Source organism: Rhodoblastus acidophilus, assembly GCF_025961575.1.
GTDB classification, from domain to species: domain Bacteria; phylum Pseudomonadota; class Alphaproteobacteria; order Rhizobiales; family Beijerinckiaceae; genus Rhodoblastus; species Rhodoblastus acidophilus_C.
Genome location: NZ_JAOQNX010000016.1, coordinates 56,707 through 110,111, shown reverse-complemented (window position 1 = coordinate 110,111; position 53,405 = coordinate 56,707). Strand labels below are relative to the sequence as shown.

At 65.3% G+C, this 53,405-nt stretch carries 47 protein-coding genes and 1 other RNA gene (1 of these 48 running past the window's edge); 31 read left to right on the top strand and 17 right to left on the bottom strand.

All coding sequences use genetic code 11. From position 1 onward, the window contains the following. Positions 1 to 214 precede the first annotated feature (214 nt). Complete coding sequence (locus M2320_RS12900; protein ID WP_264597623.1) at positions 215 to 3,703, bottom strand: PAS domain-containing hybrid sensor histidine kinase/response regulator; 3,489 nt, start codon at positions 3,701 to 3,703, stop codon at positions 215 to 217. Positions 3,704 to 3,976: 273 nt separating this feature from the next. Further along, positions 3,977 to 5,290 (bottom strand): 5-aminolevulinate synthase, encoded by a 1,314-nt coding sequence (gene hemA, locus M2320_RS12895; protein ID WP_184426919.1) that lies wholly within the window; start codon positions 5,288 to 5,290, stop codon positions 3,977 to 3,979. A 654-nt stretch (positions 5,291 to 5,944) separates the two neighbouring features. On the opposite strand from hemA, the gene M2320_RS12890 reads away from it, so the two are divergent. The 12 genes from M2320_RS12890 to M2320_RS12835 all read left to right on the top strand — a co-directional run bounded on the left by M2320_RS12890 (position 5,945) and on the right by M2320_RS12835 (position 17,027). Then, the gene (locus M2320_RS12890; RefSeq protein WP_184426921.1) at positions 5,945 to 6,637 is read left to right on the top strand and encodes a LuxR C-terminal-related transcriptional regulator; all 693 of its coding nucleotides are present in this window, start codon (positions 5,945 to 5,947) and stop codon (positions 6,635 to 6,637) included. A gap of 165 nt (positions 6,638 to 6,802) precedes the next feature. Then, positions 6,803 to 7,144 (top strand): hypothetical protein, encoded by a 342-nt coding sequence (locus tag M2320_RS12885; protein WP_264597622.1) that lies wholly within the window; start codon positions 6,803 to 6,805, stop codon positions 7,142 to 7,144. A 22-nt stretch (positions 7,145 to 7,166) separates the two neighbouring features. Beyond that, entirely contained in the window at positions 7,167 to 7,493 is a 327-nt protein-coding gene (locus M2320_RS12880) for a DUF6460 domain-containing protein (protein ID WP_184426923.1), read from the top strand. 287 nt (positions 7,494 to 7,780) lie between these two features. Then, positions 7,781 to 8,656: an S-methyl-5'-thioadenosine phosphorylase gene (locus tag M2320_RS12875; protein ID WP_184426925.1), complete on the top strand. Its 876-nt coding sequence runs from the start codon at positions 7,781 to 7,783 to the stop codon at positions 8,654 to 8,656. Positions 8,657 to 8,834: 178 nt separating this feature from the next. Next, the gene (locus M2320_RS12870) at positions 8,835 to 9,470 is read left to right on the top strand and encodes a 50S ribosomal protein L25/general stress protein Ctc (protein WP_184426927.1); all 636 of its coding nucleotides are present in this window, start codon (positions 8,835 to 8,837) and stop codon (positions 9,468 to 9,470) included. Between the two features lie 226 nt (positions 9,471 to 9,696). Further along, positions 9,697 to 10,308 (top strand): aminoacyl-tRNA hydrolase, encoded by a 612-nt coding sequence (gene pth / locus M2320_RS12865; protein WP_264597630.1) that lies wholly within the window; start codon positions 9,697 to 9,699, stop codon positions 10,306 to 10,308. 34 nt (positions 10,309 to 10,342) lie between these two features. After that, positions 10,343 to 11,284: a TIGR00730 family Rossman fold protein gene (locus M2320_RS12860; protein WP_264597621.1), complete on the top strand. Its 942-nt coding sequence runs from the start codon at positions 10,343 to 10,345 to the stop codon at positions 11,282 to 11,284. Next, entirely contained in the window at positions 11,281 to 12,654 is a 1,374-nt protein-coding gene (locus tag M2320_RS12855; protein ID WP_264597620.1) for an MBL fold metallo-hydrolase, read from the top strand. Before M2320_RS12860 ends, M2320_RS12855 begins: the two co-directional genes overlap by 4 nt. A 158-nt stretch (positions 12,655 to 12,812) precedes the next feature. Continuing rightward, positions 12,813 to 13,556 (top strand): lytic transglycosylase domain-containing protein, encoded by a 744-nt coding sequence (locus M2320_RS12850; RefSeq protein WP_264597619.1) that lies wholly within the window; start codon positions 12,813 to 12,815, stop codon positions 13,554 to 13,556. Positions 13,557 to 13,624: 68 nt separating this feature from the next. Further along, positions 13,625 to 14,509 (top strand): L,D-transpeptidase, encoded by an 885-nt coding sequence (locus tag M2320_RS12845; RefSeq protein ID WP_319801437.1) that lies wholly within the window; start codon positions 13,625 to 13,627, stop codon positions 14,507 to 14,509. Positions 14,510 to 14,512: 3 nt separating this feature from the next. Further along, positions 14,513 to 15,442: a homocysteine S-methyltransferase family protein gene (locus M2320_RS12840; RefSeq protein ID WP_264597618.1), complete on the top strand. Its 930-nt coding sequence runs from the start codon at positions 14,513 to 14,515 to the stop codon at positions 15,440 to 15,442. Between the two features lie 91 nt (positions 15,443 to 15,533). Then, on the top strand, positions 15,534 to 17,027 hold the full coding sequence (locus M2320_RS12835) for a bifunctional metallophosphatase/5'-nucleotidase (RefSeq protein ID WP_264597617.1): 1,494 nt from the start codon (positions 15,534 to 15,536) through the stop codon (positions 17,025 to 17,027). On the opposite strand, the gene M2320_RS12830 is transcribed toward M2320_RS12835, so the two are convergent. The 3 genes from M2320_RS12830 to M2320_RS12820 all read right to left on the bottom strand — a co-directional run bounded on the left by M2320_RS12830 (position 17,024) and on the right by M2320_RS12820 (position 20,026). Continuing rightward, a complete protein-coding gene (locus M2320_RS12830) occupies positions 17,024 to 18,220 on the bottom strand; it encodes a cell wall hydrolase (protein WP_184426941.1) in 1,197 nt (398 codons plus the stop codon). The genes M2320_RS12835 and M2320_RS12830 overlap by 4 nt on opposite strands. Before the next feature lie 139 nt (positions 18,221 to 18,359). After that, positions 18,360 to 18,785, bottom strand: a complete 426-nt coding sequence (locus M2320_RS12825; protein ID WP_264597616.1) for a GFA family protein — start codon at positions 18,783 to 18,785, stop codon at positions 18,360 to 18,362. A 26-nt stretch (positions 18,786 to 18,811) separates the two neighbouring features. After that, entirely contained in the window at positions 18,812 to 20,026 is a 1,215-nt protein-coding gene (locus M2320_RS12820) for an MFS transporter (protein WP_264597615.1), read from the bottom strand. 80 nt (positions 20,027 to 20,106) lie between these two features. Here M2320_RS12820 and M2320_RS12815 point away from each other — a divergent pair, with 80 nt between their 5' ends. Then, positions 20,107 to 21,009, top strand: coding sequence for a LysR substrate-binding domain-containing protein (locus M2320_RS12815; RefSeq protein ID WP_264597614.1), 903 nt, complete (start codon positions 20,107 to 20,109; stop codon positions 21,007 to 21,009). Between the two features lie 54 nt (positions 21,010 to 21,063). Here the strand turns inward: M2320_RS12815 and M2320_RS12810 are convergent, their stop codons facing one another. Beyond that, positions 21,064 to 23,766 (bottom strand): DNA translocase FtsK, encoded by a 2,703-nt coding sequence (locus tag M2320_RS12810; protein ID WP_264597613.1) that lies wholly within the window; start codon positions 23,764 to 23,766, stop codon positions 21,064 to 21,066. 126 nt (positions 23,767 to 23,892) lie between these two features. On the opposite strand from M2320_RS12810, the gene M2320_RS12805 reads away from it, so the two are divergent. From M2320_RS12805 to M2320_RS12775, 7 genes are all read left to right on the top strand, one after another. Continuing rightward, a complete protein-coding gene (locus tag M2320_RS12805) occupies positions 23,893 to 25,371 on the top strand; it encodes a sensor histidine kinase (RefSeq protein WP_184426949.1) in 1,479 nt (492 codons plus the stop codon). Beyond that, a complete protein-coding gene (locus tag M2320_RS12800; RefSeq protein WP_264597612.1) occupies positions 25,368 to 28,268 on the top strand; it encodes a bifunctional [glutamine synthetase] adenylyltransferase/[glutamine synthetase]-adenylyl-L-tyrosine phosphorylase in 2,901 nt (966 codons plus the stop codon). Before M2320_RS12805 ends, M2320_RS12800 begins: the two co-directional genes overlap by 4 nt. A 15-nt stretch (positions 28,269 to 28,283) precedes the next feature. Next, complete coding sequence (locus M2320_RS12795; protein WP_264597611.1) at positions 28,284 to 28,772, top strand: hypothetical protein; 489 nt, start codon at positions 28,284 to 28,286, stop codon at positions 28,770 to 28,772. Between the two features lie 101 nt (positions 28,773 to 28,873). Next, entirely contained in the window at positions 28,874 to 29,101 is a 228-nt protein-coding gene (locus M2320_RS12790; RefSeq protein ID WP_319801436.1) for an antitoxin MazE family protein, read from the top strand. Then, complete coding sequence (locus M2320_RS12785) at positions 29,098 to 29,358, top strand: AbrB family transcriptional regulator (protein ID WP_264597609.1); 261 nt, start codon at positions 29,098 to 29,100, stop codon at positions 29,356 to 29,358. The genes M2320_RS12790 and M2320_RS12785 overlap by 4 nt, the downstream gene beginning before the upstream one ends. A gap of 601 nt (positions 29,359 to 29,959) precedes the next feature. After that, positions 29,960 to 31,054, top strand: coding sequence for a GTP cyclohydrolase II RibA (ribA, locus tag M2320_RS12780; protein WP_264597608.1), 1,095 nt, complete (start codon positions 29,960 to 29,962; stop codon positions 31,052 to 31,054). Then, positions 31,023 to 33,365 carry a YfhO family protein gene (locus tag M2320_RS12775; RefSeq protein WP_264597607.1) on the top strand — a complete coding sequence of 781 codons (2,343 nt, stop codon included), beginning with the start codon at positions 31,023 to 31,025 and terminating at the stop codon, positions 33,363 to 33,365. Before ribA ends, M2320_RS12775 begins: the two co-directional genes overlap by 32 nt. An 87-nt stretch (positions 33,366 to 33,452) precedes the next feature. On the opposite strand, the gene panB is transcribed toward M2320_RS12775, so the two are convergent. Further along, positions 33,453 to 34,262: a 3-methyl-2-oxobutanoate hydroxymethyltransferase gene (panB, locus tag M2320_RS12770; RefSeq protein ID WP_264597606.1), complete on the bottom strand. Its 810-nt coding sequence runs from the start codon at positions 34,260 to 34,262 to the stop codon at positions 33,453 to 33,455. Between the two features lie 179 nt (positions 34,263 to 34,441). Between panB and dnaG the strand changes: the two genes are divergently transcribed. The 4 genes from dnaG (at position 34,442) to ssrS (ending at position 39,639) form a co-directional block, all read left to right on the top strand. Further along, positions 34,442 to 36,328, top strand: coding sequence for a DNA primase (gene dnaG, locus M2320_RS12765; protein ID WP_264597605.1), 1,887 nt, complete (start codon positions 34,442 to 34,444; stop codon positions 36,326 to 36,328). A 227-nt stretch (positions 36,329 to 36,555) separates the two neighbouring features. Then, complete coding sequence (gene rpoD / locus M2320_RS12760) at positions 36,556 to 38,568, top strand: RNA polymerase sigma factor RpoD (protein ID WP_184426963.1); 2,013 nt, start codon at positions 36,556 to 36,558, stop codon at positions 38,566 to 38,568. Positions 38,569 to 38,651: 83 nt separating this feature from the next. Continuing rightward, positions 38,652 to 39,383: a class I SAM-dependent methyltransferase gene (locus M2320_RS12755; RefSeq protein WP_264597604.1), complete on the top strand. Its 732-nt coding sequence runs from the start codon at positions 38,652 to 38,654 to the stop codon at positions 39,381 to 39,383. 108 nt (positions 39,384 to 39,491) lie between these two features. Beyond that, a non-coding RNA gene (gene ssrS, locus M2320_RS12750) (6S RNA) lies at positions 39,492 to 39,639 on the top strand. A gap of 60 nt (positions 39,640 to 39,699) precedes the next feature. Here ssrS and M2320_RS12745 read toward each other — a convergent pair. Further along, entirely contained in the window at positions 39,700 to 39,870 is a 171-nt protein-coding gene (locus M2320_RS12745; protein WP_264597603.1) for a hypothetical protein, read from the bottom strand. On the opposite strand from M2320_RS12745, the gene M2320_RS12740 reads away from it, so the two are divergent. The 3 genes from M2320_RS12740 to M2320_RS12730 all read left to right on the top strand — a co-directional run bounded on the left by M2320_RS12740 (position 39,847) and on the right by M2320_RS12730 (position 42,188). Continuing rightward, a complete protein-coding gene (locus M2320_RS12740) occupies positions 39,847 to 40,527 on the top strand; it encodes a 5-formyltetrahydrofolate cyclo-ligase (protein WP_264597602.1) in 681 nt (226 codons plus the stop codon). The genes M2320_RS12745 and M2320_RS12740 overlap by 24 nt on opposite strands. Beyond that, a complete protein-coding gene (locus M2320_RS12735) occupies positions 40,500 to 41,312 on the top strand; it encodes a TIGR00282 family metallophosphoesterase (RefSeq protein WP_264597601.1) in 813 nt (270 codons plus the stop codon). Before M2320_RS12740 ends, M2320_RS12735 begins: the two co-directional genes overlap by 28 nt. 129 nt (positions 41,313 to 41,441) lie before the next feature. Beyond that, positions 41,442 to 42,188 carry a YebC/PmpR family DNA-binding transcriptional regulator gene (locus M2320_RS12730; protein WP_264597600.1) on the top strand — a complete coding sequence of 249 codons (747 nt, stop codon included), beginning with the start codon at positions 41,442 to 41,444 and terminating at the stop codon, positions 42,186 to 42,188. 39 nt (positions 42,189 to 42,227) lie between these two features. Here the strand turns inward: M2320_RS12730 and M2320_RS12725 are convergent, their stop codons facing one another. The 5 genes from M2320_RS12725 to ispH all read right to left on the bottom strand — a co-directional run bounded on the left by M2320_RS12725 (position 42,228) and on the right by ispH (position 46,541). After that, positions 42,228 to 42,437, bottom strand: coding sequence for a hypothetical protein (locus tag M2320_RS12725; RefSeq protein WP_264597599.1), 210 nt, complete (start codon positions 42,435 to 42,437; stop codon positions 42,228 to 42,230). A gap of 160 nt (positions 42,438 to 42,597) precedes the next feature. Continuing rightward, a complete protein-coding gene (locus M2320_RS12720) occupies positions 42,598 to 43,341 on the bottom strand; it encodes a methyltransferase family protein (RefSeq protein WP_264597598.1) in 744 nt (247 codons plus the stop codon). Between the two features lie 181 nt (positions 43,342 to 43,522). Continuing rightward, positions 43,523 to 44,551 carry a nicotinate-nucleotide--dimethylbenzimidazole phosphoribosyltransferase gene (cobT, locus tag M2320_RS12715; protein WP_264597597.1) on the bottom strand — a complete coding sequence of 343 codons (1,029 nt, stop codon included), beginning with the start codon at positions 44,549 to 44,551 and terminating at the stop codon, positions 43,523 to 43,525. 148 nt (positions 44,552 to 44,699) lie between these two features. Then, positions 44,700 to 45,527, bottom strand: a complete 828-nt coding sequence (locus M2320_RS12710) for a tRNA nucleotidyltransferase (protein ID WP_264597596.1) — start codon at positions 45,525 to 45,527, stop codon at positions 44,700 to 44,702. A gap of 54 nt (positions 45,528 to 45,581) precedes the next feature. After that, complete coding sequence (gene ispH / locus M2320_RS12705; protein ID WP_184426972.1) at positions 45,582 to 46,541, bottom strand: 4-hydroxy-3-methylbut-2-enyl diphosphate reductase; 960 nt, start codon at positions 46,539 to 46,541, stop codon at positions 45,582 to 45,584. A gap of 151 nt (positions 46,542 to 46,692) precedes the next feature. Here ispH and M2320_RS12700 point away from each other — a divergent pair, with 151 nt between their 5' ends. The 3 genes from M2320_RS12700 (at position 46,693) to M2320_RS12690 (ending at position 50,704) form a co-directional block, all read left to right on the top strand. Then, positions 46,693 to 48,546 (top strand): monovalent cation:proton antiporter-2 (CPA2) family protein, encoded by a 1,854-nt coding sequence (locus M2320_RS12700; RefSeq protein WP_264597595.1) that lies wholly within the window; start codon positions 46,693 to 46,695, stop codon positions 48,544 to 48,546. 114 nt (positions 48,547 to 48,660) lie between these two features. Then, the gene (locus M2320_RS12695) at positions 48,661 to 49,149 is read left to right on the top strand and encodes a hypothetical protein (protein ID WP_264597594.1); all 489 of its coding nucleotides are present in this window, start codon (positions 48,661 to 48,663) and stop codon (positions 49,147 to 49,149) included. A 172-nt stretch (positions 49,150 to 49,321) separates the two neighbouring features. Continuing rightward, entirely contained in the window at positions 49,322 to 50,704 is a 1,383-nt protein-coding gene (locus tag M2320_RS12690; RefSeq protein WP_264597593.1) for a glutamate--cysteine ligase, read from the top strand. On the opposite strand, the gene M2320_RS12685 is transcribed toward M2320_RS12690, so the two are convergent. The 3 genes from M2320_RS12685 to M2320_RS12675 all read right to left on the bottom strand — a co-directional run bounded on the left by M2320_RS12685 (position 50,698) and on the right by M2320_RS12675 (position 52,580). Beyond that, positions 50,698 to 50,958 carry a hypothetical protein gene (locus M2320_RS12685; protein WP_264597592.1) on the bottom strand — a complete coding sequence of 87 codons (261 nt, stop codon included), beginning with the start codon at positions 50,956 to 50,958 and terminating at the stop codon, positions 50,698 to 50,700. The genes M2320_RS12690 and M2320_RS12685 overlap by 7 nt on opposite strands. Positions 50,959 to 51,048: 90 nt before the next feature. After that, positions 51,049 to 51,795 (bottom strand): 16S rRNA (uracil(1498)-N(3))-methyltransferase, encoded by a 747-nt coding sequence (locus M2320_RS12680; protein WP_264597591.1) that lies wholly within the window; start codon positions 51,793 to 51,795, stop codon positions 51,049 to 51,051. After that, positions 51,792 to 52,580, bottom strand: coding sequence for a protein-disulfide reductase DsbD domain-containing protein (locus M2320_RS12675; RefSeq protein WP_264597590.1), 789 nt, complete (start codon positions 52,578 to 52,580; stop codon positions 51,792 to 51,794). Before M2320_RS12675 ends, M2320_RS12680 begins: the two co-directional genes overlap by 4 nt. A 93-nt stretch (positions 52,581 to 52,673) precedes the next feature. Here M2320_RS12675 and M2320_RS12670 point away from each other — a divergent pair, with 93 nt between their 5' ends. Further along, on the top strand, positions 52,674 to 53,309 hold the full coding sequence (locus M2320_RS12670; RefSeq protein ID WP_425540683.1) for a YqgE/AlgH family protein: 636 nt from the start codon (positions 52,674 to 52,676) through the stop codon (positions 53,307 to 53,309). A gap of 37 nt (positions 53,310 to 53,346) precedes the next feature. On the opposite strand, the gene M2320_RS12665 is transcribed toward M2320_RS12670, so the two are convergent. Then, positions 53,347 to 53,405: the final stretch of an EAL domain-containing protein gene (locus tag M2320_RS12665; protein ID WP_425540682.1), read on the bottom strand. 2,827 nt of this gene lie beyond the right edge of the window; 59 of the gene's 2,886 nt are visible here — the last part of the coding sequence; the start codon falls outside the window, past its right edge — the gene reads right to left on this strand; the stop codon is at positions 53,347 to 53,349.

Below are 53,405 nucleotides of genomic sequence, written 5' to 3'. Positions count from 1 at the left end.
ATGCCCGCCATGGCGCGAATCCTCCCCGCGCCATCGAATCAGATCAGGTACAGCTTGTGAATCGGCCGCGAGTCAGACTGGAAGGCCTTTGGTATGAAAAGCCGTGGACCGCCCCCGCCCTTCGAGACGCCCGCTGACGCGGGCTCCTCAGGGTGAGGGCTACTCTATTGTTCTATATAGAGAAATAAGCCTGCTGAGCTTTGAGGGCCGTTGATCACCCTTCGGGGCGCGCCCGGGCGCGCCATTGCGCCAGCAGGGCGCGCAATGCCGCTGGCTTCAGCGGCTTGTTGAGCACCACAATGTCCTTGCCGTCGGCGCGCGCGCGCATGTCTTCGGAGCGGTCGGCGGTGATCAGCGCCGCCGGCAATTGCGGGCCGAACTTCCAGCGCAGCGCCACAATGGCGTCGACGCCGTCGCCTTCGTCGAGGTGGTAATCGGCGAAGACCGCGTCCGGCGTGAAGCGCAGCCGCGCCAGTTGCGCGATGGCTTCGCGCTGGCTGCCGGCGGCCACCACCTTGCAGCCCCAGCCGGACAACAGGGTTTTCATGCCGTCGACGATCTGCGGATCATTGTCGACCGCCACCACCACCATGCCCGCGAGCGGCCCGGTTCCGGCCGGCGTCGGGGCGGGTTCGGCGGCGCCCGCCGCCGGGCGCGGCGGCGCCTGGACGCGGATCGCGGTCACCGAAAACACCGAGCCTTTTCCCGGCCGCGAGCGCAGCGAAACCTTGTGGCCGAGCACGCGCGCCAGACGCTCGACAATGGACAGGCCGAGGCCAAGGCCCGGCGCCACGCCGGCGCCGGCGTCGAGCCGCTGGAATTCCTGGAACACGGCGTTCTGCTTGTCTGGGGGGATGCCGATGCCGGTGTCCCAGACTTCGATGCGCAGGCGACCGCGCACCCGGCGCGCGCCCACCAGAACGCGGCCCTTCTTCGTATATTTCAGCGCGTTGGAAATGAGGTTCTGCAGCAGGCGGCGCAGCAGTTTCCGGTCCGAGCGCACCGCCAGCGAACAGGGGGCGAAGACCAGCTCCAACCCTTTCTTGCGGGCGAGGGGGGCGAATTCGATCTTGAGCTGGCGAAACAGCTCCTCGATCGGCACATTGGCCGGCTCGATCTTCATCGCGCCGGCGTCGAGACGCGACATTTCCAGCAGCGCCGAAAAAATGTCCTCGACCGCTTCCAGCGAGGCGTCGACATTTTGCGCCAGGGCCGCCATTTCCTCCGCCGGCGCCCCGGCTTCGGCGCGCTGCTGCATGGCGGCGGCGTAGAGCCGCGCCGCGTTCAGCGGTTGCAGGATGTCGTGGCCGGCGGCCGCCAGAAACCGCGTCTTCGAAATATTGGCCTGCTCGGCTTCGGCCTTGGCGCGGCCGAGTTCGTCATTGACCTTTTGCAGCTGCTCGGTGCGCTCGCGCACGCGCCGCTCCAGCGTTTCATTGGCCGCTTCCAGCGCCTGTTCGGCCTCCTGCTGCGCGGTGACGTCGGTATAGGTGACGACCAGGCCGCCATCGGGCATGCGCGCGCCGCGGGTCTCGATCACCCGGCCCGACGAGGCCAGGGCGACGCGGAACGGCTCGGCGGCGGTGAGCCGCTCCAATCGGGTCGCCACCTGCTCGTCGATCGGGCCCGGTCCGTACAGGCCGCGTTCCGCATTGCTGCGCAAAATGTCGTCGAGCGCCACGCCGAAATGGGTCAGGTCTGGCGACAGTTCGAACATTTCGCGGAATTCGCGATTCCAGCAGGTCAGCCGCAAATCGGCGTCGAACACGGAAATGCCCTGGCGGGCGAAATCCAGCGCATATTGCAGCATGTCGCGGTTGTTGAGCAGGGCGGCCGAGGCTTCGTCGACCAGCCGCAAGGCGGCGGCGCTGGAGAGATTGCGCCGGCGCAGCAGCAGCGACAGGACCAGACGCGACGAGGCCGCGCCGATCGCGGAGGCCAGCAAATGCTCGGCGATGCGCAGCAGGTGGATGTCGGCTTCGCGTTCGGGATCGTAGCTCTGCCCGCGCGTGACGAAAAAGCTGACGAAAGCCTCGCGGGTGCGCTCCTCGCCGAGATAGCGGGCGACGGCGGCCTCGACCTCGGAGGCGGGCACGGACGAGCGCCATAGACGAAACGCCTGGGCCATCGGCGCATTGGTGGCGCCGACGAAAATGTCAGCCTGGAGCCGTTCGATCGGATGCGGCCGGCGCACCAGCGAAAACACCACATAGGCGAGCGCATTGCCGGCGAGGCTCCAGAGCGCGCCATGGGCGAGCGTCGACAATTGCACGTGATAGAGATCCGCCGTGGGGGCGAAGGCGGCGTCGAGCGAGGGGGCGAGCAGCGCATAGGCCCAGATCGCCACGCCGGTGATCAGTCCGGCGATGGCGCCCAGCGCCGTGCCGCGCCGCCAGAACAGCGCGCCGACGAAGGCGGGCCCGAGCTGGGCGACGCAGGCGAAGGACAGCACGCCGAGCGAAGCCAGCAGCACCTCGCCGGCGGCGCGATAATAGAAATAGGACATCGCCATGATCAGGACGATCGCCAGGCGGCGCGCCAGCAGCAGCCGGGCGCCCGTGTCGCCGCCGTTCAGCGAGGCGCGGCGGCGCGCCAGGCGCAGCATCACGGGCAGAACGAGATCGTTGGTCACCATCACCGAAAGCGCGACGGATTCGACCACGACCATGGCGGTCGCGGCGGAGAGGCCGCCGATCATGGCGAGCAGGGTGACGAACCCCTGGCCCGCCGAGAGCGGCAGCGCGATCACCGAGAGGTCGCGGTTGAAGGCGTTGGGAAAGGTGAGCAGGCCGGCGATGGCGAGCGGCACCACGAACAGGTTGATGGCGACGAGATAGAGCGGGAAGACGAAGGCCGCGGTGCGGATGTCGTCCTCGTCGTGGTTCTCGACAATGGCGACATGGAACTGGCGCGGCAGGAACAGCATGGCGCCGCCGGAGATCAGCGTCAGCGTGGTCCACACCCAGGGATCGGGCGACGCGGAGATCACGTCGTGAATTTTCGGGTCGGTCCCGGCGCGGCGGAACAGGTCGCCAATGCCGTCATACATGCCCCAGACGACGAAGGCGCCGACCGCGAGGAAGGCGAGCAGTTTGACCGTGGATTCCGCGGCTATGGTCAGCATCAGGCCGCTCTGACGCTCGCCCACCGCGATCCGGCGGGTGCCGAAGGCCATGGCGAACAGAGCGAGCAGGATGACGGCGCCGGTGGACAGCGGGTCGATGATGTCGGCGGAGGGCTGGGCGAAGGGTTCGGAGGGGCCGAGGCCGATGGCCAGCGTGGTGGCGATAGCGCGGATTTGCAGGGCGATATAGGGGGTGACGCCCAGAACGGAAATCGCGGCGGTGACCGCGGCCACCGCCTGCGACTTGCCATAGCGCGCCGCCAGAAAATCGGCGATGGAGGTGGTGTTTTGCGCCGTGGCGAGGCGCGCCACCCGCGCCACCAGCGGCCAGCCGAAGCCGAACATCAGCATCGGCCCGATATAGATCGGCAAGAAGTCCAGGCCGTTGGAGGAGGCGACGCCGACCGAGCCGAAGAAGGTCCAGGAGGTGCAATAGACGCCGAGGCCGAGCGCATAGACGATTTTGCGCCAGGGATCGCGCGACAGCGCCGCGCTCTTGCGGTCGCCGTAGATCGCGAGGGCGAGCAGGCCCAGCAGATAAAGCGCGATGACCACCGCGCCGATCATCCGGTCAGGCATGGCGCAGGTTTTTCATGGGCGGGTTCTGGCGCAGAACGGCCTCCTTCATTTCATGCGCTTGTTTTGGAGGCGCCAGCATAACGCTTCACTCATTCAACGTCATGTCGTCGCGGCTGGCGCCATGCGGCGCGGTTACGCGACCCACAAATGTCTCTCGCGGCTTGGCGGGATGCCCGGGACAAGCCCGGGCATGACGTCCTGGGGTTGTCTCAATGACGCGCCCAAAACAAAAGAGCCGGCGCGAGGCCGGCTCTTAGTCTTCGAAAATTCCGCTTATTCCGCAGCGCGCTTCATTTGCGGATAGGAGCAGTCTTGCTTCTGATGCGGGTAGGTGCAATCGGCGTCGTTGGCGAACGGCGATTCAATGTCGCTGGCCTCGGCGAAGGGCAGGCCCAGCGTCGTCCACACATCGACCATGGCTTCGATCAGATGGGTGATGTGGGCGTCGCCGTGCAGCGGCGTCGGGGTGATGCGCAGGCGCTCGGCGCCGCGCGGCACGGTCGGATAGTTGATCGGCTGGATGTAGATGTTGTGGCGCTCCAGCAGCATGTCGCTCGCCGCCTTGCACAGTTCGGCGTTGCCGACGAACACCGGGACGATGTGCGAGCCGTTTTGCATCACCGGCAGGCCGGCGCGCATCAGGGCGTGCTTGGTCAGCCAGGACTGGCGCTGGTGCGCCATGCGCAGTTCGGGACGCTCCTTGGCGATCTTCACCGAAGTCAGCGCGGCCATGCACACGGCCGGGGGCAGCGCGGTGGAGAAGATGAAGCTCGGCGCGAAGGAGCGCACGGCGTCGCAGATCGCGGCGGAAGCGGCGATGTAGCCGCCGACCACGCCAAAGCCCTTGGCCAGCGTCGCCTCGATCACGTCGATGCGGTGCATCTGGCCGTCGCGCTCGCAGACGCCGGCGCCGCGCTCGCCATACATCGCCACCGCATGGACCTCGTCGATATAGGTCATGGCGTTGTATTTCTCGGCGAGGTCGCAGATCTCCTTGATCGGCGCAATGTCGCCGTCCATGGAATACAGGCTCTCGAACACGATCAGCTTGTTGCGCTCCAGCGGCTCGGCGGCGAGCAGCTCTTCAAGATGCGCGACATCGTTGTGGCGCCAGATCTTGCGTTCGGCCGAGGAGCGGCGGACGCCCTCGATCATCGAATTGTGGTTGAGCGCGTCGGACAGGATCAGGCAGTTCGGCAGCAGGTCGGCGATGGTCGAGATCGCCGCGAGATTGGAGATCCAGCCGGAATTGAAGACGAGGGCCGCTTCCTTGTGGTGGAGGTCGGCGAGTTCGTTTTCGAGCATGACCAGCGGGTGGCTGGTGCCGGAAATGTTGCGGGTGCCGCCGGCGCCAGCGCCCCAGGTCTTGGCGGCGGTCGCCATGGCCTTGGTCACTTCGGGATGAACGCCCTGGCCGAGATAATCGTTGGAGCACCAGATGGTGACGTCGCGGGCCGGGCCATTGTCGGGACGCCAGATGGCGTTGGGGAACCGCTCCGTGTCACGCTCGAGGTTTGCGAAGACGCGATAACGCTTTTCGGATTTCAGCTGGCCGATCGCATTCTCGAAAATTTCGCTATAGTGCATCGTGTTAAACCTTCTGGTCCGCACCGGCTCGCTCTGCCGCGGTCGATCTCGAGATCTCCACCTGACTCGGTCATCACGGCCAAGCCCAGGATTCCGATTGCCCTCGTTCGAGGGTCTTACGCCATCAAGCGACGTCTCACAATGACAGACACATCCAGAAAGGAGCTGTCGGGGGCAGTCTGCTTAACGTGGCGTCAAACAATCACGTCTGGCGCCCATTTTCTTTGCGCCAGATCATCATTGGACGAATCCCCAAGCTTTGCAAGGCCAGGGCGCGGGCGGGCCTCGGCGGTGTGTCAAGATCACTTGACGGCTGGTTCTGTTCGTTTCGGTTGACAGGCGCCCCCACGCCCCCTCCGGCGCCGGTTCGACCAAAGTGCAAGCAAATTGAACTGGATGTCATTTTTGAAAACCGCTGGCGCCGGCGACGCGGCAACGGCTGTATCATCTTGAGAATACAATTCCACGCATGCGATAGCATTTGCCTAAAGCAACGTCATTCGGGCGATAGACTGCGGAATATGCTGAGGCGACATTGCGAAAGTCTTGGAAAAAAAACTTGGCGGCCATATGGACAAAATTTCCTTGACAGTCTTTAGTATTAGACGCAAACCAAAATGAACGGACTCGGGCGCCCGGGCGCCGGGAGGCAGTGTGGATCAGCAGATTTCGCGCATTTTGATCGCCGACGACCATCCGCTCGTGCGAGGCGCGCTCAAACAGGCCGTGGCGGCCGCAGTCGCCGGCGCCGAACTGGTGGAATGCGGCAGTCTCGACGATGTGACCCGGGCGCTTGACGCCTCCGGCGACGCCGACCTTGTCCTGCTCGATCTCGCCATGCCCGGCGTGCGCGGCTTCTCCGGCCTTCTGGTGTTGCGCGCGCAATATCCGGGCACGCCCGTCGTCGTGGTGTCGGGCAATGAAGAGCGCGGCGTCATTCGCATGTGCATCGATTTCGGCGCCTCCGGCTTCATCCCCAAGAGCACCGACATGGAGACCATGCAGGCGGCGATCCGCGCCGTGCTGGCCGGCGATGTCTGGGCCCCCGCCGATGTCGATCTGGCGAGCCCGGCCGACCGCGACATGGCCGAAAACGTCCGCCGTCTCGCCTCGCTGACGCCCCAGCAGGTGCGGGTGCTGATGATGCTGTCGGAAGGTTTGCTCAACAAGCAGATCGCCTATGAGCTTTCGGTGTCGGAAGCCACGGTCAAGGCGCATGTCTCCGCCATCCTGCAGAAGCTCGGCGTGGAAAGCCGCACCCAGGCGGTGATCGCCGCCGCGCGCATCGAGGCCTTTTCCGGCGCCATGAATGGCGCCAACGGCGTCGCCGCCGACGGCCCTCATTAAATCGTGGGGTCTGGCGGGCGGGCCTCTGGCGCCGCGCCGCCGCGCCCCCATGTTTGAGCCGTCATGTCCTGGAGGCAAAGGCGGCTCGTGTTCGAACTTCAAAAATCCTTGTTGTGCGCCGCGGGGCTTTTGTTCGCGGTTGCCGCCGCGCGCGCGGAAACGGCGGTGCCTGTTCCGCCGCCCGCCGAGAATGGCCGTTTCTCCATGACGCCGGTCGCCAATGGATTTTTGCGGCTGGACACGCGCACCGGTCAGACCTCCCTGTGCACCGTGAGCGGCGATCAGGCGCAGTGCCGCGCCGGCGCCGATGAGCGCGCCGCGCTCGAGGGCGAGATTGCCCGGCTGACCCAGGAAAACGCCGCGCTCAAGGCCGGCGCGCCCGCGCCCGCCGCGCAGGACGAGGAGGAGCGTCGCTTCAACCGGGCGCTCGACCGCACCGAAAGTTTTGTTCGCCGCATGCTGCGGCTGTTCCGCGACACGGAAAAGCCGACATCGCCGTCGCTTTGAATTTTTTGAGGACCTGCAAACCATGAGTGACGACCGACATCCCTTCGCGCCCCGTCCGGCCGATCTCGCGCCGACGCGGGCTTCCGATCTCGAGCGCTTCCTCGGCGGCTCGCCCGCTGTCGTGCTGGCGCGGCTCGCCTTCCTCTCGCTGCTGGTCGGGTTCTTTCTGGTCTGGCTCGACATCCGGCCCATGGAGGTTCTGTGGGGCGTGCGGCATTTGTTCGAGCGGTTCTGGGCCGCCGGCTTCGACGCCGTCCGTGAGGTCGGGAGCTATGTCGCGGCGGGCGCCGTGCTTGTCCTTCCCGTCTGGCTGATCCTGCGGCTGTTCAACATGAAGCCGCGTGGTTAGGTTTTCTGACCACGGGGATTGCGTTTTCTGCATGGCTGGTGCGCGGTTTAAAAAATTGCGGAGGCCCAAGGGCTAAGGCATAGACAGAGGCACACCACGTACGGGCGAGTGTCCTCCCCACTTCGCTCCAGTGGCGCCAACTACCAGCCTTTCATGGCAAACCGGACGCGAAAGCGTCCGGTTTTTTTTGCCTTGATTCCCGCAAATGCTTTTTTGATTTGGCTCCTTGCCCGCTGGCGACGCTTGCGCCACTTATCGGGGCCGAAAGACTCAAGAAGGATTGGCGAATGACAAAGGCGCTTCTCGGCATCATCGGCGGCTCCGGGGTCTATGACCTGCCCGGGCTTACGGACATCAGGGAGGAAAAGGTTGTTTCGCCCTGGGGCGAGCCGTCGGACGCGCTGCGCTTCGGCCGCATCGGCGCGACGGAAGCCGTGTTCCTGCCGCGCCACGGCCGCGGCCATCGCCTTTCCCCCTCCGGGATCAATTATCGCGCCAATATCGACGTGCTGAAGCGGGTCGGCGTCACCGACGTGATCTCGGTTTCGGCTTGCGGCTCGTTCCGCGAGGAATTGCCGCCCGGCATGTTCGTCGCCATCGACCAGTTCGTCGACCGCACCTTCGGACGGGAAAGCTCGTTCTTCGGCAATGGCTGCGTCGCCCATGTCTCCATGGCCCAGCCGATCGCGCCGCTGTTGCAGCACCGCCTCATCGCCGCCGCCCACGCCGAGAACATCGACATCGTCAAGGGCGGGACTTACGTCTGCATGGAGGGGCCGCAATTCTCCTCCAAGGCGGAATCGCTCGGCTACAAGGCGGCCGGCTATTCCGTGATCGGCATGACCGGGCTGCCCGAGGCCAAGCTCGCGCGCGAGGCGGAAATGTCCTATGCGACGCTCGCCATGGTCACCGATTTCGACTGCTGGCATGACGAGATCGCCGCGGTGGAAGTGTCCGACATTCTGGCGATCGCCAAGTCGAACGCCGACAAGGCGGCGCGTCTGGTGGCGCGGCTGATGGCGGATTTCCCCGCCGAGCATCAGCCCTGTCCGATCGGCTCGGACCGCGCGCTGGACTATGCGCTGGTGACGTCGAAAGACGCGCGCGATCCCGAACTGCTGAAAAAGCTCGACGCGATTCTGGCGCGCGTGAGCGGGAAGTAACAAAAGGCAAGCGGGCCCCAAGGCTTAAGGGGACAGGAACAAATTGCTCTCGCGCAATTTGATCCAGTCCCCGCGCGGCGCTTGTGTTTTTGGAATGGGCCGCGTAAAAGCGCGGCTTCGCGCTCGTTTCCGACACCCCTGGAGGCGTGGGCGCGAAAATTCCAAAAGGATTGAACCCATGGCCGAGATCAAGACCCTCGCCGCCACGGTTCGCAGCGGGACCGGCAAGGGGGCCGCCCGCAGCGTTCGTCGTGAAGGCAATATTCCCGGAGTGATTTATGGCGGCGGCGAAGCCCCGACCCCGATCACCCTCAACTACCGCGAGCTCAACAAGCTCATCTATGCGGGCCACTTCCTGACGACGATTTTCGAAATCGACATCGACGGCAAGAAAGAGCGCGCCATTCCGCGCGATTACCAGCTCGATGTCGTGCGCGACACCCCGATGCATGTCGACTTCCTGCGCCTCAAGGCGGGTTCGCGCATCAAGGTCGCGGTGCCCGTGCATTTCGTCAACCAGGAAGGCGCCCCCGGCATCAAGCGCGGCGGTTCGCTGAACATCGTTCTGCACACCATCGACCTGCTGGTTCCCGCCGACAACATTCCGGAATCGATCACCGTCGATCTCACCGGCCTGAACTTCAACGATTCCGTGCACATCCAGTCCGTCGCGCTGCCGGCGAACTGCACGCCGATCGACCGTTCGAACTTCACCATCGTCACCATCGCCCCGCCGCCCGGCGGCGCTGCGGCGGCCGAGGAAGAAGCGGCGGCTGCTGCCGCGGCCGCGGCTCCGGCCAAGGGCAAGAAGTAAGCTTTGCGCTTCACAGGGCCGCCCGCTTGAAAGAGCGGGCGGCTTTTTCGTTTGTGGGAACGTCATGCCCGGGCTTGTCCCGGGCATCCACGCCGACCCGCGAGAGATCATTCTGCGGCAGTTCGCGTTGCGGCGCCGCGTGGATGGCCGGGACAAGCCCGGCCATGACGACATTCATGTGCATGGCTTACGGGATGGTCTCGTCATTGTAGGCCGGAGACTTTCGATGCTGCTCTTGGTTGGCTTGGGCAATCCTGGTCGGGACTATGCCGGTCATCGCCACAATATCGGGTTCATGGCCGTGGACGCGATCGCGCGCGCCTGCGACGCCGGGCCTTGGCGCAAAAAGTTTCAGGGCGACATGGCCGAGGCGCGGCTCGGGACCGAGCGCGCCATCCTGCTGAAACCCCAGACCTATATGAACGAAAGCGGCCGCTCCGTCACCGAGGCCGCGCGCTTCCACAAGATCGAGCTGGGCCAGATTTTTGTGTTTCATGACGAGCTCGACCTGGCGCCGGGGAAGATGCGCGTCAAACTGGGCGGCGGCGACGCCGGCCATAATGGTCTGCGCTCGATCACCGCCCATATGGGGCCGAATTATCGGCGCATTCGCCTCGGCATCGGCCATCCCGGCGACAAGGCGCGCGTCCATTCCTATGTGCTCGGCGATTTCGCCAAGGCCGAGCAGGGCTGGGTCGAGGCTTTGTGCGACGCCATGGCGCGCAACATCGCTTTGCTCGCCAAGGGCGACGACTCGCATTTCCAGAGCAAGGTGCATCTGGTCATGGAGGCCGCCGGTTTCGGCGCCGTCGCGCCGGTGGGCAAAGGGCCCGCTTGAGCGGGGGCGGCGATCGGCGTAAACCGCATGGGGCATGACCGATCGCACTCATTCCTCGAAAAAGCCTCCGCCCGCGGCGGAGCGACACGAGCCCTTGCCGGGGCGCAATCCCAAACCGCCGACCGACGATCCCGCCGCGCGCGACAGACTTGACGCGATCATGGCGAGCCCCTCCTACCGGATCGCCATCGACGACGACGATTTCCTCGAAAGCCCGGCCGCGCGCGGCCCCCGTCTGCAGCTCGATTTCCTCAAGGCCGAGGCGGGCTTGCGCAATGCCGGGGTCGACCGCTGCGTGGTCGTGTTCGGCTCGACCCGGCTGTGCGAGCCGGCGGCGGCGAAGCGCCGCGCCGACGCCGCGCGGCGGGCCGTGGAGTTCGCGCGCGAGAGCGGGCAAGATGCGCGCGCCGCGGAATTCGCGCTCAAGGCTGCGGAAAACGTTCTCAAACTCAGCCGCTATTACGATGTCGCCCGCGATTTCGGCCGGCTGGCCTCGCTCACCGATCCCGGCGGTCCCGGAAAAATGCGGATCATGACCGGCGGCGGTCCCGGCATTATGGAGGCCGCCAATCGCGGCGCCTTCGATGCGGGCGGCCAGAGCGTCGGGCTCAACATCCATCTGCCGCACGAGCAATATCCCAACCCCTATATCACGCCGGGCCTGTGCTTCCAGTTTCACTATTTCGCCATGCGCAAGATGCATTTCTTGCAGCGCGCGGTGGCGCTGGTCGCTTTTCCCGGGGGCTATGGCACGTTCGACGAATTGTTCGAAGTGCTGACCCTGTCGCAGACGCGAACCATAAAACCCATCCCCATCGTGCTGGTCGGCGAAGCCTTTTGGCGCGGCGCCGTCAATTTCGATTTTTTGGCGGAGCAGGGGGTGATCGATCCCGAGGATCGCGACCTCTTCTGGTTCGCTGAAACCGGCCAGGAGATTTTGGACGCGATCAAGCGCTGGGAGCGCGGCAAATCATGAAACTGTCCTTTGACGGCGCCGACCGCGGCGTCACTGGCTCCTGCCATCTGCTGGAGACCGCGGGCGTAAAAATTCTGGTGGACTGCGGGCTCTATCAGGGCGGGCGTCCGGCGGTCGAGGAAAACGCCGGCGACTTCGGTTTTTTCGCGCGCGACATTGATTTCGTCCTGCTCACCCATGCGCATCTCGATCATTGCGGCCGGCTGCCGCTGCTGGAAAAACGCGGTTTTCGCGGCGAAATCGTCGCCACCGCCGCGACCCGCGATCTCGCCCGCCTCGTCCTGCTCGACGCCGCCCATTTGCAGGAGGAGGAGGCGCGCGCCCATGCCCGGCGCGCCGAGCGTCGGGGCGAGACCGAGGCGCCGGCGCCGCTTTATGGGCTGATCGATGTGTTGAACGTGTTCGATCGCTTTGGCCGCGTCGCGGTCTATGAAAAACGCATCGAACTCGCGCCCGGCGTCGCCGTCACCTTTTTCGACGCCGGCCATATTCTTGGGTCCGCCAGCGTGCTGGTCGAGGCGGAAGGCAAAAGAATCCTGTTTTCCGGCGATATCGGCAATTCCGGCCGCGCCATTCTGCGCGACCCCGTCGTCCCCGCCGGCGGCATCGACGCCGTGGTGATGGAAAGCACCTATGGCGACCGCGACCATCGCGCGCTCGCGCCGACGCTGGATGAATTCTATGAGGCGCTGAACGAGAGTTTTCGCCGCGGCGGCAATGTCGTCATTCCCACTTTCGCGCTGGAGCGGGCGCAGGAATTGCTGTTCACCATGCGCGAGGGCGTCGAGCGGAACCGGCTGCCGGCCTCGCTGCCGGTGTTCCTCGATTCGCCGATGGCGATTTCGGCGACGGAGATTTTTCGCAAGCACCCCGAATGCTATGACGGCGAGACCGAGGCGTTGCTGGCGAAGGGCGTCGACCCCTTCGGCTTGCCGCGCCTGCATTTCACCCGCGACGCCTCCGAATCCATCGCGCTGAACGCCGTGCGCGGCGGCGCCGTGATCATGGCCGGCGCCGGCATGTGCAATGGCGGGCGGGTGCGCCACCATCTGCGCCACAACCTCGGCCGTCCCGGCGCCAGCGTGATTTTCGTCGGCTTCGCCGCTCGGGGCACGCTGGCCCGCCAGATCATCGACGGCGCGCGCAAAATCTCGCTGTTCGGCGACGAGATTTTTGTGCGCGCGCGCGTCTATACGATCAACGGGTTTTCGGCCCATGCCGGCCAGACCGAACTGGTCGCCTGGCATAAGAAGGCGTCGCCCGCGCGCACTTTTCTGGTCCATGGCGAGGAGGAGGCCATGGCCGCGCTCGCCGGCCTGCTGCCGGGGCCGGTGGAGCGGCCGGAATTTTCGCAGAGCTTTGTGCTCTAAAAAAATGCGCCGTTCGCGCATGCGGGCGCCGCTCTCTTGACGATCCGGCTTTTCCGCAAAATATCGCGGAAGCGGCGCGCCTATGGAGCTTGAATTTGCGGGCTTTCATTTTCCTATTCCTTGCCCTCGCGGCTGCGGAGGCTCGCGCGGAAGGCGGCTTGCGCGAGCAGGTCTGCGGCATGATCGAAAAGGCGGCGGCGGCGCAAAAGCTGCCGGTCGCCTTTCTCACCCGCCTCATTTGGCAGGAGAGCGCGTTCCGCTCGCAGGCGGTCTCGCCCAAGGGGGCGCAGGGCATTGCGCAATTCATGCCGGGCACCGCCGCCGAGCGCGGGCTCGCCGATCCCTTCGATCCCGAACAGGCCATTCCCAAGGCCGCCGAATTTTTGGCGGAGCTGCGCGGGCGGTTCGGCAATCTCGGTCTGGCGGCGGCAGCTTATAACGGCGGCCCCAACCGCGTCGCGGCCTGGCTCGCGGGAAACGGCGGGCTGCCCTTCGAGACGCGCAATTATGTCGAAATCGTCACCCGGCACGCCGTCGAGGACTGGCAGGACAAGAAGGAGGCCGAAAAGCTCAAGCTGCCCGAGGGCACGTGCCTGGAGGTCGCCGGCCGGATCGTCCGGGACGAGCCGCGCCAGTTCGCGGGCTCCGCGATGATGGCGCCCTGGGGCGTGCAGATCGCCGGGTCGTTCAACCGCGGCGCGGCGCTCGCCGCCTATGCGCGGGCGCAAAAAGCGTTTGGCGCGCTGACCGGGGAACCCATGATTTTGGGACGGCGCGCGCCCGGGCGCGGATTCGCGCGGTTCTGGGCGGTGCGGGCGCCGGCGCCGAGTCGCGCGGCCGCCGAGGCCCTGTGCGCGAAAATCCATGGCGCCGGAGGCGCTTGCGCCGTGCTGAAGACCTGACGGGTTTACAAACGCGGCAATTGAGCACACATGTCTGGAAAGAGGCCGCGCGAGCGGAGCATCCATCCATGTCCAGTTCCAAAACGCTTCAATCCCTGGTGATTCTCGGGTTTCTCGGCGCCTTTGCCGCGCCCGCGAACGCCCAGTTCTTCTTCGAACCCCCGCCCGAAACCGAGGCCAAGCCCGCGCCGCGCGCGACGCAGAAGCCGAGGCCGCAGCCCCGGCAGGTCCGGCGCGACGATGACGACGATCTCGGCGTGGTCGATCTGCAGGGCTCCTCGCTTTACCGCGAGCCCGGCGTCGCCCAGCCGCGCGTCTATCGGGATCGCGACTATTATCGGGATCGCGACATCTACCGGGATCGCGATTTGGACCTGCCCCGCGGGGCGCGCGGCGGCGATGACGACGGCGCCGGCGCCGGCGCCAATTACGCGGCGCTTCCCCCCGACGCCGACCCGAATTATTCGACCCCCGTCGATCTCGACAACAAGGTCAATTTCAAGCTGACGACGCAGAAAATGGTGCCCGATCCCACCGGCGAGGCCGCGGGGACGGTGACCATCAATACCCGCCAGCGCAAGCTCTATTATTCGCTCGGCGACGGCCAGGCGGTGAGCTATTCGATTGCGGTCGGCAAAGCCGGCTTCGCCTGGAAGGGGCAGGCCACCATCGGCCGAAAGGCGTTCTGGCCGGGCTGGACGCCGCCCAAGGAAATGCTGGAGCGCCGTCCCGACCTGCCCGAACATATGGACGGCGCGCTGAACAATCCGCTCGGCGCCCGCGCGCTCTATCTGTTCCAGGGCAAGACCGACACTTTGTTCCGCATCCACGGCACCAACGAGCCGAAGAGCATCGGCACGGCGTCCTCCTCCGGCTGCATCCGCATGCATAATGCCGATGTGATCGACCTCTATGGACGCGTGGCGGCCGGGACCAAGGTCGTGGTGATGTAAGCCGTGGGCTTCGAGACATTCGTCGCCTCCGGCGCCGCCGCGATCGCGGAAGGGGCCGTGGTCGAGCGGGTTCGCCGCGATCCCGGGATCGCCCTCGATCCGCATATTCTCAACGGCGGCCTGATCTACGATCCGGCGGGACGCGCGCGGCTTGCGGAGATTCACGGCGATTACGTCGGTCTCGCGCGAAAGGCCGGACTGCCGATCCTGATGTTCACGGATACGTGGCGGTGCAGCCAGAAGCTTGTGGACGCCTCGCGTTTCCGCGGCCGCCCGGTCAACCAGGACAATGCGCGCTTTCTCCTCGATCTGAGGGCGCGCTTCGGCGAAGGGGTGTTTGTGGGCGGCCAGATCGGGCCGTCCGGGGACGCCTACAAGCCCGCCGACAGCCTTTCGCGAGAGGCGGCGCGGGCGTTTCATCGGCCGCAGATTGCGGCGCTCGCCTCGGCGGGCGTGGACTTTCTGTTTCTCGCGACGGCGCCCGCTGTGGACGAGGCGCTCGGCGTGGCCGACGTCATGGCCGAAACCGGGCTGCCCTTCATTTTGAGCTTTGTGATCCGCCGCACCGGCCTTGTCTTGGACGGGACGCCGCTGGGCGAGGTCATGGCGCGCATCGACGCCGAGGCGGCGCGTCCGCCGGCGGGATATGCGGTGAATTGCGTCCATGCGCGGGTGCTCGAGTCGGCCTTGGAAAAATATCCGGAGGCGGCCCGGCGGCTGCTGGCGTTTCAGGGCAACACCGGCGATCTCGAGGTCGAGGATCTCGATAACAGCGCGGCTCTGATCACCGAGCCCCCGGCCGCCTTTGTCGATGGGCTCGAACGGCTGCGGCGCCGGTTCGGCTTGCGCGTGCTCGGCGGCTGCTGCGGAACGGATGGCGGGCACATCGACGCCCTTGCGCGACGGATGGTTTGCGAACCCCTTGCGTCCTGAGCGGAACATCGCTCGGATCAAAGGTCGAATAAGTCTCTGCGGCAAAACGGGCTATTCATCGGCCCGTCACAAACCGCAGGACGATTCCCTCATGAAGCTTGCGACGGCCTCCCTTCTCGGCGCGCTGGCGCTTTTCCCCGCCAACGCCGCCTGGGCGGGCAAGACCGACATCACTTTGCTGCTGGTCTGCGACACCTATTCCATGGGCGCCCAGGACGGGCGCGGCGGCTATGCCAAAATCGCCAGCGTCGCCTCCGCCGAGCGGGCGCGCCATCCGAACTTTCTGTTCGTTCATGCCGGCGACGCCTATTCGCCGACGCTGATGTCGGGTTTTGATCAAGGCGACAATGTCGTCGATCTGCTCAATCTGCTGAAACCCGATCTGTTCGTTCCCGGCAATCATGAATATGACTTCGGCGCGCCGGCGTTTCGCCGGCATGTCGCCGACTCGCATTTCCCGATCCTCGCGGCCAATCTCAGCGAGGCCGACGGCGCGCCTGTGAAGGGCGTGGGGACCAGCAAGCTGTTGAGCTATGGCGAAGTGAAGCTCGGCGTCGTTGGGCTGACGGCGCAGGATTCGCCGCAAAAATCCACGCCCGGCGACTTGCGTTTCGCCGACACGGTCGAGACGCTCAAGACCGAAGCCGCGCGCTTGCGCGAAAAAGGCGCCGATCTGATCGTCGCCGTCGCCCATGCCGATCGCGACATTGACAGAAAAATCATCGAGAGCCGCGCCGCCGACGTGTTGTTGTCCGGTGACGATCACGATCTCTGGCTGGAATATGACGGCCGCGCCGTTGCCGCCGAAGCCAAGCAGGACGGCGAATTTTTGGTGGCGATCGACCTGAGCGTCGATGTTGCGACTGGCGACAAGCGCAAGGTGACGTGGCGGCCGAATTTCCGCATCATCGATACCGCGGCGACCGAACCCGACGCCGCCCTTGCCCGCCGGGTCGCCGAATTTGACCTCCTCCTGTCGAAAGAACTCGATGTGCCGCTGGGGGTGACCCGCACCGCCTTCGACAGCCGCAGCATCACCGTGCGCGGCGGCGAGGCGGCGATCGGCGATCTCTACGCCGACGCCATCCGCGCCGCGACCGGGGCCGATGTCGCTTTGCTCAATGGCGGCTCGTTTCGGGGCGGAAAAAGCTATGCCGCCGGCGAGGCCATCACCCGCCGCGACGTGCTGAAGGAACTGCCGTTCGGCAATAAGACGCTGGTGCTGGAGATGAGCGGGCGCGAGTTGCGCGAGGCCCTGGAATTCGGTTTCTCAAACCTGGAAAAGGTCAGCGGCGCCTTCCCGCAGGTGTCCGGGCTCACGCTGGTGGTGGACCGCGACGCGCCTCCCGGCGCGCGCCTGTCCTCGATCAGGGTGGACGGGGAGGCGCTCGACGAGTCGAAGCGCTACAAGGTCGCGACCAATGATTTTCTTTATCGCGGCGGCGATGGCTATTCCATGCTGTCCAAGGCGCCGCTGCTGGTCGACGAGCGGTCCGCAAAACTGATCGCCAATGACGTGATGGTGTTTTTGCGCGCCCAGGGCGAGGTGGCGCCGGCCGTTTCGGGGCGGATCACGCTGCGTTAGCTCTGTCCCGGCCGCAGCCGGTAGAAAATGTGGCGGCCGATCACGTCCATCTTCTTCAGCGACCGCGCCCAGCGGGGGCGGACGTAATTGGCGTGGTAATGCGTCGACTTGCCCACCGCCGCCAGCCAGCTGCGGCCTTCCAGAGCATCGTCGGCGATGCGTTGCGCCTGCGCCCAGGACTCCGCATCGTGGACGCGCAGGCTGCGGCCCTCGCAGGCGAAGGAGAATTGGCAGGCCTTGTAATGGCTGCGATTCTGGAACACCACGCCGCAGATCGAGGACGGATAGAGGCCCGAGGTCATGCGGTTGAGCACCACTTGCGCCACCGCCGCCTGTCCTGTTTCCGACTCGCCGCGCGCCTCGAAATAGATCGCCTGCGCCAGGCAGCGTTTTTCCGATTCAAGCTTTTCCGGCGCGATCATCGCCAGGACGTTGCGCCCTTCGCGCGCCAAAAGGCTCGGGCTCGACAGGGCGCCGCCGAGCGCATCGGCCAGCACTTCCACCGGCGTGTCGCCGGCGTCATAGGGCGTGGTCGAGGCGAGCGATTCCGCGCGGCCCGGCGCCGGGGTGGCGCCCTGGGCGTCGCGTTCGGCGATGGCCGCCGGGCGCATGGTCGAGCCGCCGCCTTCCTGGCCGGGGGTTACGGGATTTTCGCCGGCGGCCCAGGGTTCGAAGGCCGCGACCGTGTCCGGTCCCGGCGCGGGGCCCTCGGCGGGGGAGAAACTCGACGCCAGACCGGAGCGGTCGGTGGTGAAGGTGATCAGTTCCGCGGTCACGCGGGCGATGCCGTCGTTTTGCCGGAGACGGCCGCTGAGCGACGGGCGCAGGCCGACGAGCGGATCGCCCTTGTGGCTGCGATCGATTTCCGGAAAATTTTTGGCGTTCTTCTTGAGGTCGGCGCGCGGCTCCATCTCGTCGGGCGCGTCGGGATAGGCGCTGGGCGCGCCGGTGTAGAGCCGGGCTTCGCGCAGCATGCCGCGCCCGGAGGAGGGGGCGAACCCGCTGGTGTCGAACACGCCGGGCAGGGGCTCGAAATCCTGGGGCATGACGGCGGCGTGCAGCGAGGCGCCGCGGCGGGAGGCGCCCGACGGCAGTTCCTGATTGGCCTCGGCGGTGAAGGAGACAAGGAGCCCGGCGGCCCCCAGCCAGGGCGCGGCGACGCTCATCGCCCAGCTCAAACGCGCAACACCCATCAGCCAATCCGTCGACGCTATCGGCCCGAGGCCGCGACAAACTCTTGGGGAAGTTTCATCCCGCCAAATAGTTATCGTCGGTTAGGCTTGAGAGCGGGTTACCGGGGGCAGGGGGGAGGCGTGCCAGATTGGGACGGGGTCACTCGACCGGGATGAAACGCAGCGCGCCCGCCAGGCCGCTGGGCTTGCCGGTGTCGCTGGTGTGATTGACGCCGTCGACCACCGGCACGTCCAGGAAATCGAAGGGGCTGACGCCGTCCAGGCAGGCGACGTTCACGGCATGAGACGTCGGGTCCGATCGCCGTTGGTGATGCGTGTAGATTCCGCAGCGCGAACAGAAATAATGCCGCGCCGTTCCGGTGTGAAAGCGGTAGGTGGTCAGCGCATCCTCGCCCTGCGTGAGTGTGATCCCGCCCTTCTCCGCCATCACCACGACGGCGCCGCGCATCCGGCAATAGGAGCAGGTGCAGCGACGCACGGAGTTGAAGCCGTCGCTGAGCCTCGCCTCGAAACGCACGGCGCCGCAATGGCACCCGCCCGTCCACACCTTTGTGTCGCCCGCCATATCGCTCGATCTCCTGGTCTTCTGGATCATTCTTGGCCCGATCTCAGAAAGGGCCGCAAGGCGATCACCATGGGAATGATGGCGGCCGCCGTGCAGGCGGCCGCGACGATTGCAGCGGTTCTGCTCCAGCCGTCGGCGATCGCGCCGTAGAGGATGGGCGCCAATCCGCCCGAACCGATCACGCCGGTGTAGAACCAGGCGAAGGCGCGGCCGACCTCGTCGTTGCGCGCCAGTTCCGGAACGGTTCCATAGAGGACCGAGGACGTGCCGTTGAGGACGATGCCAAGAAACGGCAGCACAACGAGCGCCAGCCACAAGGGCGCAATCAGCGTCGTGAGGATCAGCAGGGCCGTCGCCGCTTCCGTGACGATCACGCTTCCGACCACGCCGAACCGTTCGCCAAGCCAGCCGCACAGCGCCTTGCCGAAGGCGCCTCCGGCGAACACCAAAGCGAGCCCCAGCGCCACCGTGGGCGCGCCGCCGTTCTGGGTTCCGCCGTTCTGGGCGCCCAACAGAAACGGCAGGAACAGCAGATAGCCCATGCGCGTCGCCGTATCGAGCGCGCCGATGGCGACGAGCAAGCCAAATCCCCGCCCGTCGCCGCCGGCGGCTTTTTTTTCCCTGGCGGATGGTTCGGCGCGCCGATCCGGCAGGAGCGCCAGCAAGGCGGCGGCGACGATCAGCCCGATCAGCGCCGTGAACCCGACCACAGGCCGCCAGGCGAAAACGGGCGTCGCCAGGGCGACCGCCGCGGGAAAGGTCGCCTTGCCGAGATCGCCGGCGAAATTGTAGACGCCCAGCGGTCCGCGCGCCCGCGCGCCAAAACTGTCGGCGACCAGCAGGGAGGCGCGGGGATGCTGCACGCTCGCCCCGATTCCCGCGACGATCAGGCCCGCGCAAAGGCCGGCAAAGCCCAAGGGGAGAGCCGCCAGCAGCAATCCGGCCGCCGAGACGGCGGTGGACGCCGCCAGCGCGACGCGCGGACTGAGCCGGGCGGCGATCCGGTCGGCGGGAACCTGCAATGCGCCCATGGTCACGGAATAGAGCGCCCGAACAAAAGCCAGCCCGGCATAGGACAGGCCATAGTCCGCCTGCCAGATCGGCAGCAGGGCGTAAAGCTGGTCCGTGTAGCCGTCATGCACGGCATGGGCGAGGCAGGCGCCCGAAAGGTTGCGCCGCTGCAGCGTGAGGTCGCGGGGATTGTTCGCGGCGTCGGCCAAATCCTGCGGAGCGTTGGTCATCGCAACACTCTATCTTCGTGAGTTTTCATCGACTAGGCTGGCTTTTGTCACGGATATTGTCGAATTTTCTCACGGATCAGATGGATCGCCGGCTTCCGCTCACCGCCTTGCGCATTTTCGAGGTCGCCGCCCGGACCGGCAGCTATGCCGAGGCCGGCGCCGAACTCGGGCTCACCCATGGCGCCGTCAGCCGCCAGATCGCGACGCTTGAAAGCTGGCTCGGCCAACGGCTGTTTGTGCGCACGGGACGGCGGATGACGGCGACGCCCGCCGCCCGCGCCTTCGCCGCCGAAGTCAGCCTGTCCTTCGATCGGATCGCCGCCGCCGCCGAAGCCTGCGGTCGTCCCGCCGCGCGCCAAATCCTGCGCGTCAGCGCGCCGACGACTTTTGCCTTGCGCTGGCTGATCCCGCGTCTGGAAAAATTTCACGCCGCGCATCCGCAGGTCGAAGCAGCGGTGACGACGACGACCACCCTGCACGAAGAGTTGCGCGGCGGATTCGATGTCGCCATCCGCCGCCGCGCGGTCGGATCAAACTTTTGGCCGCAGCACCACGCGACCTTTTTTCTGCGGGAAACGGATACACTGATGGTGAGTCCGGCGCTACTGGCGCGCGCGCCGCTGAGTCGGCCCTCGGACATTGCGGACCATGTTCTTCTGGCGAGCGAAACGCGTCCGGGCGACTGGAGCAACTGGATGGAGCGCGCCGGCGTTCCGCATCGCTCGGAGCAGCGGCGGCGCGTGTTCGACCATTTCTTCGTCACGCTCCAGGCCGTTGTCGACGGGCTTGGCCTTGCGATTGGGCCCGTGCCCGTCCTGGAGATCGATCTGGCCGCGGGACGCCTTGTCGCGCCATTTCCCGAAATCCAGGTTCCCCGCCCCGGTTATGTCGCGCTTGTCCCCTTCGACGCCAGCAAGACGCCGGCGCTGACGCATTTTGTCGACTGGCTGGTCCAGGAGGGCGGGCTTTGCCGCCAGGAGTGACGCAGGTCGAAAAAAAGCCCCCATGACGCCATCGCCATGGGGGCTTGTTTCCGTTCAATCCGCGAGATCGAAGGCGCCGCGGTCGACGCCGCCGCCGACCAAAATTTGGCGCTTGCCCGCATGGTTGGCGGGGCCGACGACCCCCTCCTTCTCCATGCGCTCGACCAGAGACGCCGCCTTGTTGTAGCCGACCTGCAAGCGGCGCTGGACGTAGGAGGTCGAGCATTTCTTGTCGCGCAGCACGACGGCCACGGCGCGGTCGTAGAGGTCGGCGCCGTCCTCGTCGCCTACGGGCAGCGGCGCCGCGTCTTCGTCGTCGCCATCGTCCTCGGCTGTGACCCCGTCGAGATATTCCGGCGCGCCTTGCGTCTTCAGATGCGCGACCACGCGCTCGACTTCGGTGTCCGAGACGAAGGGCCCGTGTACGCGCACGATGCGGCCGCCGCCGGCCATGTAGAGCATGTCGCCCTGGCCCAGCAGCTGCTCCGCGCCCATCTCGCCGAGAATCGTGCGGCTGTCGATTTTCGACGTCACCTGGAAGGAAATGCGGGTGGGGAAATTCGCCTTGATCGTGCCGGTGATCACGTCGACCGACGGGCGCTGCGTCGCCATGATCAGGTGGATGCCGGCGGCGCGCGCCATTTGCGCCAGACGCTGGATCGCGCCCTCGATCTCCTTGCCCGCGACCATCATCAGGTCGGCCATTTCGTCGACGATGACGACGATATAGGGCAGGGTGGACAGGTCCATCTGCTCCTGTTCGTAGATCGCCTCGCCGGTCTCGCGGTCAAAACCGGTTTGCACCGTGCGGGTGATGACCTCGCCCTTGGCGGTGGCTTCCGTCACCCGGGCGTTGAACCCGTCGATGTTGCGCACCCCCAGCTTGGACATCTTTTTATAGCGGTCCTCCATCTCGCGGACCGCCCATTTGAGCGCCACGACCGCCTTTTTCGGGTCGGTGACGACGGGGGTGAGCAGATGGGGGATGCCGTCATAGACCGACAGCTCCAGCATTTTGGGGTCGACCATGATCAGCCGGCACTCCTGCGGCTTCAGCCTGTAGAGCAGCGACAGGATCATGGTGTTGATGGCGACGGATTTGCCGGAGCCGGTGGTGCCGGCGACCAGCAGATGCGGCATTTTGGCGAGATCGACGATCACCGGCTCGCCGCCGATGGTTTTGCCGAGCGCGATGGCGAGGCGGTGTTTGGAATCCGAGAAATCGGGCGAGGCGATGAGTTCGCGAAGGTAAACCGTTTCGCGGCGGGGATTGGGCAGCTCGATGCCGATGGCGTTGCGGCCTGGGACCACGGCGACGCGGGCGGAGACGGCCGACATGGAGCGGGCAATATCGTCGGCGAGGCCGATGACGCGCGAGGATTTGATGCCGGGCGCCGGTTCGAATTCGTAGAGGGTGACGACCGGCCCGGGATGCGCGTTCAACACGTCGCCGCGCACGCCAAAATCTTCCAGGGTTTTTTCCAGCGCGTCGGCGTTGACCTCCAGGACCTCGTCTTCGGATTCTTCATAGGTCGGGGCCGGCGGCTCCGCGAGCATGTCGATTTCGATGGGGTCGTAATCCTCGCCGGTCGGGTCGATCCTTTGCAAAAAGCCGCCGCGCGGGGTCGGCGCGGGTCTGCCGACGATCACCATTTTGGGCGCGGTCGGCTCTTTGGCGGGCTCTCTGCTGGTCTCTTCGGGCGCCGGCTGCCCCGCGGCCTTGACGCGCACGCGGATTTTGGCCGGCTTGGCGTCCTGCGCTTCGGCGTCGTCCGGCTCGGCGGGGGCGGCGACAGCGGCGGGCTCGGCTTGTTGCGGGACGACCGGAGTCACTGGCGCGGCCGGAACCGGCGCGGGCGTGGCGGCGACGCGCACCTGCGCGCCATAGCCGACCTGCAGCGCGAAACGGGCGCCCATGGCGGTGAAGGGGGCAAAGGCCGGCGGTTCCGCGGTCTGGACCGGCGCGGCCGGCGCCGGAGTCGGTTCCGCAGCGGCTTGCGGCAGGGATTCGGCGACCGGTTCGGCCGCCGCTTCGACGGCCGGCTCAACCGCCGGTTCGGGCGCCGGCTCAGCGGCTGCTTCAGGCGCGACTTCCGGTTCGGGCTGCGGGTTTTTGGCCCGCGAGCGCGCCAAAAACACCGCGTCGGGGGTGCGGGAAAAACGCACGCGCGGGCCGTCGTCCGATTCGTCCTGGCTGCCGGTGCGCATGGCGCGGGCGATGGCGAGCTTGGCCTCTTCCATGCGGCGCGCGTCTTCCTCGATGCGCCGCGCCTCCTCTTCCGCGCGCAGGCGCGCCGCTTCGGCGACGCGGCGCGATTCCTCCTCGAGCGCGCGGGCTTTCGCCTCCTCCTCGTCGCGGCGGCGCTGGATGTAGGATTCGGGGGTGCGGGTGAAGCGCACGCGATTCGGATCGGCGCTCCACACTTCCGGGGTCGGCTCCGCGGCCGATTCGGGCTCCCAGTCGCCGCGCAGCATCTGCTGCGATTTCTGGCTCGCCGCAGCCTCCCGCTCGGCGGCGCCGGGCGCGGCCGGGGCGGGCTGATCGACGATGATGTCGCGGCTGCGGGGCAGGCGGACATAGGGCTGATAGGGCGAAGGCTGATCGTCGAAATCGAAGCTGCGATCGTAAGCGCCAACCTGTTGAAGGTCCAGGTCGTCATGGCCGTAATAGGCGCGCTGGGCGAGAAGCGGGACGCTTCTGTCGCGCCGGCTGGCTCCAAACAAACGCGCCAGCCATTGATCGAGAATCGTGAACATGGGGAAACCTACAGAACGCTACCGAACCGAGGCCGACAATGGGGCCATCACGGTTAAGGAGCGGTTTCGGCAAATCCGCAAATGCTTTGACCAATCGGTAACTTGCCTGCAAAGCCCGCATGAATCATGGTGAAAAAAAAGGGGACCGCCTTGCAGCCGGCTGAGTTCAAGAACACCACTTTGTCGCGCCTCGGCTCGGCGGACAGGTTTTTTCGCACGACGTCTTTCAAGCTGGCGCTGGCCTATGTCGTGATTGTCGGGGTGGGGTTTACGCTGGCCCTGAGCCGGGTCGGCGAGAACGTGCGCGAACTCATCGACCAGCAGATCGGCCAGACGCTCGAAGCCGAGCTCAAGGGGTTGAACGACCAGTACCAGGAGGGCGGCCTCGCCCAATTGGTGAATGTGGTGCAGCGGCGCTCCGCCGCGCCCGGGGCTTCCATCTATCTCGTCACCGCGCCCAATGGCGTCGCCGTCGCCGGCAATGTGCAGGAGCTGCCGCCGGGCGTGCTCGACCAGGCCCCGCCGGCGGCGGTGGCGATTCGCTACGAGCGTCCGGGCGAGCCCAATGTGCGCCGCCGGGCGCTGGCGCGCGTCTTTGTGCTGCCGGGGAATTTCCGCCTGCTGGTCGGCTATGATCTCGAGGACCGCGAACGGCTCGGCTCGATCTTGGGGTCGGCGCTGATGGGGTCGCTGCCCTGGCTTTTGTCGATCGGGGCGTTTGGCGGTTTTCTGGTGGCGCGGCGGCTGTTGCAGCGCGTCGACGCCATGAGCGCCAAGGCCGCCACCCTGTTGCAGGCCGACCTCACCGGGCGGCTGCCGCTGTCCGGCGCGGGCGATGAAATCGACCGGCTCGCGCATAATCTCAACGCCATGCTCGACCGCATCGCCCGGCTGGTCGAGGGGATCAAGCAGGTGTCCGACAATATCGCCCATGATCTGCGCACGCCGCTGACGCGGCTGCGCAACAATGCGGAACAGGCTTTGTTCGCCAGCGATGGCGATCAGCCGGGCCGGCCGGCGGCGCTGGAGCATGCGCTGGAAAAGGTGATCGAGGAGGCCGATGGCCTGATCCGCATTTTCAACGCGCTGCTGCTGATTGCGCGCGCGGAAGCCTCGACCTCGTCCTCCGAAGGGTTTGATGAACTCGACGGCGCGGCGCTCGCCGCCGATGTCGCCGAGCTCTACGAGCCCTCGGCGGAGGAGCGCGGCGTGACCCTGAAGGTGGAGGCGCCGGCGCCGGAGAAATTCCGCGGCCATCGCGAACTGGTCAGCCAGGCGCTCGCCAATCTGATCGACAATGCGTTGAAATATGGCGAGCCCGCGCTGCCCGGGCAGGTCGGCGAGGTGACGGTGGCGGTGGGCGGCGACGCCCGCTTCATCGAAATCGTCGTGGGGGATCGCGGCCCCGGCATCCCCGCCGCCGATCGCGAGCGCGTCCTGGAGCGTTTTGTCCGGCTGGAGGCGTCGCGCTCGCGTCCCGGCTCGGGTCTGGGCCTGTCGCTCGCGGCCGCCGTGGCGCGGCTGCATGGCGGAAATCTGCGGGTCGAGGACAATGCGCCGGGCTTGAAGGTGACGCTGCGGCTGCCTCGGGAGGTCGCTCAATGAGTGTTTTGTCTCTGCCGCGTCCCGCGCACAAGGCTGTGGCGCGGGCGCGGGTCGACGAATTTTTGGCCGATGCGCCGGAACTCGCGGCTTTGCCGCAATGGGCTGAGTTCGCGCCGCTGGCGCTCGGGCTCGCCGATCAGTCGCCGTTCCTGTGGGGTCTGATCAAGCGCGATGCAGATCGGTTGAAGCGGATTTTGGCCGCGCCGCCTGAGGCGGCGCTGGACGCGGCTTTGGCGACTTTGGCCGAGTGCGACGCGGAAAATTGTTCCGAAGCCCGCGCCATGACGCTGTTGCGCAAGGCCAAGCAGGAATCCGCTTTGCTGATCGCCTTGGCCGATCTCGGCGGGGTGTTCGATCAGGTGGCGACCACGCGGGCGCTTTCGCGGGCGGCCGATGCGCTGGTTGCGGCGGCGTTGCGGGTCGCGCTGCGGCTGGCGGGCGGCAAGCTCGACTGGGGCGAGGGTGGGGTGGATGAGCGGCGCTGCGGCCTTACCGTCCTGGCTTTGGGAAAACATGGCGCGCGCGAGCTGAATTATTCGTCGGACGTCGATCTCGTCGTGTTTTTCGACGGGGCTTCGCCGGTGTTGCAGGCGGGGCAGGGGGTGAAGGCCAATGCCGTGCGCATCACCCAGCACATTGTCAAACTGCTGAATGAACGCACCGGCGACGGCTATGTTTTGCGTGTCGATTTGCGGCTGCGGCCTGATCCCGGCTCGACGGCGGTCGCGGTGTCGCTGGATGCGGCGCGGCATTATTATGAAACGCTGGGCCAAAATTGGGAGCGCGCGGCGTTTATCAAGGCGCGGCCGGTGGCGGGCGATCTTTCGCTGGGCCTGAGTTTTCTGGAGGAACTTTCGCCGTTCATCTGGCGCAAATATTTTGATTATGCCGCCATCGCCGATGTGCATGCGATGAAGCGGCAGATTCATGCGGTGAAGGGTCATGCGGAAATCGCCGTCGCCGGGCATGATGTGAAGCTCGGGCGGGGCGGCATTCGCGAGATCGAGTTTTTCGTGCAGACCCAGCAGCTGATTTTTGGCGGTCGTCGCAAACAATTGCGGGGCTCGCGGACGCTGGACATGCTGCGCCAGCTCGAGGCGGACCAGTGGATCACGCCGCAGGCGGCGGATGAACTCAGCGAAGCCTATGATTTTTTGCGCGGGGTCGAGCATCGCCTGCAAATGCTCAACGACCAGCAGACGCAACGGCTGCCGGCCGATGATGAGGCGTTGAAAGCCTTTGCTTTGTTCTGCGGCTTTGGCGGCGTCGCCGGTTTTTCCAATGCTTTGATCAAGCGGCTGCGGGCCGTGGAAAAACATTATGCGCGGCTGTTCGAGGACGCGCCGGGGTTGGATTCGCGCGCCGGCAGTCTGGTGTTCACGGGGTCGACCGATGATCCCGAGACTTTGGACACCCTTCGCGAAATGGGTTTCAGGGACCCGGCGCGGGCGGCCGAGACCGTGCGCGGCTGGCATTTTGGCCGCCGTCCCGCGGTGCGCAGCGCACGCGCCCGCGAGGTCTTGACCGAGCTTATTCCTGCTTTGCTCAACGCTTTCGCCAAGTCGGGCGACGCCGATTCCGCCATCGCCGCCATGGACCAGGCCATGGAGCGCATGCCGGCGGCGGTCGAGCTGTTTTCGCTGCTGAAATCGCATGAGGCGATGCGGCAATTGTTCGCCGACATTTTGGGCGGCGCGCCGCGCCTCGCCGAAGTGGTGGCGCAGATGCCGAACACGCTCGATGCGGCGATCGATCAGGGCCTGTCGGCGATCGTCGGCGACGAAGCCGATTATTTGCGCCGGCTCGCCGGGTTTCATGTCAGCGGCTCCAGCCTAGAGGATTTTTTGGACATCGCCCGCACCTTTGCGGTGGAGGAGCGATTCTTGATCGGGCTGCGGCTGTTCGCCGAGCTGATCGAGCCGGAACAGGCGGCGCGCTCTTATTCGGCCCTTGCCAGCGCCCTGATCGAGGCCTGTCTGGCGCGGGTCGAGGCCATTTTTGTCGAGGAGCATGGGCGCCCGCCCGGCGGGCGATTCGCCGTGCTGGGCTTTGGCAAGCTCGGCTCGCGCGAGATGACCGCGACCTCCGATCTCGATCTGGTGGTGGTCTATGATTTCGATCCGGAGGCGCCGGAGTCCGATGGGGCGAAGCCGCTGCACGCCTCCGTCTATTATGGGCGGTTGACGCAGCGTCTGATCGCGGCGCTTTCGGCGCCCACGCGCCGCGGAAAGCTGTTTGCCGTGGACATGCGGCTGCGGCCTTCAGGCAATCAGGGACCGGTGGCGGCGCGGCTTTCCACCTTCCGCGCCTATCACGCCGAACAGGCGGAAATCTGGGAGCATATGGCGCTGACGCGCGCGCGTCCCGTCGCCGGCGACGCCAGCCTGTGCGAGGAGGTGCGCGGGATCATCGACGCCACTTTGTTCGTGAAGCGAGATTTCGCGGCGCTGGCGAAGGAGGCGCGGGAGATGCGCGCGCTGATCGCGAAAGAAAAAGGTTTTGGCGGTCCCTGGGATTTGAAATTGGCGCCGGGGGGACTGCTCGACATCGAATTCATCGCCCAGGTCTTGGCGCTGGGGCATGGTTTCAGGCGACGCAGCCTTCGTGTGCAGGGCACGGCGGAGATTTTGGCGGCGGCGTCCGGAAAAGTGCTGGAGGCCGAGGCGGCGGAAACCTTGCGCGACGCGTTGGCGCTGTTTTCCAAGGTGACGCAATGGCTGCGGCTGAGCCTCGGCGAAGGCGTCGATCCCGCTTCGGCGGCGGAGGGGGTGAAGCGGCGGTTGGCGGTCGCGGCGGGCTCGCCCGATTTTGCCCGGCTGGAGCGGGATTTGGGCGAGCGGCGGAAAGACGTGCGGCGGATTTTTGAGGAGGTGATGGGCGAAGCTTGCCAGGATTAGCTGCAGAGGTTTTTGATGACGCTCTATGACTTTTTTCAAAATTTTGCCGGCCCGTTGGCCACAATCTGTGCCGCAAGCGGGGCTTGGTATTTCGCTCGCGCGCAAGTGAAGGTTGCTCAAGAGCAGCGGGTGATTGCCGCCGAAAAGTTAAGGCTGGAGCTTTTTGACAAGCGCTATGAAATCTATGTGTCAGTGCGTGATCTGATTATGGTGGTAATCTCTTCTGGGAACGCAAATTATGGTGATAGCCGTGTCGTTAAAGCGTTAGAAAAAAATCGAGAAGCGGTTTTTCTGTTTGGAGATGATGTTGTAGATTTTGTTTGCAAAATCTCTGAACATGTGGATTTTATTTGTAAATCAAATGAGATATTGTTTGGTCTCTTCGACGAAGAGTTAGACAGAAATGGCGCGCTTAATTCAAAAACTATTGCCGTAGGCAACTTGGAGTCTGCGCTTTCGCGGTTGACAACGATTTTTGCTCGAGAGCTAGGGTTCAGACCATAATATGGTGGCGAAATCGTTCTCGACCGCATCTTCCAGATTGTTGGCCATGCACGCAGGCGCTTCAGGCTCCCGTATGCTAAATCACAATAACCTCTTGGAACATGTCCATGTTGACGCGCTCACCGAAGTCTTCACGGTTCAATGTGAGCAAACATCGCGTCCGCCTGCGCGCGCTGGGTTTTCGGCCGTTTCAGATTTTGGCGCCGGACGTTCGCTCACCCGCGTTCTGGTCCGAGGCACATCGGCAGTCCCTCGCGGTTTCAGCGAGCGCCCATCCGCGTGACGACAAGGCGTTTATTGACGCGGTCTCCGATTGGAAGGACCAATGAAGCGGGGCGAGGTCTGGACGGTGACTGGGGGCGACGATTACGCCGGCAATCCGCTCCGGTCGTCGTGCATCCCGGCGGGGCTTGCTTATAAGCGTAGCGATCTTGAGGTCGAGATTGAACGGGTTGGGGACGAGATTCGCATTCGGCCGGCGCGCCGTTCGCTGGCCGGCGTGCTCGAAAAATTCGAGAAATTCTCGCCGGACTTCATGGCGGAAGGGCGAGACGCGTATGAGCAGGCCGAGCGGGATGAGCGGTGATGGCGCGCTCATATCTCGGCGTCATCGCGGAGAACTGGTTGGCGATTGGGGCGTGAGGCTGTCCGCGCATGAGGACCGCGCCAACCTGAAAGGGGCTCAGTTGCGGGGCGGCGTGGATGGCCGGGACGACGCCCGGCCATGACGACTTCGGGGTGCGTGGCTGAGGCGAAAGTCTCGTTCTCGTGGAGCGCTTGATTTTTGGGGCGCCCGCGAATTTCAACTTAAGATTGTGAGGCGTGACGCAAAAACAGTGAAAATTTGCGCGATTCTTGCGAATTTCGTGTCAAAAAACGTCAAAAAACGTCGATTTTCGCGCATGCACGTCAGCGGTTGCATACAAGATGTAGCGCGGCGGTTTTGGGGTAAGTGCGCCGGATTCATGGCTTTAGAACAATAAGTTGAACTGATTCTGCGTGTTGAAAATGTTTCACGTGAAAACAAAACAGGAACAAAATCGTGTGGCGGCCGCGTTTTCACCCCGAAAATTTGACCGCGGCGGGTTCACTTTTCGCCGCGCTCAGGGCCTCGCCCCGCTTGAGGCTGGCCCTCTGCCGCTGAAGGCATTATGTAAGCGGCGCCACCGCCTTCGGAGTTCCGCGCGTTGTACGATATTTCCGGTCTGTTTCCGGCGAACGAAAGTTCTACCGTCTCCGTCGAGCGCGGCGTCGCGGAATTGCGCGCCGGACGGCCCGTCGTGCTGGTCGAGGGCGCGCAAAAGATTTTGGTCTATCCCGCCGAGCAATTGGATGCGCACGCGGCGGACGTTCTGGACAGGATTGGTGGGGCGCGGCTGATCCTCACCATGCAGCGGCTCGGACGGTTGGGCGTCGAGCGCGACGGGCCGGGGCTGATCGCTCTGCAAAAGATCGACATCGAGCGCATCACCGCGCTGATCCTGGACGAGGACGCGCGCATCGATGCGCCGGTCCAAAAGGCTGTGCCGGGGGAGGAGGCGGCGCTCGATCTGCTGCGTCTCGCCCATCTGCTGCCCGCCGCGATTCTCATCAAACTGGAGGCGCCGGTCGCGGGGCTGAATGAGGTCGCCGGCTGTGACATCCGCGCTTTTCGCGCGCGAAAAATCACGTCCTTGCGTTTGATCGGGCGGGCGCCTGTGCCGCTTGAGGGCGCGCCGCATTCCGAGATCGCCGTGTTTCGCGGCGGCGAGGGGTTGAGGGACCAGGCGGCGGTGATTGTCGGCGATCCCGATCTGTCCGGCCCCGTGCATGTGCGGCTGCATTCGGCCTGTCTGACCGGCGATCTGTTCGGCTCGCTGAAATGCGACTGCGGCGACCAGTTGCGCCACACCGCCAAATTCATGGCCGAGAATGGCGGCGGCGTCATTCTCTATCTGGACCAGGAGGGGCGCGGCAACGGGCTCGCCAACAAGGTGCGCGCTTACGGCTTGCAGGCCAAGGGGCATGACACCTATGACGCCGACGAAATTTTAGGGTTCGGGCTGGACCAGCGCCGCTTCGGCTATGCCGCGCGCATGCTCGACCTCCTGGGCGTGACCCGCGTGCGGCTGATGACCAACAATCCGAAAAAGATCGAGGCTTTGCGCGCCGCCGGGCTGGAGGTCAGCGACCAGCGCATCCAGGGCCGGCCGACGCCGCAGAACATCCATTATCTCGCCACCAAGCGCGACAGGGCAGGCCATTTCCTTGATGTCGACGTTCCCCCCTCCGCCGAAAACTGAGCCCCTTCGGGTCTTCTTCGCCTCGATTGTGATTTTCTGCGCCGCCAGCCTTTATCTGTGCTGGCCGTGGGTGTCGGGACAGGTCACCATCCCCTGGGACGCCAAGGCGCATTTCCAGCCGCAACTGTCCTTCCTCGCTCATTCCCTGCATCGCGGCGCGGCGCCCTGGTGGACGCCCAATGTTTTTGCGGGCATGCCGCAGATCGCCGACCCGCAAAGCCTGATTTTTGCGCCGCTTTATCTGGCGCTGGCCGTGTTGGTCCCCGAGCCGAATTTCCAGCAGGCCGATGGCGTCGCCTTTTTGATGCTGACGCTTGGGGGCATCGGCTGGATGCTCTATTTCCGCGACAAGGGGTTTTTCGCGGCCGGCGGGCTGGTGGCGGCGCTGGCTTTTGCTTACGGCGGTTCGGCGGCCTGGCGCATCCAGCACACCGGGCAAATCCTGAGCTTTTCGTGGTTTCCGCTGGCGTTCTGGGCGCTGAACCGGGCGCTGGATCGGGCGTCGTTCCTGTGGGGCGCGGTCGCCGGGCTGTTCGCCGCCTTCATGGTGTTGGGGCGCGACCAGATCGGCTGGCTGTTTTGTTTGGTGCTCGCCGCCTTCGTGCTCTACCGCGGGTTTGCGTCGCAGGGGGACGGGCTGTCCGTGGGCCGGCGGTTTGCGCGCATGTTTTTGCCGCTGGCGGGCGGCACGCTGGTCGGGCTGGTCGTCGCGGGGCCGGCGCTTTTGTGGACCATTGCGCTGGCGGAGCAATCCAATCGCTCCGAGATCACGCTGGAAGGGGCGATGCGCGGCTCGCTGCATCCGGCCTCCGTCCTGACCGCCTTTGTCGCCAATCTGTTTGACGTGCATGGGCCGCTGTCCGCCTTCTGGGGGCCGCCCTCCCCGGGTTGGGGCGAGACCGGCCTCTACATCGCCCGCAACATGGGCGAGCTTTATTTTGGCGCGCTGCCGGTGGCGGCGCTTTTGGTGTTCGGGGTGGGGCGCGGCTGGGTTTTCCGGGGGCCGGCCTTGTTTTTCTTCGGCGCGCTGCTGGCCATGTATGTCTACGCCATTGGCAAGTACACGCCGGTGTTTCCGGCTCTGTTCGACGTGCCCGGGGCCAATCTGTTCCGCCGCCCGGCGGACGCCACGTTTCAGATCGGCGCCTTCGCCGCTGTGCTCGGCGGGTTCTGCGTTTCCGAATTTTTGCGCGCGTCTGCTGACGCGCGGCGGGCGCGCCTGGGCTTTGCGCTGCTGGGCGCGGTGCTGCTCGCCTGCGTCGGGGTGGCGCTGGCCAAGGGCCATGCGGAGGCGCTTTGGGCGGTCGGTTTTGCGCTGGTGTGCTTTGCTCTGGCGTTCGGCGGGCTGTTTCTCGCGCGCAAAATGCCGGGGCGGCCGGTGCTGGGGCTGCTGCTGATCGGCCTGCCGCTTACCTTCGATCTGTCGATCAACAATGCGCCGAACCAGTCCACGGCGCTGCCGCCGCAAACCTATGACGTGCTGCGCGAGGCGACGCGGAACGAGACGATTCTGTTCCTGAAGGCAAAGCTGGCCGAGAACGGCGGCGACCGCCGCGACCGCGTGGAATTGGCCGCCATCGACTTCCATTGGCCGAACGCCGGGCTGACCCACGGATTCGATATGGACCTCGGTTACAATCCGATTCGTCTGCAGACGTTTATCGATGTGACCCGGGCCAATGACCATGTCGCCGTGCCGGAGCAACGGGTGTTCTCGCCGGCCTTCCCCTCCTACAAATCGCCGATGGCCAATCTGTTCGGCTTGCGCTGGATCGCCACCGGCGTGCCCGCCGAGCAGATCGACACGACGCTCAAGCCGGGCGATCTGCCGCTGGTGAAGCAGACCGCCGACGCCTTTATCTACGAGAACAAGGACGCGCTGCCGCGCGTGCTGGCGCCCGGGCGGGCTGTTGTCGCCGATTTCGCCGCGCTGGCGGAGAAGGGCGGCGTGCCCGATCTCGATTATCGCAAGAATGTGCTGCTGGATCGGGCGGATTGCGCGCGGCTCGGCCTGTGCCAGACGGAGCCCGGCGGCGAGGCCGGCGCGGCGCGGATCGTCACTTACGAAAACACCTTTGTCGATGTCGACGCGACGGCGCCTGCGGGCGGGGGATTCCTCGTGCTCAACGATGTCTGGCAGAACTGGCAGGCGGTTTATGTCGATGGCGTCGAGGCCGAGCTTTTGAAGGCGAACATGATGTTCCGGGCGGTGCGGCTGCCTCCTGGCGCGCACAGGGTGCGGTTCCAGTTCGAGCCGGTGCGGGCGTTCTGGCGGTTTTGGCCGGGCGGTTCGCCCGCGGGGAGAGGATAGGGCGCGATCTTTCCTGAGGACGCTGAAGCCACCGCCCCAGCCCCTCACCCCCCGCCCTCTCCCCGCTAGAGCGGGGCGAGGGAGCTTTTACCCCGCCTTTTTGCAGAGCTGCGCCAGCACCTCCGGCGGCATGACGGCGCAATTGGACGTGGTCGGGAAAATCCCCTGTTTCACGTCGGCGACATAGGACGCGGTCGCTGATTCCATGGCCGATCCGACTTCGGCGTAGCGCTTGTTGTGCCTGAAATTGCGCTCGGTGTAGCCGAGCACGTCGGGGAAGACGAGCACCTGTCCGTCGGTTCCCGGCCCCGCGCCGATGCCGATCGTCGCCGCCTTGATCTCCTTGCTGATGATCCCGGCGAGTTCGGCCGGCACCAGCTCCAGCACCAGCATGTAGACGCCGGCTTCATCCAGCGTCTTCGCCTCGGCGCGCAGGCGCTCGGCCTCGGCGATCGTCTTGCCGTGGACGCGGCGCTCGCCGGTTTGCGGCTCGTAGCCGATGTGGCCGCAGACCGGCACGCCGGCGCCGATCAGCGCCCGCACGATTTCGGCATGCGCGCCCTCGAATTTGACCGCATTGGCGCCGGCCTTTTGCAGGGCCAGCCCACTCTTCACCGCCTGGTCCGGCGTGTCGTAGGTGGCGAAGGGCAGGTCCGAATAAATAAAAGTGTCGGGCGCGCCGCGGCGGACGGCGGCGGTGTGGTGGATCATGTCGGCGAGCGTCACCTCGCGCTCGCTGGCGTAGCCCAAAATGTTCACGCCGACGCTGTCGCCGACCAGGATGGCGTCGATGCCGGCCGCTTGCTGCGCCCGCGCCTGCGGGGCGTCATAGGCGGTCATGGTGGCGATTTTCTCGCCCTGTTTCTTCATCTCGGCGAATTTGGCAAGCAGGCGCATGGCGTCTCATAGGGTTGGCGCCCCGGTTAGGGCGCGAGTTCTCTAGTCAAAGGTCCGGGGAAGGTCCATATGGCTTTCGTTGGCTGGCCGCCCTGTGGATAGCGGCGACAATTTTCCGCGCGCCTTGCATGCGGAATGGGACGATTCCATGTCAGTTAGGCGAGCAATCTGACCTAAAGATGAAATTCACGCCCTCCTTTCTCGACGAGATCCGGGCGCGGCTTCCCATGTCGGAGGTCGCGGGCCAGCGCGTTCGGCTGAAGAAGCAGGGCCGGGAATGGCGCGGCCTGTCGCCGTTCACCGCCGAAAAAACCCCGTCCTTCTATGTGAACGACCAGAAGGGGCAGTTTTTCGATTTCTCCGCGGGCAAGAATGGCGACATCTTTGAATTCGTGATGGAGACGCAAGGCCTGCCCTTTCCCGAAGCGGTGGAGCAGCTCGCCGGTCTCGCCGGCCTCTCCCTGCCGGTGGAGACGGTGGAAAGCGCCGCCGCCGAAAAGAAACGCGCGACTCACCTGGAAGCGCTCGAATTCGCCGCCGATTTTTTCGAGAAAGTTCTGCGCAGCAGCGCGGGAAGCAGGGCGCGCGCCTATCTGGCGGAGCGCGGTATTTCTGAAGAGGCGCGCAAAAAATTTCGGCTCGGCTATGCGCCCAATGAGCGTTTTGCCTTGCGCGATTATCTCGCCGGAAAGGGCTGCGACGCCGAGGTGATGAAGGAGGCGGGCCTGCTCACCCATGGCGAGGGGATCGCCGTCCCCTACGATTTCTTTCGCGACCGCGTGATGTTCCCGATTTGTGACCGCGCCGGAAAAGTCATCGCTTTCGGCGGGCGGGCGATGAGCAAGGAGATCCAGCCGAAATACAAGAATTCGGCGGAGACCCCGCTGTTCCACAAGGGGGCTAACCTCTACAACCTGCATGTCGCTCGCAAGGCGGCGCATGAGCGGGGAACCGTGATCGCCGTCGAGGGCTATGTCGACGTCATCGCCATGAGCATGGTGGGGCTCGACCATGTCGTGGCCGGGCTTGGGACGGCGCTGACGCCGGAGCAATGCGAGCTCCTATGGAAAATGGCGGAGGAGCCGATTCTCTGCTTCGACGGCGACCGCGCCGGGCGAAAGGCGGCGTTCCGCGCCGTCGAAACTGCGCTGCCGTTGATCGGGCCGGGCAAAAGTCTGCGATTCGCGCTTTTGCCCGAGGGGCAGGACCCCGACGATCTCGCCCGGACCGGCGGCGCCGCCGCGCTCGAGGCGGTTTTGGCCGCGGCCAAGCCGATGTCGGAGATGATTTTTGCCCGCGAAGCCGAGGCGCAGCCGCTGGATACGCCCGAGCGCCGCGCCGCCTTCGAGCGGCGGCTGCGCGATTGCGCCGGGCAGATTCGCGACGAGGTTTTGCGCCGCCACTATCTCGACGATTTTCGCGACCGGCAGTTTCAATTGTTCGGACGCGCGCGGCGCGAACCATTCGTCGCCCGGCGGGGCGGCGGTGGGGCGCAGCGTCCAGGAGCGCGCGCGCCGGTCGCCAGCTCCGCGCTGTTGCAATCAAGCCTGTTCTCGCCGCCCAAGGAGGCGCCGGCGCCGCGCGAAACCCTCATTCTCGCGCTGTTGGTCAATCATCCCAATCTGATCGTCCGCCATGCCGAGGATCTCGCCCGGCTTGATTTTGCCGGCGCGGCGGGGGCGAAATTGTGCGACGCGCTGCTGGGGCTGGCCGAGCCCGACATGTCGCCGGAAACGCTGAGGGAAAAGCTCGGCGCCCGAGGATTCGAGGCTTTTTTCGAGAGCTTGGCCAGCAATGCCACACTTTCGACATTGTGGTGCGTAAGGCGAAGCGCCCACGAAAATGACGCAGACGAGGTTTTGCGGCAGGCTCTGGCCTTGCATCGCAAGCAGCGCGCGCTAAATAGGGAATTGCGGCAGGCGGAGGCGGTGCTGGCGAGCGCGCCGAGCGACGCCAATTTCGCCGCTCTTGCGGATATCAAGGCGCAACTTTCGGCGCTCGAGGGCGTGGAGGCGACGATTGAAGGGTTCGGCGCATCCTCGGGTCGCGAAGAGAAAAATGTCTGACGCCAGAGTCGGCGCCGTGCGAAATGGTTTGGTTAAGCGGGCCTTAAAACTTTCCGCGCAACCTGAAGACAAGGGCGACTCAACCCGGTTGGGACGCCGACGATGAATTCTTGAGCTTGTCCGCGTTTCTCACATCGAGGAGCGCGAGCAGGCTCGATTGGCGCTTTCTTTGGCGCCCGCCCGCGGCTTGGGTCGTCGGGCCACGCAGAAAATTCTGGAGTCGCCATATGGCCAAGAAAGACGACGCGAAACCCGAGGGCGAGGCCGCTGCCGATGTCGCCGACAGCCCCTTGCTGGATCTGTCGGACGCCGCCGTCAAGCGCATGATCAAGACCGCGAAAAAACGCGGTTTCGTCACCTATGCCGAATTGAACGCCGTTCTGCCCTCGGAAGAAGTCTCTTCCGACCAGATTGAGGACGTCTATGCGATGCTCAATGAAATGAGCATCAACGTCATCGAGGGCGATGACGCCGAAGAGGCCGAGGAAGAGGGGGCCGCCGAGGAGGAGGAGGCCGAAGCCGGCGAACTGACCGAGGCCGCGCCGACCTCGCGCGCTGTCGCCACCCGCTCGTCCGAACCCGCCGACCGCACCGACGACCCCGTGCGCATGTATCTGCGCGAAATGGGCTCGGTGGAGCTTTTGTCGCGCGAGGGCGAAATCGCCATCGCCAAGCGCATCGAAGCCGGGCGCGAGGCGATGATCGCCGGCCTGTGCGAGAGCCCGCTCACCTTCCAGGCCATCATCATCTGGCGCGACGAACTCGTCGACAGCAAGGTGTTGCTGCGCGAGATCATCGACCTCGAAGCGACCTATGCCGGTCCCGAGGGCAAGGGCGGCGCGGCCGGCGAGGAGGACGCCGAAGAGGAGGGCGAAGCTCCGTCCACGGCGCCCCGCAATCCCCCGGCTGGGCTCGAGGACGAACCGCCGATCCAGGGCGAGAATTTCGACGAGGAAGACGACATGGAGAATTCCGTGTCGCTTTCCGCCATGGAAACCGAGCTGAAGCCCAAGGTTCTGGAGACGTTCGACCGCGTCGCCGACGCCTACAAAAAGCTGCGCCGGCTGCAGGACCAGAATGTCGAGAACAAGCTCAAGAACGAGCAGCTCACCCCGGCCCAGGAGCGCAAGTACAAGACGCTCAAGAAGGAGATCGTCACCGACGTCAAGTCGCTGTCGCTCAACCAGAACCGCATCGACGCGCTGGTCGAGCAGCTCTATGACATCAACCGCCGCCTGATCGGGCTGGAGACCAAGCTGCTGCGGCTCGCCGAAAGCTATGGCGTCGCCCGCGACGATTTCTTCCGCAACTATCATGGCGCGGAGCTCGATCCGAAATGGGTGCTGCGCATCTCGAAATTGGGCGCGCGCGGCTGGCGTGAGCTGGTGGCGGCCTCCAAGGACGAGATCCACGAGCTGCGCAGCGAAATCCATGCGCTCGCCACGGAAACCGGCCTGGAAATCCAGGAGTTCCGCAAGATCGTCCACATGGTGCAGAAGGGCGAGCGCGAGGCCCGTCAGGCCAAGAAGGAAATGGTCGAGGCCAACCTGCGTCTCGTCATCTCCATCGCCAAGAAATACACCAATCGCGGCTTGCAATTCCTCGACCTCATTCAGGAAGGCAACATCGGCCTGATGAAGGCGGTGGACAAGTTCGAGTACCGGCGCGGCTACAAATTCTCGACTTATGCGACCTGGTGGATTCGTCAGGCGATCACCCGCTCGATTGCTGATCAGGCGCGCACCATCCGCATTCCCGTGCATATGATCGAGACGATCAACAAGATCGTTCGGACCTCGCGGCAGATGCTGCACGAGATCGGCCGCGAGCCGACGCCGGAGGAATTGGCCGAAAAGCTCGCCATGCCCCTGGAGAAGGTGCGTAAAGTGCTGAAGATCGCCAAGGAGCCGATCTCGCTCGAAACCCCGATCGGCGACGAGGAGGATTCGCACCTCGGCGATTTCATCGAGGACAAGAATGCGATCCTGCCGATCGACGCGGCGATCCAGTCGAACTTGCGCGAAACCACGACGCGCGTGCTGGCCTCGCTCACCCCGCGCGAGGAGCGCGTGCTGCGCATGCGCTTCGGCATCGGCATGAATACCGATCACACGCTGGAAGAAGTCGGGCAGCAGTTCTCGGTGACGCGCGAACGCATTCGCCAGATCGAGGCCAAGGCGCTTCGCAAACTCAAGCATCCCAGCCGCAGCCGAAAATTGCGGTCGTTCCTCGACAATTGATCCTGGACGCCTGATCCATTGGCCCGCCGGTTTTTCGCCGGCGGGTTTTTTTGTATAAGTGATTCACGTTTGGAGATTTTTTGATGGAATTGACGAAAGCCGCTGTCGAAAAAGCCGACATTCTCAGGCGCGACTGGAATGACGACGAGGACTATTATCAGGGCGCGGAAGAATGGGTGAACATCTTTTGGGAGTTAGGTGGCAAGCACCCGTTCCGTGAAATGTTCGACCGCCTGGATTCCTCGGTGGTGGTGGAGCTGGCCTGTGGCCGCGGCCGGCACAGCTGGCAGATGCGGGATTGGCCGAACCAGAAGATTTTGGTCGACCTGGTCCCCGAAAACATCGAGCTCTGCCAAAAACGTTTCGCCGGCCTCAAGAATTTCCGGTTCATCGTCAACAACGGCGTCGATCTCCACCAGATCGACAGCGGCTCCGTCACCGCCGTGTTCTGCTACGACGCCATGGTGCATTTCGACCATGAGATCGTCTATTCCTATCTCAGGGAGTTCAGGCGAATCCTGCGCCCCGGCGGCATGGCCCTGCTGCACCATTCCAATTATCCGGGAAATCCGGGCGGCGACTACAAGGCCAATCCGAGCTGGCGCTGCTTCATGCCTCCGGGGCTGTTCAAGGACTACGCGATCAAGAGCGGGCTTGAGGTGGTGGAGCAGCGGTGTTTCGGTTGGGGCGAGACCGACGACGTCGATTGCCTGAGCCTGGTCGTCAAGCCTGACGCGCCCGACGCGCCCCAGGCGTCCGATCCCCCACGCCGGCGTCGCCGCTGGCGCGTGCGGCTGCCCTGGCGCCGCCGGTGATCCGTCGGCGCCGCGCCGGGTCGGGCGAGCTCGACATGTGCGCGGCGAGTCGCAGAATTTGCGAACTTTTCCATGGCGCCAACTGCCGAGGCGCCCTAAATTATGCGTGCGGCGCTGCGGGGTGCGTGAGGATATTTCCCCGGGGCCTTACGATCCCCTAGGGAGCTGTCCCTGTCCTTGTCCGTGGACTTGGATACACGGCGCCCACCTACTTTGTAGGTACCCGGGATCCGTCCCACGGCTTTTGTGGCCCGCACTGTTTTTCGCCTCGCCGCATGCGGCATGGCTGTTCGCCGTTTCCGGTTACGTCTGCGGGTTAAATGCCAACACGCACGTCATGCCCGGCCTTTTGCCGGGCATCCACGCCGAGATGCAGGGGAAAATCCTGCGAGGCTTCGCGCTGCAGCGCCGCGTGGATGGCCGGGATGACGATGGCGACTCTTATCTCTTTCGAGATTGTCTCGTGATTGGGAATGATCCGGAGCATTCCCCGCTCAGCCCGACGCCAGTGGGGCGCGGAAACGCCAAAGCTGAGCTGCGGGCGCTCTTCAAGCAGGTCCGCGCGTCGATTCCGCCGGACCATGCGCAGACGGCGGCCCTCGCCATAGCCGAGACGGCTTCGCCTTTTCTTTCGCGCCTCGTCCAGAAAGTCGGCTTGCCGCCGGCCGAAACCCCAATTGCTCTTTACCGCGCGCTTCCGGGCGAACTCGATTGTGCTCCCCTGCTGGCGCTCCTGGTCAAAATGGGTTTTCCCACCCTGCTGCCTTGCGCCGCGGAAAAAGCCACGCCGCTCGCGTTTCGCCTGTGGCGTCCCGGCGACCCGCTGGTCGGCGGGCGTTTCGGCCTGAGCGAGCCCGCGCCAGAGGGCGCGGAAATCACGCCCAAAATTCTGCTGGCGCCGCTGCTCGCCTTTGACGACGCTGGCGGGCGGCTGGGATTTGGCGGCGGCTATTATGATGCGACTCTCGCGCGCCTGCGGGCCGACGACAGATTTCTGGCGGCTGGAGGGCTCGCCTTTTCGCGGCAGCAGGCGGAAAAACTGCCGATGGAAAAACACGACGCGCCCCTCGATTTCGTGGTAACCGAAAAAGACATTCTGAATTTCATGGGAGACAGATGCGGCTTCTCTTCATCGGCGACGTGATCGGCCGCGCTGGCCGGAACGCGATTTCGGAACATGTTCCGGTCCTGCGCAACAAGCTCAAGCTCGATTTCGTCGTCGCCAATGGCGAGAACGCCGCCGGAGGCTTTGGCCTCACCGAACATATCGCCCATGACTTTCTGAACGCCGGGGTGGATTGCGTCACGCTCGGCAACCATTCCTTCGACCAGCGCGAAGCCCTGGTCTTCATCGAGCGCGCGCCGCATGTGCTGCGCCCGATCAACTATCCGCCGGGAACGCCGGGAAAAGGCGCGTGGCTCTACGAGACCAAAGCCGGCGCCCGCGTGCTGGTGGTCAGCGTGCTCGGCCGCGTGTTCATGGACGCCATGGACGATCCTTTCGCCGCGCTCGAGCGGGAATTGTCGGCGTGCCCGCTGGGGCAGGCCGCCGACGCCATCATCGTCGACCTTCATGCGGAGGCGTCGAGCGAGAAGCAGGCGCTGGGCAATTTCGTCGACGGACGCGTCTCCCTGGCGGTGGGCACGCACACCCATGTGCCCACGGCGGACTGGCGCATCCTGCCGCATGGCACGGCGTTCCAGAGCGACGCCGGCATGACCGGCGACTATGATTCCGTGATCGGCATGGACAAGGACGAGCCGATCCGGCGGTTTATTCGCAAGACGCCGGGGTCGCGGTTCGAGCCGGCCGACGGCCCCGCGACCCTGTGCGGCCTGTTTGTCGAGACCGGCGCGGATGGTCTGGCGAAACGCGTCGAGCCCGTTCGGGTCGGCGGCCTTTTGGCGCAGGCGCTGCCGGACGTTTAATTTTTTCTTCGCACGTCATTGCGCCGCAACCGGGGCGCCTTTTCAGGCTCTTCGCGCGCGTTTATAAGGCGCGGTCGATTTTCCGCCCGTTTCTCCGCCGGGCGCTTTCCACAGAGATCAGGGACAAAGATGGCCGGCCATAGTCAATTTAAAAACATCATGCACAAGAAGGGGAAGCAGGACGCGATCCGCTCCAAGATCTTCTCCAAGCTGGCCCGCGAAATCACCGTCGCCGCGAAGATGGGCATGCCCGATCCCGCGATGAACCCGCGCCTGCGCCTTGCCGTTCTGGCGGCTCGCGCGGAAAACATGCCCAAGGACAATATCGAGCGCGCCATCAAGAAGGCGGCCGGCGGCGACACCGAAAACTATGACGAGGTGCGCTATGAGGGCTATGCCCCGGGCGGCGTCGCCGTGATCATCGAGGCGCTCACCGACAACCGCAACCGCACCGCGGGCGAAGTGCGCTCCTATTTCACTAAGGCGGGCGGCGCTTTGGCCGAAACCGGCGCGGTCTCCTTCATGTTCGACCATGTCGGCCTGATCCAATACGACGCCAAGGCCGCGAGCGAGGACGCGATGATGGAGGCGGCGATCGAAGCCGGCGCCGACGATGTCGCCAGCGATGAGGACGGCCACGAGATCACCACCAGCCTCGAAGGTCTGGCGGAAGTGACCAAGGCGCTGGAGGCGAAATTCGGTGAGCCCACGTCGTCCAAACTGGTTTGGAAACCGCAGAACAATATTGCGGTCGACGACGAGGCCGGCGAAAAGATCCTCAAGCTGATCAACGCGCTCGAAGACAATGACGACGTGCAGAACGTCTACGCCAATTTCGAGATTTCCGACGCGCTGATGGCCAAACTCGGCGGCTGAGCCTTTCTCCTTTTAGTGCGGCGGGCTTCGGTTCGCCGCTCATTCATCATTTGAGGCATTCAAATCTTCGAGCGCGATCGTGTCGGAGCTTCCGAGTTCGCGCAGCGCCCGAACCGCCAACCGCCGCAGCGCTTCGACCCGTTCCGGCGTATCAGGCTGTCTTTCCCGCCAGGCGTCGAGCGCCGTCAGGTCCGGTTCCGCCAAAGTCACGCAAATCCGCGCGTCTGTATCCTGCGCTTTGGTTTCCATGCGAATTCCCTTTTCGCAGATACGGCGCCGGGCGGCAAAAGTTCCCCGCCTGGGTCAAGCTTTTAGCGCGCGTTCGGAACTCCCGTTCGCCGAACGCGCTCTCGTTCTTTTTCGACTCATTGTCTTCGCCCGAACCGGCATTCGCTTCGCTCGAAATGCTCTAGAAGACGCCCGGGAAGAGCCACCAGCTGCGCTTGCGGTAGTCCGCCCATCCCGCGTGCCGGGACAGGCTCGCCTCCTTCATCGCCATATTCGAGGCGAACAGGACCAGCCAGACGCAGGCCAGGATGGCGAAGGCGAGCCAATGCCAGACCATCAGCGCGAAACTGCCGTAGATCATGATCTCGCCGAGATAATTGGGGTGGCGGACATAACGGAAGATGCCGTCCGTGATCAGCCCCGGTTTGAGGCGCAAGGTGAAGAATTTCTGAGCGTCCGCCGCGATCATGATCGCGCAGCCGAGGAGGCACAGGCTCACGCAGAGGCAGAACCAGGCATTGATCGGCAAGGGATAGGCCGGCGTCGTATTGGCCGAAATCAACAGCCATCCGATGACCCAATACCAGGCTAAAACCCCGGCGAACATGTTTATTGCGCCGCCGAGCGTCACCCTGGGCTCCCAGCTCGGGTCCGGAAAGGCGTTTGCCTTGAGCAGCCAGACCAGGCCGTAGCCGCCATGCATGGCGGCGTAGATCCAGGCGGCGTCGGTGGCGTTCTGGTAACGCCACAGCATGAGCAGATAGACCGGAAAACTCCCGGCCTTCTGAAAGTTGATCACCCAGGCGGCCTTCAACACCTTCGGGCCGCCGGGGAAATCGAAAACGGCGCCGTTCAAGACGGCGCGCACTTTTATGGCCCACGCGGGAGCGGCGTTCGGCGCCGCTGTGGGATGAACGTCCGACATCTCAGGTCGCGGCCCGCTGGATTTGCGACAGCGGCGCCGCGAATGGCTGTTGGAACAACAAGGCCTCGCCGTTCGCGTGTGCGGTCGCGTGGCTCATGATCGCCTCCCATCCCCGCCGCATCTTCGGACAATTTTGCGTCGGCGAAAAGAGGTCGGCGACCGCAAGCGGTCGCCGGATTTTTCAGTCCTTGTTGTCGACCCCGGCCGACGCAAAAGTCGCCATGTCGCGGTGGCAGGCGACCGCGGCCTTCACAATGCCCATGGCCATGGCCGCGCCCGAGCCTTCGCCCAGGCGCATGCCCAGGTCGAGAAGGGGCTTTTTGCCGAAACGGCGCAACACCTCGGCATGCGCGCCTTCGGGCGACAGATGGCCGGCGAGGCAATGGTCCAGCGCCGTGGGGTCGATGGCGTGCAGGACGGCGGCGGCGGAGCAGGCGACATAGCCGTCGAGCAGGACGGGAATGCGCTCCATGCGCGCCGCCAGAATGCCGCCGGCCATGGCGGCGATCTCGCGTCCGCCTAGGCGCCGCAGCACTTCCCAGGGCGTGGTGAGCTCGGGCTTGTGCAGCGCGACGGCGCGCTCGACCGCCGAGGCCTTGCGCTTCAAACCCTCGTCGTCGAGGCCGGTGCCGCGCCCGACCCAGTCCGACGCCTTGCCGCCATAGAGCGCGTGATAAATGGCGGCGGCGGCGGTGGTGTTGCCGATGCCCATTTCGCCGAACGCCAGCAGATCGGCGCCTCCGGCGATGGCCTCCATGCCGAAGGCGACGGTGCCGGCGCATTCGCGCTCCTCGAGCGCGGGAGCCTCGGTGAAATCCTTGGTGGGGATTTGCAGCGCCAGTTCAAACACTTTGAGGCCGGCGCCCCAGGTCGCGCAGATCTGGTTGACCGCCGCGCCGCCCGCCGAAAAATTTTTGAGCATCTGCTCGGTGACGCTGGCGGGGAAAGGCGAAACCCCTTGCTTGGTCACGCCGTGGTTGCCGGCGAACACCACCACAGTGGGGCGGTCGACTGTGGGCTTTTCCTTGTCCTGCCAGGCGGCGAGATGCTCGACGATCTCTTCCAGGCGGCCGAGCGCGCCTGGCGGTTTCGTCAGCTGCGCGTCGCGGGCGCGCACCGCCGCGACGGCCTGGGCCGACGGCCCCGGCATGGTCTTGATGAGAATGTTGAAGGCGTCGAAGGGATGTTCGCTGGAATGATCGTGGGACATGGGAGCCTTAGGGAGTTGAACTCTGGCGGTGCTCTTAGCGCATATTCCCGAAAAGTGTGCGCGGTTTTCGGCCCAGAATATGCGCGATGTCAAAAATGACCCATGTCTCCGCGGAGGGGAAATCGCGCCTGCGCAAATCGCCGAGGAATTATCGCTCGCCGCAGGAATCCAGCGCCAGCGCCACCGCGGCGGCGCGCGCCTCGCGCAGCGCCTCGATGTTTTGCGGCGGCGCGTCGAGTTCGCGACAGGCCTGAAGCGCCGCGTCGATCAGCCGCGCCTTGGGCCAGGGCGCGCCGGCGCGGCCGGGATAGGCGCGATAGTCGCAGGCGCAGACGCTCAAGAAATTCTCGAAACGCTCCGGCGCGTCGAAGGCGCCGTTGCGCTCCAGCAGCATGGCGAGCGGTCCCGCGCGCATCCGCGAGATTTTTTGCGCGCGCTCGCATTCGTGCAGGGCCTGCAGCGCGAGGTCGCGGCAGTCCTGGGGCGCGTCGAGGCGTTCGGCGAGCGCGAGCAGGCGCGGCGCGCCGCGCTCGATGTGGCGATAATGCGCGGGCCAATGTTCGCGCGGCGAATCCGATTTGCCCACATCCTTGACCAGCAGCGCGAAGCGCACGGCGAGGGGCGCGGAGATTTTCGCCGCCTCGTCCAGCGCGGTTTCAATGAGATCGCCGATGTCGACGCTGGCGGGTTCGGCGGCCAGTTGCGGCACGCCATAAAGCGCGGCGACCTCGGGCAGAAACTGCTCCAGCGCCCCGATCTCCTCGAGATAATGCAGCATGCGTCCGGGCGCGCGGCCCATCAGGGCGCGCGAAAACTCCGGCCAGAGGCTTTCGGGCGGGATGTCGAGCAGAAAACCCGCCTCGACCTGTTGCGACAGCAGGTCGAGTTCATCCGGCTCGGGCCGGGCGCCTTCCGCCAGCAAGGCGACATGGCGGATCAGCCCAAGCCCTGGATCGAGTTGCGCGAAAATCGACAAGGCGGCCTCCCCGGGATCGCATGGTCTGCGAGCCCTGCAAGCGCCTTGCCAGAGTCAGGCGACCTCTTCGCGGAGCTGGCGCGGCAGCGGGAACGAGACATCTTCGGTGGCGGTCGTGACCGTTTCGATGTCCAGCTCGTATTTTTCGGCGAAGGCCGCGAGGATTTCCTCGACCAGAACCTCCGGCGCCGAGGCTCCGGCGGTCACGCCCAGCGACTTGATGCCTTCGAGCTTCGACCAGTCGATGTCTTCGGCCCGCAGGACCAACTGCGAGGTCGGGCAGCCGCTGCGCTCAGCCACCTCGCGTAGCCGTTGCGAGTTCGACGAATTCGGCGAGCCCACCGCGACGAAAGCGTCGACCTTGGCGGCGATGGCCTTGACGGCCGCCTGGCGGTTGGTGGTGGCGTAGCAGATGTCCTGGCGATGCGGACCGACAATGTCGGGATAGCGCGCCTGAAGCGCGGCGACCACGGCCGACATGTCGTCGATCGACAAGGTTGTCTGGGTGACATAGGCGAGATTGTCGCTTGGCGAGAACGGCAGAGCCGCGACATCCTCGGCGCTCTCGACCAGGACCACGGAGCCCTCGGGCAATTGGCCCATGGTGCCCACCACTTCCGGATGGCCCTTGTGGCCCACCAGAATGATCTTCAGATTGCGGCGATGGTGCAGTTCGGCTTCGAGATGCACCTTTTTCACCAACGGGCAGGTGGCGTCGATCGCCAGGAGATTGCGGCGCTCGGCCTCGCTCGGCACCGTCTTCGGCACGCCATGGGCGGAAAACACCACGGGCTGGCCGCTGTCGGGAACCTCATCGAGCTCCTTGACGAAAATCGCGCCCTTTTTCTTCAGCCCTTCAACCACATAGCGGTTGTGCACGATCTCGTGGCGCACATAGACCGGCGCGCCGAACTGGCGCAGCGCGTGTTCGACGGTGTTGATCGCCCGGACGACGCCCGCGCAAAAACCGCGCGGCGCGCACAGCAGGATTTTCAGGGTCGGCTTCTGGCTCATATCGTCCTCGTGGTTGCCTCTCTTTTCAGCAGCCTTCGCTCCAGTGTCAAGCAGAAGCATGACACATGCAAGCCGCCCCCGTTTCGCCGCCTTCTGCGCCTAAGTCGAAGGGGCGGCGATTCGCCCGCGACCAGCGCCCCAAAACAAAATCATGCATGACCTGACCGGCGAGTCCTTTCTCGTCCCGACTCTTATTTTGCTCGCCTCCGCGGTGATTTTCGCGCCTTTGTTCCGGCTCGCGGGACTGGGGTCCGTCATCGGCTATCTCGCCGCCGGCATGGTGATCGGTCCGTCCGGCCTGGCTCTGGTCGCGGAGCCCGGCATGATCCTGAACATTTCGCAGCTCGGCGTCGTCCTGCTGCTGTTCCTGATCGGCCTGTCGCTGAAGCCCGCGCGACTGAAAGCCATGCGCCGCGACATTATGGTGCTCGGCGTCAGCCAGATGGTCGTCACGGCCCTGCCGATCGGGCTGGCCGCCTGGAGCCTGCTCGGCCTGAGCGCGTTCGGCGCGCTGGCGACCGGCGTGGCGCTGGCCTTTTCCTCCACGGCGATCGCCATGCAATTGCTCGACGAGCGCGGCGACGCGCAGACGACCTACGGGCGTCGCGCCTTTTCCGTGCTGCTCGCCCAGGACATTGCGGTGGCGCCGCTGCTCGCCGCCATTCCCTTTTTCGGCGGCGGCTCCTCGCTCACCGGCGCCATGCATGACGCGCTGATCGATCTGTCGAAAGCCTTCGCGGCGCTCGCCTTCGTCATCCTGGCGGGTCACTGGGCGCTCAACCCGCTGTTCCGGCTGCTGGCGCGCGCGGGGGCGCGCGAAATCCTCACCGCGAGCGCCCTGCTCATCGTGCTCGGCGCCGCCGTCCTGATGCAGTCCGTCGGCATGTCCATGGCGCTCGGCGCCTTCTTGGCCGGCATCCTGCTGTCCGAGTCCAATTTCCGCCACCAGCTCGAAGCCGATATCGAGCCGTTCCGCGGGCTGCTGATGGGTCTGTTCTTCATGTCCGTGGGCATGTCCGTGGACCAGAAACTGGTGGTCGAGCATATCGGCTGGCTCGCCGGCGCCTCGGCGGCGCTGCTTGCGGTGAAGACGGCGATCATGTTCGGTTTGTTCCGCTTCAACGGCTTTTCGAACCGCGAGGCTTTGAGCGCAGCGGGCGTGTTGACGCCCGCGGGCGAATTCTCCTTCGCCATCTTTCCGCTCGCGGCGCAGACCGCGCTCATCCCCGGCGCCGATTCCAGCCTGCTCTCGGCGCTTGCCGCCATCGCCATGGTCGCCGGTCCCTTCCTCGCCAAGATCACCGATATGCTCGTCGCCCGCTTTTCGCCGGAGCCGGCGTCGGCGGACGCGCCCGAGGCGCCGCCGCCGGTCATTCCCAAGGCGCGGCGCGGCAAGATCCTGGTGGTCGGGTTCGGGCGTTTCGGCCAGATCGCCGTGCAGCCGCTGCTCGCCGAGCGCATCGACGTCACCGTGATCGACACCTCCGTCGAGCGCATCCGCAACGCCGGCAAATTCGGTTTCAAGGTCTATTATGGCGACGGCTGCCGGCTCGACGTGCTGCGCGCCGCCGGCGCCGGCGAGGCCAAGATCATCGCCGTCTGCGTCGGCGACCGCCAGACCGCCAACGCCATTGTCGACCTGTGCCGCGAACATTTCCCGGTCGCCAAAATTTTCGCGCGCGCCTACGACCGCATTCACGCCATCGACCTGCTCGAGCGCGGCGTCGATTTCCAGCTGCGCGACACCCTGGAATCCGCCTTCGCCTTTGGCGGAGCGGCTTTGTGCGAATTGACCGGCGATTCCGAGCGCGCTCGCGAAGGCGTTGAGGCGGCGCGAAGCCGCGACCTCGACCGCCTCGCCATCCAGCAGGCCGGCGGTCCCGCGCCGCCGTACCTGCCCCCGGATCGGCCGCGTTTTTCGCCGGAACCTTTGGTCAAGCCCGCCGGCAAATCCCGTGGCCTGACCAAGGAGAGTCAAGATATTGTCGAGAGCGGCGGCGTGTGACAAAACGCCGCAATTCCGCGTTTACCGTGCGAAAGCTCGTCAAGTCTTAATTTTGTGTTAATATTTTTCCGCGCGTTCAAGATCGGACGTCCGCTTCTACGGCGAGAGACGCAAATGGTTGACTCACCTTCCCCTGTTGAATCCGCCCACGGCGGCAAAATCGGCGAACTCGCCGAGCAATTCGGTCTTTCTCTCGAAAAGGCGAAAGCGGCGATCGAGTCGCTGGGTCCGACCCTCGCCCATGACGCCGAAGACCTGATCGCCAAGGTTTCGGCCGAGATCGAAGTCGACGCCGAGAAGCTGAAGGGCTTCGCTACGGCCTTCGCCGAACTGGCGGCGCGCGGCGTCGACACCGCCGTCTCGGCCATCGCGCCGGAATCTCCCGCGCAGCCATTTGAGCCCGTGGCGGTCGCGCCCGTCGCTCCGGCGCCCGTCGCCGAGGCGCCCAAGCCTGCTCCCGCTCCGGCCGCCGCTGCTGCGCCTGCCGCTGCTGCGCCTGCCGCCGCGCGTGCGGCGCTGTCGCCCGGTCTCGGCGCCGCGGTGAGCAGCGTGATCAATCCGCTGTTCGACTGGATCGGCAAGGCGCTCCTGAAAAAGAAATAAGACGGCTTCGGCCGCATGGGGCGGGTTGCGCGGTCCGCAAGATTGCGCAAATCGCGGCCACGCTTTATCTAAGGGCCATGGCGCAAGGGCGTCGGCGCTTGCCGGCGCCTTTGCGCGCGTCTGGAGCGAGCGCCGCCGCCTCGCTCTGCCCTAATCGTGTCGAAAGAGTTTCATGGCCCGCGACGTCATTGATGAACACGTGATCTCGTCGCGCGACGAACTGGTGGGCTGGTTCGAGGCGGGCAGCAAGCCCAACGGCCCGTTCCGCGTCGGCACTGAGCACGAAAAAATCCCGTTCTTCCAGATCGACGACCGCCCCGTGCCCTATGGCGGACGGGGCGATTGCGCCTGCGGCATCGGTTCGCTGCTCGAGTCCTTGCGCGCCGCGCAGGGCTGGGAGCCGATCGAGGACGAGGGGGTGTTGATCGGCCTGTTCGATCCGGTCGGCGGCGGCGCCATTTCGCTCGAGCCCGGCGGCCAGTTCGAACTCTCCGGCGCGCCCTTCGACAACACCCACGAAACCGCCGCCGAACTCGACGCGCATTTCGCCGCTTTGGCGCCGGCGGCCGAAAGCTGCGGCATCGGCTTTCTCGATCTCGGCATGAGCCCGGTCTGGCGGCGCGCCGAGACGCCGGTCATGCCCAAGCAGCGCTACGACATTATGGCGCGCTACATGCCCAAGGTCGGTTCGCTCGGCCTCGACATGATGTTCCGCACCTCGACGGTGCAAACCAACATCGATTTCGCCTCCGAAGCCGATATGGTGGAAAAACTGCGGCTGGGCCTGAGCCTGCAGCCGCTGATCACGGCTTTGTTCGCCAACTCCCCCTTCACCGACGGCAAGCCCAACGGTTTTCTGTCGATGCGCTCGCAGATTTGGACCGACACCGATGCGGCCCGGACGGGCATGCTGCCCTTCGCCTTCCAGCCGGGCATGGGGTTTGAGGCCTATGTCGATTACGCGCTGGACGTGCCGCTCTATTTCGTCAAGCGCGGCGACATTTATCACGATGTCGCCGGCGCCTCGTTCCGCGACTTGCTCGCGGGCAAGCTGGCGGCTCTGCCGGGCGAGCGCGCGACCATCTCCGACTGGGCCAATCACCTCTCGACCATTTTCCCCGAGGTGCGGCTGAAGCGCTATATCGAGATGCGCGGCGCCGATGTCGGGCCGAAGAGCCATATTCTCGCCCTCACCGCCTTCTGCGCCGGCCTGTTCTATGACGCGCAGGCCAGCGCCGCCGCCTGGGATCTGGTCAAGCATTGGACCGACGAGGACCGCTCCGCCGTGCGTTTGAGCGTTCCGCGCGAGGGTCTGGCGGCGAAGGCGGCGGGTGTCAGCCTGCTCGATCTCGCGCGCAAAATTCTGCCGATGATCCGGGAAGGGCTGGAACGGCGTGGCCGTCTCGATGAGGCCGGCCGCAGCGAGGCGATCTATCTGGCGCCTCTGGAGGAAATCGCGGCTTCGGGCGAAAACCTCGCGAGCAAGCGGCTCGCGCTTTATAAGAGCGACTGGCGCGGCGACATCAAGCGCGTTTTCGTCGACTGCGTTTACTGATTGCCGGTGAAATTCATCTGCTTCAGCCGCACATGCTGTTCCGGCGCATAGGCGTTGACCGCGTGCGGCATGGGCTGCGGATTGGCGCTGGGCGCGGGCGGCAGGGGCGCGGCGAACAGGCTGCGCGCGTCATAGGCCAATCCCGGACGCGCTTCGAGCCGCATGCGGCCATGTTCCTGGGCGAAAGCGGGCGCCCCGAGGCTGGGGCAGAGAAGGGCGCAGGCGAGCAGGAGGCGGCGCTGGACTGCGATCATGCGGACAGGCTCCGTTTCATGCTTATGTTTCACCGCAACAAAGTGGCGACATCATGTCGCGTCCGCCGGGACGCAAGCCTCGCGCCGGTTTCAGCCGCACAGGTCGCCCAGGACCGCCTGAACCAGGGTGAGGGCCGCCACCGCCGCCGTATCCGCCCGCAGCACCCGCGGACCCAGCGAGATCGGGGCGACCGGCGCCATGTCGCGCAGCCGCGCGCGCTCGGTGTCGTCAAAGCCGCCTTCGGGGCCGATCAGCACCGCGAATTTTTCGAAACCTGCGCCCGCCTGGCGCAAGGCCGCAAGCGGGTCGGCGATCTCCGCCGCCTCGTCGCAAAAGATCAGCAGCCGGTCCTTGGGCCAAAGGTCCAGGGCGCGCTCGAGCTTTTCCTCGGCGCAAACCTCCGCTACGGCAATGATGCCGCATTGTTCCGCCGCCTCGATGGCGTTGGCGCGCAGACGCTCGAGATTGATACGGCTCGCCTGGGTGCGGCGCGTCAGCACCGGACGCAGCCGCCGCGCCCCCATTTCCACCGCCTTCTGCGCCATATAGTCGAGCCGGGCGTGTTTGAGCGGCGCGAACAGATAGTCGATGTCGGGCGACAAAACCTGTTCGCGGGTGCGGGTCTCCACGGTCAGCGCCGCCGTCTTCTTCGCCGGATGGGCGGTGGCGCGCCATTCGCCGTCGCGGCCGTTGAAGACGAGAAGGCGCGCGCCCTCGCCCAGACGCAGCACATTGAACAGGTAATTGCTCTGCTCGCGGCTGAGCTCGACGCGCGCGCCTTCGTTCAAGGGGGCGTCGACGAACAGGCGCTGCGAGGTGAAGTCAAGACGGGTCATTTCAGGCTCAGGGAAAATTCGACCGGATTGTCCCCGGTCGCGGTCAGCCGCAGGGGCCCGCGCGGAACCGTCCGGTCCGCGGGATGCCCGGTGACATCAAGCACAAAATTGTCGCCGTCGCGGCGGCTCTCGACAAAGAAGCCGGCGGGCGATTCCACGAGCAGATCGCGCGCCGGCGCGGCCAGGCGGAGAAGCCAGCGCTTGTTGTCTGGCGCGCGGGAGAGCGTGGCGAAGGCGCCGGCTTCCTCGCCCTCCAGTTTGCGCGGAACCTGCGCCAGCGCCGCGGCGACCTCCGGCGAGGCTTCCGCGCGGGGCGGCAGTTTCAGGCTCAACGAGGCGTGCAGGGGATAGCAGAGTTTGTCACAGACGGAATAGTCCAGGGCCACGTCGAGCGCGATCGGTTTGTTCGGGTCCTTGGCGCTGAGGCGCAAGGGAAAAATCACCTCGCGCTTGTAGCCGAAGGCCTGGGCGCCGCCCTCATCGTAGCGCATGGGCTGCGGAAACAGAGCTTCCGCCTCGCCGAGATTTTTTGACGCGGCGAAATCGAACATGGGCGCCACGCCGGCCTCGCCGGGATCGCGCCAATAGGTCAGGGCGTCGCCGCGCAGCCGGATGCGCAGTCCGGCATAGCGGGCGTCGCCGATCACCCCGCCGTCGATCAGTTGCGCCTCCGCCGCCGAACCGGGCCATTCAAGCGCGCCGGCCTGCGGCGCGGGCGCGAGCAGCGCGACCGCACAAATTATGAGAACAAAAAGAATGGCTGGGGGTTTTCTTTGCGCGTCCATCCTTTAGCATATCCTTGGGATGCAGTGGACCCAAACGTTCCGGATCGCAATTCGGCGGCATTCGGAAGGGAGTCCGCGGCTTTGTGCAAAAGTTTGCGTCCTCACCGCGCGCCGCTCGATGGGAAGCATGACGTGACCGGTACGATTGGCAAAAAATTCCTGGATGGGCAATGCCTGGTGGCCATGCCGGCGCTGCAGGACCAATTCTTCGCCCGCGCCGTGGTCTATATTTGCGCGCACTCGGAAGAGGGCGCGATGGGCTTGATCCTGAACCATCCGTCGCCCGGCGTCAGTCTGCCGGAGCTGTTGTTGCAGCTCAAGGTGGTCGACGCCCCCGGCCACGCCAAGCTCAGCCCCCATCTCGAAGTGATGCGGGTGCTCAACGGCGGTCCGGTGGAAACCACCCGCGGCTTCGTCCTCCACTCCGCCGATTATGACGGCGGCGAGTCGACGCTGGCCATCGACCGTGACGTCCATCTGACGGCGACGCTGGACATTTTGCGCGCCATGGCGATGAACGAAGGGCCGCGCCAGGCGGTGCTGGCGCTGGGCTATGCCGGCTGGTCCGCGGGGCAATTGGAGAGCGAGATTCTCGCGAACAGCTGGATGGTCTGCCCGGCCGATCCCGAGCTTCTGTTCGATCAGGATCATGAGACCAAATATGAGCGGGCCCTCCACGCCATAGGGGTGGACTTAGGGTTTTTGTCGGAGCAGGCCGGGCACGCCTGAATCGCTCATCCGGCCGCTGCGGGGCCACCTTCGCGCGTCACGCCACCGGCTCGGCCGCCGCGCCCACCAGCTTGCGCGCGTCCGACGTGGTCAGCG

What these genes read in the sequence shown, in the direction of transcription:
- M2320_RS12725 (WP_264597599.1), bottom strand. Translation starts at nt 42,437, where the DNA reads ATGGAAACCAAAGCGCAGGATACAGACGCGCGGATTTGCGTGACTTTG.
- M2320_RS12775 (WP_264597607.1), top strand. Translation starts at nt 31,023, where the DNA reads ATGTCGACGTTCCCCCCTCCGCCGAAAACTGAGCCCCTTCGGGTCTTC.
- M2320_RS12820 (WP_264597615.1), bottom strand. Translation starts at nt 20,026, where the DNA reads ATGACCAACGCTCCGCAGGATTTGGCCGACGCCGCGAACAATCCCCGC.
- M2320_RS12785 (WP_264597609.1), top strand. Translation starts at nt 29,098, where the DNA reads ATGAAGCGGGGCGAGGTCTGGACGGTGACTGGGGGCGACGATTACGCC.
- M2320_RS12835 (WP_264597617.1), top strand. Translation starts at nt 15,534, where the DNA reads ATGAAGCTTGCGACGGCCTCCCTTCTCGGCGCGCTGGCGCTTTTCCCC.
- dnaG (WP_264597605.1), top strand. Translation starts at nt 34,442, where the DNA reads ATGAAATTCACGCCCTCCTTTCTCGACGAGATCCGGGCGCGGCTTCCC.
- M2320_RS12700 (WP_264597595.1), top strand. Translation starts at nt 46,693, where the DNA reads ATGCATGACCTGACCGGCGAGTCCTTTCTCGTCCCGACTCTTATTTTG.
- M2320_RS12855 (WP_264597620.1), top strand. Translation starts at nt 11,281, where the DNA reads ATGAAACTGTCCTTTGACGGCGCCGACCGCGGCGTCACTGGCTCCTGC.
- M2320_RS12795 (WP_264597611.1), top strand. Translation starts at nt 28,284, where the DNA reads ATGACGCTCTATGACTTTTTTCAAAATTTTGCCGGCCCGTTGGCCACA.
- M2320_RS12845 (WP_319801437.1), top strand. Translation starts at nt 13,625, where the DNA reads ATGTCCAGTTCCAAAACGCTTCAATCCCTGGTGATTCTCGGGTTTCTC.
- M2320_RS12800 (WP_264597612.1), top strand. Translation starts at nt 25,368, where the DNA reads ATGAGTGTTTTGTCTCTGCCGCGTCCCGCGCACAAGGCTGTGGCGCGG.
- M2320_RS12810 (WP_264597613.1), bottom strand. Translation starts at nt 23,766, where the DNA reads ATGTTCACGATTCTCGATCAATGGCTGGCGCGTTTGTTTGGAGCCAGC.
- M2320_RS12830 (WP_184426941.1), bottom strand. Translation starts at nt 18,220, where the DNA reads ATGGGTGTTGCGCGTTTGAGCTGGGCGATGAGCGTCGCCGCGCCCTGG.
- cobT (WP_264597597.1), bottom strand. Translation starts at nt 44,551, where the DNA reads ATGTCCCACGATCATTCCAGCGAACATCCCTTCGACGCCTTCAACATT.
- M2320_RS12720 (WP_264597598.1), bottom strand. Translation starts at nt 43,341, where the DNA reads ATGTCGGACGTTCATCCCACAGCGGCGCCGAACGCCGCTCCCGCGTGG.
- M2320_RS12690 (WP_264597593.1), top strand. Translation starts at nt 49,322, where the DNA reads ATGGCCCGCGACGTCATTGATGAACACGTGATCTCGTCGCGCGACGAA.
- M2320_RS12875 (WP_184426925.1), top strand. Translation starts at nt 7,781, where the DNA reads ATGACAAAGGCGCTTCTCGGCATCATCGGCGGCTCCGGGGTCTATGAC.
- M2320_RS12870 (WP_184426927.1), top strand. Translation starts at nt 8,835, where the DNA reads ATGGCCGAGATCAAGACCCTCGCCGCCACGGTTCGCAGCGGGACCGGC.
- hemA (WP_184426919.1), bottom strand. Translation starts at nt 5,290, where the DNA reads ATGCACTATAGCGAAATTTTCGAGAATGCGATCGGCCAGCTGAAATCC.
- M2320_RS12815 (WP_264597614.1), top strand. Translation starts at nt 20,107, where the DNA reads ATGGATCGCCGGCTTCCGCTCACCGCCTTGCGCATTTTCGAGGTCGCC.
- M2320_RS12860 (WP_264597621.1), top strand. Translation starts at nt 10,343, where the DNA reads ATGACCGATCGCACTCATTCCTCGAAAAAGCCTCCGCCCGCGGCGGAG.
- rpoD (WP_184426963.1), top strand. Translation starts at nt 36,556, where the DNA reads ATGGCCAAGAAAGACGACGCGAAACCCGAGGGCGAGGCCGCTGCCGAT.
- panB (WP_264597606.1), bottom strand. Translation starts at nt 34,262, where the DNA reads ATGCGCCTGCTTGCCAAATTCGCCGAGATGAAGAAACAGGGCGAGAAA.
- M2320_RS12675 (WP_264597590.1), bottom strand. Translation starts at nt 52,580, where the DNA reads ATGGACGCGCAAAGAAAACCCCCAGCCATTCTTTTTGTTCTCATAATT.
- M2320_RS12735 (WP_264597601.1), top strand. Translation starts at nt 40,500, where the DNA reads ATGCGGCTTCTCTTCATCGGCGACGTGATCGGCCGCGCTGGCCGGAAC.
- M2320_RS12880 (WP_184426923.1), top strand. Translation starts at nt 7,167, where the DNA reads ATGAGTGACGACCGACATCCCTTCGCGCCCCGTCCGGCCGATCTCGCG.
- M2320_RS12805 (WP_184426949.1), top strand. Translation starts at nt 23,893, where the DNA reads ATGGTGAAAAAAAAGGGGACCGCCTTGCAGCCGGCTGAGTTCAAGAAC.
- pth (WP_264597630.1), top strand. Translation starts at nt 9,697, where the DNA reads ATGCTGCTCTTGGTTGGCTTGGGCAATCCTGGTCGGGACTATGCCGGT.
- M2320_RS12685 (WP_264597592.1), bottom strand. Translation starts at nt 50,958, where the DNA reads ATGATCGCAGTCCAGCGCCGCCTCCTGCTCGCCTGCGCCCTTCTCTGC.
- M2320_RS12790 (WP_319801436.1), top strand. Translation starts at nt 28,874, where the DNA reads ATGTCCATGTTGACGCGCTCACCGAAGTCTTCACGGTTCAATGTGAGC.
- M2320_RS12730 (WP_264597600.1), top strand. Translation starts at nt 41,442, where the DNA reads ATGGCCGGCCATAGTCAATTTAAAAACATCATGCACAAGAAGGGGAAG.
- M2320_RS12680 (WP_264597591.1), bottom strand. Translation starts at nt 51,795, where the DNA reads ATGACCCGTCTTGACTTCACCTCGCAGCGCCTGTTCGTCGACGCCCCC.
- M2320_RS12900 (WP_264597623.1), bottom strand. Translation starts at nt 3,703, where the DNA reads ATGCCTGACCGGATGATCGGCGCGGTGGTCATCGCGCTTTATCTGCTG.
- M2320_RS12825 (WP_264597616.1), bottom strand. Translation starts at nt 18,785, where the DNA reads ATGGCGGGCGACACAAAGGTGTGGACGGGCGGGTGCCATTGCGGCGCC.
- M2320_RS12745 (WP_264597603.1), bottom strand. Translation starts at nt 39,870, where the DNA reads ATGCTCCGGATCATTCCCAATCACGAGACAATCTCGAAAGAGATAAGA.
- ispH (WP_184426972.1), bottom strand. Translation starts at nt 46,541, where the DNA reads ATGAGCCAGAAGCCGACCCTGAAAATCCTGCTGTGCGCGCCGCGCGGT.
- M2320_RS12695 (WP_264597594.1), top strand. Translation starts at nt 48,661, where the DNA reads ATGGTTGACTCACCTTCCCCTGTTGAATCCGCCCACGGCGGCAAAATC.
- M2320_RS12755 (WP_264597604.1), top strand. Translation starts at nt 38,652, where the DNA reads ATGGAATTGACGAAAGCCGCTGTCGAAAAAGCCGACATTCTCAGGCGC.